Below are 54,319 nucleotides of genomic sequence, written 5' to 3' on the forward strand. Positions count from 1 at the left end.
ATAGCCCTGCACCATGACGCGGCGGTTGAACTTGAAACCTGCGAGGATCGCGAGCGTCGTGTCGCCGTCAAAGACATAGGCGGGGTCGAGGTCGGGTACGCGCTCGTCGGCCTCGCTGAACGCTGGTACCTTCATGTCGATGTCGATCCCGAACAGCTCGCGCGCATCGACCTCGACATCGGGCGCCGCGAGAAGCGTCGAACCATGATGGTCGGGAAGGCTGTTCGGAATATCGGTCATGTCAAAGGTCCAGCAAAGCGGTCGGGAGAGAGTCGCCGTCGTCCGGCGCTTCGGCTAGCGCGGTATAGGCGTCGGTTTCAGCTTGCAACGCCTTTTCAGAGGAGGCCGAGCGCCTTCATTACCGCCGACTGGTCGTAATAGGGGCGTTCGCAGATGATCTTGTCGCTGCCCGGGGCAAATTCGAAACTCGCGGCCATGCGGATGCGAAACGCCTTGCCGGTTGGGGCGATCGTGCGCGGGCCGAGCTTCAGCGGGCCAAGGTGGGTACCGGTCAGCCAGAATTCGACGAGCACCGTGTCGGTTGCGGCGTCAGCGGCAATCGCGATGACCTCGTTCGCCTGATCGGGGAAGGGCTCGCGCGACGCGGCGAAATAGGATCGCACCGCGGCTTCGCCGTCAAACACAGTGCCGGGGCCGAGAAGTTCGTAGCGCGGATGCTCGAAGGTCGCGATGACGCCATCCCAATCGTGGGTGATTTCGAGCGCCATATGGCGGCGAACCACCTCGATCCGGGCGTCATCCAATTCGCTCATCGTTACTCTCCCTTCAGGCAAAAGCCTTGGTCTTGCGGAGCAATTGGTACGCCGCGACGACTTCACCCAGCCGCGACTCGAAACTGCGGTCGCCGCCGTTGCGGTCGGGATGGTAGCGGCGGACGAGCTCGCTGTAACGCCGCCGCAGCGCGGCGCGGTCGGCGTCGACTGCTAGGCCGAGCAATTGCATGGCGCCACGTTCCTCGCGCGTGAGCCCCGGATTGGCGGCTTCGCGCCGCGCCTCGTCCATCCGCTGACGGAACCGCGCGCCCAGCGCATCGATCGGATCCTTGAAATCGGCCCAGCGCGGCGGCAGGTCGGCGCTGCCCGCGGCGCGAAAGGCGCGGCTTTCGGTCTCCCATCCCGCGGTCGGCGACTGCGCCGCCATGATCTGGTCCGGGTTCATTCCCTCGAAGAAGTTATATCCGGCGTTGAATTCGCGGACATGGTCGAGGCACAGCCAGCGATATTGCGGTGGTCCGTCGGGCGAGCGTGTCCACGACATCGGTGCCCGAAACTCGCCGGGTTCGCGGCATCCGGGTGCGGCGCAGGGCTCGTCGCGCGGGACGCGACCGTGGAAGCGGTTGGGGCGGGGCGGCGTGGACAAAACAAGCTTTCGAGGTGCGGGGCGAGGAGAAAGGCAGGCCTTATAATTTGGTGACGGAACGCTTATGGTCAACCCCATGAGCAGCAATGGCCCCGTGCAACAAGAGATGGAAAACCTGCTCCGCGCAGCTTTTCCCGATGCCAATTTCATCGTGAGCAACGACAGCGCCAAACATCATGGCCACGCCGGTGACGACGGATCGGGGGAATCGCATTTCAGCCTGACCATCGAATGGGCGGGCTTTGCCGGCATGAATCGCGTCGCGCGCCAGCGCGCGATCAACAAGGCACTCGGCGACCTGCCGGGGCAGCGCGTTCACGCGCTGGCGATCAAGGCGAGCGCGCCGGGAGAATCATGATGGACGTTATCACCCCCTCGACCCATGATCTTGGCGCTTTTGAAGTGCGGCGGACGCTGCCCAACAAGGCGCGGACGATGGTTGGGCCGTTCATCTTTGTCGATCAGTTCGGCCCCGCGCATTTCGACATCGGCGCAGGCATGGACGTGCGCCCGCATCCGCATATCAACCTGGCGACTGTCACCTATTTGTTCGACGGCGCGATCGAGCATCGCGACAGCCTGGGGACGCTCGCGACAATCCGCCCCGGCGCTTGCAACCTGATGACCGCGGGCAGCGGCATCGTCCATTCGGAGCGCACCCCGGCCGCCGAGCGCGCGAGCGGATCGGGCATTTCGGGGATGCAGACCTGGCTCGCGCTGCCCGACGGCAAGGAAGAGATTGACGCGGCGTTCGAGCATGTCGCGAAGGACGATCTGCCGTTGGTCGAGGATGGCGGCGTTTCGGCGCGGATCATCATGGGTAGCCTATGGGGTGCAACGTCGCCGATCACCCAGCATGCCGCGACGATCTACGCCGACATCTTGATGAACGCTGGGTCCAGCATTCCGATCGAAGCCGAGGCCGACGAGCGCGCAGTGCTGGTCGCACTGGGTGACGCGAGCCTTGATGGCGAAAAGCTCGATCGCTACAGTCTCTACATATTGAAACCCGGGCAGGCGATGACGCTGCGTGCTGACAGCGACGCGCGCGTGATGCTGCTCGGCGGAGAGGCGTTCACGACCCCCCGCCATGTGTGGTGGAATTTCGTGAGCTCGTCGCGCGACCGAATCAACCAGGCGAAGCATGACTGGAAAGACGGCAAATTCCTGCTCGTTCCGGGCGATAGCGAGGAGTTTATCCCGATCCCCGAGGTTCCGAAGACCGTAAGCTACCCCTGATCGGCAAAAACGCGATCAACCGCCAACTGGCTCGCGATCCAATCGTCGTCAACGGGCAATCGTTTGGCAATAGCCGTTCCTGGCGCGACGACGCGCCAGAAGGGCGTGACGGCGTCGCGGGCGCTTCCCTCCGCCAACCGGCGGAGCGCATGTTCGGCCACTTGTCTGACAAAAATGGCCGTCGAAACCGGGCAGGTCGCATCGCTCTTGTGGCGCCGCGCCAGTTCGCGCCGCATCTGCTCGATACTTTTCGTGGCACCGGCCGGAATGCGGGCGATATAGGCGGCAACTATCTCGGGCGTCGCCACGAACAGGACGCTGCCTGCGGCGATGCCAGCGAAACGGGTTTCCAAAACGACGCGCTTCGCAACTTTTAGCTTGGCGTTGGGGCGGGGCATGGTGTTTCGTCCTGACGTTGATCGTGTTGCGCTATCATCGCCGTGGATGTTCTCAAATAATCAGACTGATAAATTTTGTTTATCAAGGGGATAAGTTAGGGCTGGTCGATCACTTGGACCTTGGCATCGTACAACTGCACAAGGTGGCAGAACGAATCAAAGCGGTCGGCTTAGGGTTGAAAAAAATTCGTCGAAACGAGCTGGCGATGCATCGTTCGCCGCTGCACAGCTTCAACCGAGCAGATCCATGGCCAATGCGGCGATCTTTTCGGGCGCCTCGATGTCGGCGAAGTGGCCGATATCTTCCCATTCGGTGTAGACCGCCTCCGGTGCATATTTTTGAACCGACTTACGATCGGTCGCGGCATGCGATTTGTCGGAAAGCCCCCAGAATATTGCTGCGGGGATGCGAACGTCGATCATCGGATCGTCGATTTCGGCGAGTTTTTGAACCTGAGAGGCCAGCGCGTAACAGCAGCTTGCCGCCTGGATTTTACGCGCCTCGTCCTGCAGGGCCGCGACAGGGGCCAAGGGGCCGGCGGCGAATGGGATCCAGAAATCGATCGTCGTCTTGACCCGGTTAAGCCGGAATCCGACTTGGCCTGCAAAGGGTTGCGCGAGGATCGCGCCGCCGAGCGCCGCGTGAATCCACTTATCCTCTGCCGCGAAATCGCCAGTCTGCCCGATGATGACGCCGGCCAGTTCGTCGCCCATGATCGTCGCGATACGCGCCGCATAGAGCCCCTGAATGCATGGTCCGACCAGCACGACGCGCGGCAGGTCGAGCGATCGCAACGCCGCGGCGATGATCTCACAACTGGCCTCAAAGCCCAACGCTTCGGCAGAAACGGGAAATGAAAAGCCGAAGCCCGGCAATTCCATGATCACAATGTTGAATCGATCTTCCAGCGCAGCGATCAGCGCGTCATAGCTCTCAATCGTTGCCGGGGCGTCGGGCAAAATCGCCAGCGTCGGTTTGTCGGCATCACGCCCAGCGATGCGATAGCGGATGAAGGACAAATTATGTTCGAACAACGCCAACCCGGGCCGCGACGCGATGGCGCGAGTGCGGAACGCGGCTTCGTCAAGGCCGGAAAAGGCCAGCGTGTCGAGGACGGCGGGATCGATGGAAGGCTGGGGGCTGGGCATGGGGCGATTCTCCTTGTATACAGATCAGTATACCTATGACGAAACGCGATGCAATATTGGTGGCCGCCGAACGGCTGTTTTCGCGCAACGGCTTTGGCCTGACCGGCGTCGACGCGCTCGCCGCGGCGGCGGGCGTGACCAAGCGTACGCTGTACAAGCAGTTCGGGTCGAAGGAGGGGTTGTTCGCCGAATGGCTGCGTGCGCGCGACCTGCGGACGCGGCGATCGTTGCTGGCGGCGATCGACGCGCGCGCCGCGGCCCCGGGCGACCGGATGCTGGCGCTGTTCGACATATTAGCCCAGTTGGCAGGCAATCCCGGCTTTCACGGCTGTCCCTTTTCGCGCGCGCTGCTTGAGTTCGGCGATGCCGCCGCCCATGAGGCCAGCCGTCAGGTCGCGGCCGCGCACAAGGCGGAGCTTGCTCGCTGGTTTACCGCCGAACTGGCGGCGGCAGGGGTGGCCGACCCACCGGCGGCGGCCGAGGAGCTGGCGCTGCTGTATGAAGGCGTGCTGCAACGCATCGCGGCGACGCGCTCGGCCGATGCAGCGCACGCCGCGCGGCGCATCTGGCAGGCGCGGCTGGCAGCCTTGGGCGTTGCGATGACGGAGCAATCCGGGCCATAGCAACGGCGCAGACCAATAGGGAGGGGACAGTTGATGACGGATTTCCGGCAGCAACGCGTGGCATTGACAACAGGAATCGAACTCGACGTCGTCGATATCGGCCCGCGCGACGCGCCGACGCTCGTCTTTCTCCACGGCTTTCCCGAATCGCATCGTACCTGGCGCTATCAGTTGCCGCACTTTGCGGATCGCTTTCGCTGCATCGCGCCCGACCAGCGCGGCTATCGCGGATCGTCGAAGCCGCAGGATGGCGCATCCTATACGCCCGACAAGTTGATCGCCGACATCTTTGCGCTCGCCGATGCGCTCGGCGTCGGCGAATTTACAATTGTCGGCCACGACTGGGGCGGGGCGATCGCATGGGGGGTGGCGCTGGGCGGCCAGCCAAACGGACTGCATCCGGCATGGTCGGGACGAGTGACCCGCGCCGTCATCGCCAACGCGCCGCACCCGGCCATCTTTCAGCGCCTACTCTTCACGAATGAACAACAGCGCGCGGCGAGTCAGTATATCAGCATCTTTCGCGATCCCGCGAGCGACCCAATCATCGAGGACCATGGCATCGCCGGCATTCTTGCCCATGCCTTTGCGGGACGCGTCCCCAGCGGCGGCATCCAGCCGCCCGACGAGATCGCCCGACTGCTGAAGGATTGGGAGGATCGTGACACCTGCCGGGCGATGATCAACTGGTACCGCGGGTCACCATCGATTGTCCCGGCGATGGATGCGCCCTATGTCGCGCCGCCCGTCCCCCCGTTTCCCAAGCTGACGATCCCCACTCTTGTGATCTGGGCGCTCGAGGACGTCGCGCTGCCGCCGTGCAATCTTGATGGAATAGTCGATCTCGTCCCCGCGGTGCGGATCGTTCATGTTCCTGATTGCGGTCATTTCGTGCCGTGGGAGGCGCCGGACGCGGTCAATGCCGCGATGGACGATTTCCTCACGACCAACTGAATTAATGCAATTTCCCATTGACCAAAAAAGTGGCGGGCGGCGTATTCGCCGCCCGCCTGGGGGGGGGCTGGTAAGACGTGTCGGGGAGACACGCAAAAGGGTCTGTCCAACGGCAGTTTTTCCCCATTTTCCGCCGTTATCCAAGGATTCTGGAGGGGCGAGTTAACCATAGGTTTGGTGCAAATGGCAGGCTTTCACATTCTCCCCAACTTGCCATATTCGTGCCATGGAATTGGGAGGACTCAGGGTCGCCTCGATCGTTGATCGCATTGAAGGGCCGTCGAGCTGGACGGTCGAACGCGACGTCCATGTCCTCTACTTGTATGAAGCCGGCAGCTACCACTGGCTCGAAACCTGGCTCGACGACCAGCGAACCTCGCTGGGAGATCCTTTGCCTGGCGAGATGTGGCTGGCGCCGGCCGGTCGCCGCTATCATGGTGAAGCAAAGGGCGGCGGCGTCCGTTACATCGAAGTTGAAATTCCCGCCGCGCGGCTGGTCGTTGCGCCCGACGCCCGCGCGCTCGCGGGGCATTATGACATGGCGCTGGCTTCGCTGGTGCGCGCTCTGGGGGCCGGCGATGCTGCGGCAGCCGATCCGTTGGTGACCGTTCTCGCCAAAACGCTGGACGGCATGGTGGTGCGTCGGGACTCGTCCGCCGTCACTCAGCGCATGAATGACCTGATGGCCTATATCCAAACCCAGCTCGAACTGTCGCTGACGGTGGAAGAGATGGCGGCGAAGGTCGGCATGTCGGTCAACAGCTTGATCGTCCATTTCGCCCGGGCGACGGGCTATACCCCGGCGCAATATATGTTGCGCCAGCGGCTGCGGCGCGCGTGCTGGTTCCTGATGAACCGCCCGCTGTCGGTGGCCGAGATCGCCTTTGCGACCGGCTTTTCCAGCCACGCCCACTTGTGCGCGATTTTTCGTCGCAAGCTGGGCATGTCGCCGGGCGAGTGGCGGCGGCGGCATGTTTCGGCTATTTTGCCGCCAGCCTGGGAGGATTAATCGATGTCGCACACCGTCATCATGCTGCTCGCCGGACTGGCGCTGCTGATCGTGCTCCGCCTGACGATCCGCGATGCGGCGCGGGCGACGCGGATGTTCCTCATCTTGTGGCTTGTCATCTCGATCGCCAATCTGCTCGTCGGGGCGCTGTATGCCGGTTACGGCTGGGCCGAGGAGGCGGGGATCTGGCTGTTGGTTTTCGGCGCCCCGGCAGCGGTTGCTCTGTTGGCCCGGCGGATCGCGCCTTAGGGTCAGGTCCCTAGTTTTCGGGCCGCAGCAAACAGCCGCTCGCCCCCGCATAACGCGCGCTGCGCGACGCCAGCAGCGGCACGCTGCCGGTCACCGTTTTCGTCGCGGGATCTTCACTCAGCGATACCATCTCCATCCCGGGTTCGAAATCGCTCTGACAGCTCTCCAGGCTGCGCCCCTGAACATAGCGGCACGAACAGCCGACGCGCGCCGCATAGGCCGAGCCGAGTTCGGCCTGCGCCTCGAACGAAGGGAATTTCCAGACGGCAAACACCGCAAACAGCACTGCCAGCCCCAGTATCCATGGCAGGCCCCCGCCCCAGCGGCTGGGTTTTTTGCGCCGACGCGGCGGTGGCGCCGGGGCGATCGGCGGCGGCGCGACGGCGGGATTTTCGCCCGTTGAAGGACCGGTCGGGTTGGTGCTAGTCACTCATCCCATGATCACGAAAAAACGGCTGCTGGCAAGTGCCGCTCTCGCGATGCTCGGCGCCTTGTCGCTGGTACAGGCGGCCGGGCAGGGCAATATGGCGCCCGCGTCGCCCGCGCCCAAATTCGGGGCCTCGCTGGATGGCGTCGCGGTTTCCGATATCCCGCAATCGCTTCCTGCGCTGCCCGCCGCGATAAAAGCACGCGCCGATGCCCTGTTCGTCCATGCGGAGGATGTCGGCGAGACGCGGGCGCTGTTTATCCTGCGCGACGGTGAACCGATCTACGAACGTTATGGTGCCGGCTTCGGTCCCGACTCGAAGCTCATCAGCTGGTCGATGGCAAAAAGCATCACGGCGGTCCTGACCGGATTTCTGGTCGCCGACGGCCAATTGGCGCTCGACGGACCGGCGCCGGTGGCGGCGTGGCAGCGCAGCGGCGATCCGCGCGGCGCGATTACCCTCAAAAATCTTCTGCATATGTCGGCCGGGCTCGAGCATGTCGAAAATGGCGATCCGGTGTGGGAGGGTGATACGGTCGATATGCTCTTTGGTCCCGGCGCCCCCGACATGGCGGGGTTTGCCGAAGCCAAGCCCGCGGCGGCGCAACCCGGCGAAGTTTTCAACTATAGCTCGGCAACCAGCGTTATCCTGTCCGACATCATCGCCGACACGCTGACGCCTTCGCAAAACCCCGCGGCGCGCCGCGATGCGATGCGCGAATTCATCGCGGGTCGCTTGGCGGAGCCGTTGGGCATGACCAGCCTGACCCCCGAATTCGACGCGAGCGGCACGATGATCGGCGGATCGATCATGCACGCGACCGCACGCGACTATGCTCGCTTTGGCGAGTTCCTGCGCAACCATGGCGTCGTGAACGGCCAGCGGCTGCTGCCCGAAACTTGGATGGACTTCATGCTGAGCCCATCGGCCAACGATCGCGGCTATGGCGGGCATATCTGGCTCAACCGCAAGCGTCCGGCGGGCGCGCAGCCCGCACTATGGCCCGACCGCGGTCCCAACGACCTGTTCGCCTGCATCGGCCACCAGGGGCAATATATCATCGTCTCGCCGTCGCAGCGGGTTACGATCGTCCGGCTGGGCGTGACCAAAAGCGACCAGTTTCCGGCGCTGCGCCGCCATCTGGCCGATCTGACGGCGGCGCTTTGACCGGATCGGGCTGCGCCTTGCGCCGCGCATAGATCGCCCAAAGTTCAGGAAAGTTCAGCCCTATGCGCCGCCAATTTGAGCCTCGCGAGGCGCTGGACGAGCGCGCCGTGCGAAAGACGGCAGTGAGCGCTTTATCCACCACATGAAGGAGCCTGAGTGAATGCTGGCATAGCGGAACATTGTGGGAAAGGCTTATTTGAGGGGCGTCGGTTTTTTGGGGTGGATTCGAGATGTTCCCCTTCCTTCCAGGGAGGGGTTAGGGGTGTGTGCGAGCGCTAGCGAGCTGAGGCAGAGCGCCGCCTTCGGCGGCTACCCACTCCCGACCCCTCCCTAAAAGGGAGGGGAGAAGAAGCGTCCGCTACCTGCCGAAAAGCCGACCGAAGTGCCTGCCCTACAGCAGGAAATCGCCGACCAGCGTCGTGACGCAGGTTCCGGTCAGCTCGACCATCTCGCCATCGAGGCGGCAACCGACATGGCCGCCGCGCGCACTCGCCTGATACGCCGCGAAGCTATCGCGCCCCAACCGCGCCGCCCAATAGGGGGTCAGCACGCTGTGCGCCGACCCGGTGACCGGATCCTCGTCGATGCCCGCGCCGGGAGCAAAAGCGCGGCTGATCACATCGGCGCCCGACGGGTCGCCGGCGCCGGGCGCAGTCGCGATATAGAGCACATCGCCGCCATCCTTGAGGGCGCGAAAATCGGGCGCCAGCGCGCGCACGCTCGCCGCATCGCGATAGGCGATGATCGCATAGCCGCCGGGGTGCCATTGTGTCTCGACCGGATCGCCGCCGAGGGCGCGGACGACTTCGGGCATCGCTTTCGGCGCGGGCGGATAAGCGGGCAATGCCATGCGATAACCCGCGTTCTCGTCCTCTTCTCCATTGATGCGCGTTACCTGCAATATGCCCGCCTTGCGGGTGCGAAAGCGCATTTCCTGACGCCATGGCGCCGCCGACAGCAGTACATGCCCGCTGGCGAGCGTCGCATGGCCGCACAGCGCGACCTCGACCGTCGGAGTGAACCAGCGCAGCTCATAATCTGCCTCGCCGCTCTCGTCGGGGATCAGGAACGCGGTTTCGGCGAGGTTGTTTTCGGCCGCGATCGCCTGCAACACGCCATCGCTCAACCATTCTTCGAGCGGCATCACCGCCGCGGGGTTGCCGGTAAACGGCCGGCTGGCAAAGGCGTCGACCTGGCTGATCGGCAGGCGCCGCGCCGCGCTCATGGGTAAAGCATCCCGCTCGACCAGCCGTTGCCGGTGCGGGTGTAAACGGTGCGTTCGTGCAACCGGTGCGCGCGGTCTTGCCAGAACTCAATCGCCGATGGCGTCACGCGCCACCCCGACCAGCGCGGCGGTCGCGGCACATCCTGTCCCTCGAACCGCGCCTGCATGGCGGCAAAGCGCGCCTCGAACGTCGCGCGATCGGCGAGCGGGCGCGACTGGTCGCTCGCCCAGGCACCGAGCTGGCTGTCGCGGCCGCGCGTCGCGAAATAGGCGTCGGCGGTCGCGTCATCGACGGGCGCCACTGGCCCTTCGATGCGGATCTGCCGCCGCAGTGATTTCCAGTGGAACAGCAGTGCGACGTGTGGATTTTTCGCCAGTTCGTCGCCCTTCCGGCTGTCGAGATTGGTGTAAAACACAAACCCGTCCGGCCCATGCCCCTTCAGCAGTACCATCCGCAGCGACGGATGCCCGTCGGGCGTCGTCGTCGCCAGCGCCATCGCGTTGGCGTCGTTGGGTTCGCTCGCCCGCGCCTCGGCAAACCAATCGTCGAACAGGGCAAAGGGACTGTCGGTCATATGTGCGGTCATACTGCGGCGCGGGCGGACGTCAAAGGCGGAACTTGATCCTTTGGCACCCCATAACCACATCACATGCAATCAGTCCTTCCCGGCCAATCCCTTATCGGGCTACAGGAACAAAATGGCAGATCCCTATTCCACCCTGGGCGTCGCAAAGGGCGCGAGCGAAGCGGAAATCAAATCCGCCTATCGCAAGCTCGCCAAGCAATTGCACCCCGACAAGAACAAGGACAACCCGAAGGCGTCGGAGAAATTCTCCGAAGTCACGCGGGCTTACGATATTCTTTCGGATAAAACCAAGCGCGCGCAGTTCGATCGCGGCGAGATCGACGGCGACGGCAATCCGGCGATGCCCTTCGGCTATGGCGGCGGCGGCGGGTTTCGCGGCGATCAGCGCAGCGGACCCGGCGGCTTCAGCGGGTTCGGCAATGAGGGCGCCGATTTCGGCGATATTTTCGAAGGCCTGTTCGGGCGCGGCGGCGGCGCCGCGGCGGGTGGCGGGTTCGGCAGCTTCGGCGGGCGCAGCGCACCACCGCCAAAAGGCGCCAATGTTGCTTATCGGCTGTCGGTGTCGTTCATTGATGCCGCTACGCAGGCGCCGCAGCGGATCACGCTGGCCGATGGCAGCACGATCGACCTGAAGCTGCCCGCCGGGGTCGAAACCGGCACCCAGATGCGGCTGGCCGGCAAGGGCCAGCCGGGGCCGGGCGGCAATGGCGACGGGATCGTCACGATCATGGTCAAGGACCATCCTTTTTTCGAACGCGACGGCGCCAACATCCGGCTCGACTTGCCGGTGACGCTCGACGAGGCCGTCAAGGGCGCGAAGGTCAAGGTGCCGACGGTCGATGGGCCGGTCATGCTGTCGATCCCCGCCGGATCAACGTCGGGCAAGGTGATGCGGCTGAAAGGCAAGGGCTTTAGCCAGAAGAGCGGCGGCCGCGGTGACCAGCTGGTTCGGCTGATGGTTGATTTGCCTGCCGACCCTGATGAATTGCTGTCCTTGCTCGGCGATTGGACCGACTCGCGCGCGGTGCGGGCCGACTTGGGCGTCTGATGCGTGGCTGACGCCACCCCCAAAGGCCGGACGGCCGCCGAGGCTGCCGCCATCGACGAGCTGGCACGCCGGGTTGCCAACGAAGTCGATCAGGAATTTCTGGCGGGTGGCCATTCGCCGCACTCGCCCGAAGCGCGTGCCGAGCGTGCCAAGCGGTTCCAGCTACGCGCCCGCGCGCAGGGGTTGATCCATCGCGGCCGCGAAACGCTGGGGCCGGGAACCCGGGCGTTCAAAATCGTTCGCCGCGTCGTCGTCGGCACCTATACCGACGGCTTTATCCACGCAGGTAATCTGGCCTATCTGGCGCTGATCGCGCTCTTTCCTTTCTTCATTCTGCTCGCCGCGGCTTTCTCGCTGCTCGGTGGCAGCGTCGGCGGCGAAGCGGCGATCGAGGCGGTGTTTTCGGCCATGCCGCCAACGGTCGCCAACGCGCTGTCGGGCCCGATCCGCGAAGTCATGACAGCGCGCACCGGCATCTTCCTGTGGCTCGGCGCGCTCGTGGCGCTGTGGACGGTGGGCAGCCTGATCGAAACCGTGCGCGACATCCTGCGCCGCGCCTATGGCACCCATTTCAGCAAGGGTTTTTTCCATTACCGACTGCTGTCGATCGGTATCATCACCGGCGCCGTTGTACTGATGCTGCTGTCGTTCAGCATGCAGGTGCTGATCGTCGGCATCGAACAATTTGTCACCCGCGTGCTGCCCGAACAGTTTCAGTCGTGGGGGGTGGTCGCGATCTCGCGCGGGGTATCGGGGCTCGGCCTGTTCCTGGCGATCTATATGCTGTTCTATTCGCTCACCCCGTCCAAATATCGCACCCGCAATTTCCCCAAATGGCCGGGCGCGTTGTTCACCACTTTGTGGTGGATTGGCGTCACCCTCGCGCTGCCGCCGCTGCTCGCCAGCCTGCTCAGCTATGACGCAACCTACGGCAGCCTCGCGGGTGTGATGGTCGCGCTGTTCTTTTTCTATCTCGTCGGATTGGGTATGGTGATGGGCGCCGAACTCAATGCCGCGCTCGTCGAGGTTGAGGATTTGGGCCACGACGCTATTGGGCGCATCGACGATGTGATGATTGAGAAGGCCGGAGACGCAAAATGACGGGTTTAATGCAGGGCAAGCGCGGGCTGATCATGGGTCTCGCCAACGACAAGTCGCTCGCCTGGGGCATTGCCAAGGCGCTGAGCGCGCATGGCGCCGAACTGGCGATTTCCTATCAGGGCGACGTGATGCTGAAGCGGGTGAAGCCGCTGGCCGACGAGCTTGGCTGCGACCTGCTGATCGACTGCGACGTGGCGGATATGGACAATCTCGACGCCGCGTTCGCGACGCTCGCCGCGCGCTGGCCGACGATCGACTTTGTCGTCCATGCGATCGGTTATACGAACAAGGAGGCGCTGCGCGGCCATTATGCCGATGTGACGCTCGACGATTTCCTGATGACGATGAACATCAGCGTGTACAGCTTTACCGCGGTCGCCAAACGTGCGGTCGCGATGATGCCGCCGCTCGATCCCGAAACGGGCAAGGGTGGCGGGTCGCTGCTGACCCTCAGCTATTATGGCGCCGAAAAGGTGATCCCGCATTACAATGTCATGGGCGTGGCGAAATCGGCGCTGGAAACCAGCGTCAAATATCTCGCCAATGATTACGGCCCGCAGGGGGTGCGCGTGAACGCGATTTCGGCGGGGCCGATCAAGACCCTCGCCGCGTCGGGCATCGGCGATTTCCGCCTCATTCTGAAATGGAACGAGCATAATGCGCCGCTGCGTCGCAATGTGACCATCGACGATGTCGGCGGTTCGGCGCTGTACCTGCTCAGCGATCTGGCGTCGGGCGTGACGGGTGAGACGCATCATGTCGATGCGGGATACCACACCGTGGGCATGAAGCAGGAAGACGCGCCGGATATTGCGCTTGTCTAGAACCCTCTCCCCTTGGGGGAGAGGGAGGGGCCCGTCGCGAAGCGATGGGAGGGTGAGGGTCTGACCAAGAGCCGCTTCACGGCCGATGATGGTACAGTTGATCGCGCACGCCGTCTGCGGCGCGACGCGACACCTGCTGAAAAGAAGCTTTGGTCAGTTCTTCGCGGCGCCGGGCTTGGTGGCTTCAAGTTTCGCCGCCAGCAACGGCTCGGCCCTTTTATCGCCGACTTCGCCTGTCAATCGGCGCGACTGGTGATAGAGGTCGATGGTGATAGCCATGCGGCGCAAATCGACTATGACGCGCGGCGAACGGACTTTCTGGCGCGAGAGGGATATCGGGTGCTGCGTTTCACGAACCGTGAGGTGATGAGCAATCTGGACGGCGTGTGCCGAATGATTGAGGCTGCGCTTGCGGACAGTCCCTCACCCTCCCACGCGACTGCGCCGCGCGGGCCCCTCCCTCTCCCCCAAGGGGAGAGGGGACTATGAGTTTCAACAGCTTCGGACGCGTTCTTCGCTTCACGACCTGGGGGGAAAGCCACGGTCCTGCGCTGGGCGCCGTCGTCGATGGCTGCCCGCCGCGGCTGTCGTTGTCCGAGGCCGACATCCAGCCCTTCCTTGACAAGCGCCGCCCCGGCCAGTCGCGCCATACGACGCAGCGGCAGGAACCCGATCAGGTGCGTATCCTGTCGGGGGTGTTCGAGGGCAAGACGACCGGCACCCCGATCAGCCTGATGATCGACAATGTCGACCAGCGCTCGAAGGATTATGGCGACATCGCGCAGGCCTATCGCCCCGGCCATGCCGACTACAGCTATGACGCCAAATATGGCATTCGCGATTATCGCGGCGGCGGCCGGTCGAGCGCGCGCGAGACCGCGGCGCGCGTGGCCGCGGGCGGCGTTGCGCGGCTGGTGATCCCCGAGGTACAGATCCACGCGTGGGTCGCCGAAATCGGCGGCGATGCGATCGATCCTGCGAACTTTGACCTTGAAGAGATTGATCGCAATCCCTTTTTCTGTCCAGATCCCGCCGCCGCGCAGCGCTGGGAAGGCTTGATGGATGCGGCGCGAAAAGCGGGCAGCTCGCTCGGCGCGGTCATCGAATGTGCGGCGAGCGGCGTTCCCGCAGGCTGGGGCGCGCCGATCTATGCCAAGCTCGACAGCGACCTGGCCGCCGCGATGATGGGGATCAATGCGGTGAAGGGCGTCGAAATCGGCGCGGGCTTTCAAGCGGCACGGCTGCGCGGCGAGGAAAATGCCGATCCCATGCGCCCGGCGACCGATGGCAGCAACCGCCCCGATTTCCTGTCGAACAATGCGGGCGGTATCGCGGGCGGCATTTCGACCGGCCAGCCTGTAGTCGTCCGTGTCGCGTTCAAGCCGACGAGTTCGATCCTGACCCCGGTGCCGACGATCAACAAGACGGGCGAGGCCGCCGACATCGTGACCAAGGGCCGCCACGATCCGTGCGTCGGCATCCGCGGCGCCCCGGTGGTCGAGGCGATGATGGCGCTCGTGCTCGCCGATCACAAGCTGCTCCACCGCGCGCAGTGCGGCTGATCCGACGGTGATCGAGGTTATTCAGGCTTTTATCGAAGCGCATCAGGCGGTCATTTCCCTGATCATTCTGGCCGGCATTTTTGTCGGTTTCCTGCTGGAACGCCTGCCTGCGACGGTGATCGCCGTTGTCGGCGCGTGCGTCTATCTGGCGCTGGGCATCCTCGATTCCGATGCCATGTATTCGGTGTTTTCGAACTCGGCGCCGATCGTCATCGGGGCGATGTTCGTGCTGTCGGGGGCGCTGATCCGCACCGGGGTGATCCAACGCGTCGCCGACACCATCATGAAACGGGCCGAAAAGCATCCGCGCCTTGCGATCGTCGAGGTGCTGGTGGGGGCGCTGATCGCCTCGGCGTTCCTGAACAACACGCCGGTCGTCGTGGTGCTGGTGCCGATCATGCTGAAACTGGCCGAAGTGACGGGGGTCAGCGCCAAAAAGCTGCTGATGCCGCTGTCGATCGTCGCGGTGCTCGGCGGAACGCTGACCCTGATCGGCACTTCGACCAACCTCGTCGTCGACGGCATCGTCCGCGATGCGGGTATGGAGCGGTTCGGCATTTTCGAGATTACCCCGATCGGCCTGGTCACCGCCGCGTCGGGGATGATCGGATTGGCGCTGATGTGGTGGCTGCTTCCGGCAGATAGTCCGATCAAGGGACCGGCCGGGACGCATGACGCGCACCAATATCTTTCCGAACTTGTGCTGGACGAAGAGGACGACCTTGTTGGCATGACGGTCGAGGCGTTTCGCGACCTGCCCCGCACGGGGCGGATCGTCGGCATTCGGCGCGCGTCGGCGGTGGTCCGCGGCGCCGAACTGGAGAACTGGATTCTCGCCCCCGGCGACCGCCTGATCGTTCGCGTCGATGGCGCGACGTTGATGACCTGGCGCGAGCAAGGGCGATTTAGGCTCGGAATCGGCAGCGGCGAGCCGGCCGAGGGTGACATGGTGGTCGAAACGATGGTCGCATCGAACCATCCCGCGATCGGCCAGCGGCTGATCGACATTCCCTTTCTGCAAAAGATCCGCGCCCGCATCATCGGCCTCGACCGCCCGGCGCACCAACCCGGCCCTGACCTTGCCAGCGTCCGCATCCGCCCCGCCGACCGGCTGTTGGTTGCGGGCGGCCCCGACGAGGTGGAGGCACTGCGCGACAATCCGCACCTGATCGGCGCTGATCTGGCGAAAGTCCGGGCGTTTCGCCGCGGCAAGGCTTGGATCGCGATCGTCTGTATGCTCGGCGTCGTCACGCTGGCGGCGCTGAATGTGCTGACCATCGGCGTCGCGGCGATCATCGCGATCGGGGTGATCCTGATCACGCGCTGCATCGACAGCGAAGAGGCGTGGGGGACGATCGACGGTGACGTGCTGATCCTGATCTTCGCGATGCTCGCCGTCGGCTTGGCGCTGGAAAACAGCGGCGCGGTCGCGATGATGGTCGGGTGGGTCAAACCTTCGCTCGCCGATGCGCCGGCCTGGGTGCTGGTCTTCGGTATCTATTTCTTCGCGCTGATCCTGTCCGAACTGCTCAGCAACAATGCCGTGGCGGCGTTGATGACGCCGGTGACGCTGGCGATCGCGTCCGAACTGGGGGTCGATCCGCGCCCGCTGGTCATCGCGCTGATGATTGGCGCCTCGGCGTGTTTCGCGACCCCGATCGGCTATCAGACCAATACGATCGTTTATGCCGCGGGCGATTATCGCTTCATCGATTTCGTCAAAATCGGCGTGCCGCTCAATATCATCACCGGGGTTTCGACCTGTTTGGCCATCGTCTTTTTCATGACCTGAGGCGGGAGCGCCGGTTGCGCGCATTTGGGGCGGTCGCTAGGGTCAAGGTTTGAACGGTCGCGACAAGGGGAAGATAAAGATGGCCGACACAACGATGGTGGCGCCCGTCGCGTTGAGCGAGGATGCGCGAGCCAAGCGCCTGCAATGGCGGATGCTGATCGGCTTTGTCGGCGGTCTGCTGGCCGGGCTGGCGGCGCATTATGGCGCCGCGGGGCAGCCGTGGGTGGCAGAGGTTATCTTCTATCTCGGCAAGGTCGGCGATATTTTCCTGCGCCTGTTGTTCATGCTCGTCATCCCGCTTCTGGTCTCTGCGTTGATCGTGGGGGTTGCCGAAATGGGCGAAATGCGGGCGCTCAAGACCGTCGGGCTGCGAACGCTCATCTACACGGTCGTTGTTTCGTCGATTGCGGTCGCGATCAGCCTGCTGGTGGTCAACCTGTTGCAGCCGGGGGCGGGCGTCGATCCCGCGCTGGCGCAATCGCTGATCGCCGACGGCGCTGAACGCGCGGGCAGTATCATTCAATCCAGCCGTGAGGCAAAGGCGGGTGCGGACGCGATCGTCGCGATCGTCCCGAGCAATTTTTTCCTCGCGATGAGCGAGAATGATGTGCTGGCCGTCATGTTCTTCGCGCTGTTTTTCGGCATCGGCCTGATGATGGTACAGACACCGCAGTCACAGGCGTTGAAAGCCGCGATCGAGGGTGTGTTCGAAGTCGCGATGAAGCTGATCGGGCTGGTCATCCAGCTCGCTCCGATCGCCATTTTCTGTTTCATGTTCAATCTGGGGGCGCAGTTCGGGGTTGACCTGCTCGTCCGTTTGTCGGCGTTTGTCGGGGTCGTGCTGCTTGCGCTCGGGATCCAGATGTTCATCGTTTTCCCGATATTGCTGAAAACACTCGCCAAGAAATCGCCGGTCGAATTTTTCAAGCAGACGCAAGAGGCCTTTGTCATGGCCTTCTCCACCGCATCGTCTAACGCGACGCTGCCGACCGCGCTGCGTGTCGCGCGTGACCGGCTGCACCTGCCCGACCGCGTGGCGCGCTTTGTGCTGACCATCGGCGCGACAGCCAACCAGAATGGCACCGCGATGTTCGAGGGCGTGACGGTGATTTTCCTGGCGCAGTTTTTTGGCGTCGACCTGACGCTCCAGCAGCAGATCATGGTGATGGCGGTCTGCATTTTGGGCGGCATCGGTACCGCTGGCGTTCCGGCGGGGTCGCTGCCGGTCATTGCCCTGATCCTGGCGATGGTCGGGGTACCGCCGGCCGGTATCGGGCTGGTGCTCGGCGTCGATCGTTTTCTTGATATGTGCCGCACCACGCTCAACGTCATCGGCGATCTGGTGGCCGCCACGGTTGTGTCTGCGGGGGTGAAAGACGAACCGACGGCGGCGGATCAGGCCGCCGCCTGATCCGTCATCATTCCGGCTGACCAGCGCTGAAACGGCGCCCGCCGCTGACGCGCTCGGTTGGCGCCGGGGGCGGCGCGGACTGGACGGGCGGCGCCTGTCGCGCTGCGGGAGGCTGACGAACAGCGGGCGCAGGACGATCGGCGCGCGGCGCGCGTTCGGGCATTGCCGACGGCGCGGATCGCGGGATGCGACGGATTTCGGTGCCCGTACGCGGCGGGGCCGTGTCGCTGCGCGGCAACCACCCCGACGGACGATCGGTACGCGGTCGGTCGGTACGCGGGCGACCATCTGCACCGTCCCCCTGCGGGACCGGACGCGGACGCGCCGTGCCCCAATCGGGTCGCCCGGGCCGCCCAGGGCGTTCGGGGTTGGCATTGACCGGCGGCGTAGCGGTCGCATCGTCGCCGCGGCCGCGACCCGGACGCGTGCCGCGCGGGCCGGCATTGTCGCGATCGCCGCGGTTCCAGCCGCCGGGGCGGCCCGGCTGGCCGTGGCCGCGGCTGCCATGGTGCTTCCACCACGCGCGCCGCCCGCCCCAATAGTTCAGATATTGATCGCGTAGCGGGTAGCGGTTGCGATAGCGGTCAAACATCCACGTGCCATAGCCGGGATAATAATAATCGTCGTACCAGCCGCCGCCGAACCCGATGTTGATGAAGCCGCTGCCATAATCGGACGCGTCATAGCAATCATAACCATAGCCATCGTCATAGGCGTAGCCGTCATAGTCATAATAGGCGTTGCCATAACGAGCGGCGCAATCGCCGCCGGAGGCATAGCTCGCGCCATAGACGCCGCCGCCATAGCAACCGCCGAGCAGCGTCGTCGCGATTGCTCCCAGCGCGATGGAAAGCGGGCGTTTATAATTGGTGGGCATCAAGCCAATCCTTTGTCGGGTCCGTGCGGACCGGTCATCTTGGCTAGCAAGCTGTCCGAGTCGAGTTGAATTTGCGGTGAATAGCGTTCGAAGAGTGACGCAGCGTTACTTGCATCAGTGTCAGTAGTGCGTTACGCTGGGTACCACAGCAGCACCGATGAGGATGGACCCGATGAACGCGCCGACCAAGATCAATTGGCCCGAAGCCCGGTTTGGCCCCGAAACGCAGCATTGGCTGCCGCGCAATCCCGATCAGGCGCTCGACCATATTCCCGGCGAGGATGGGTATCCGGTGATCGGCAACACCCTCGAACAGCTCAGCGACTATCGCGGTTTCACCAGGCGGATGGTGGCGAAATATGGCCGCGTCTATCGCAACAACAGCTTTGGCGGGCGCAGCGTCGCGCTACATGGTCCCGAAGCGAACGAACTCGTCATGTTCGACCGCGACAAGATTTTTTCGTCCGAACAGGGCTGGGGGCCGGTGCTCAACCTGCTGTTCCCGCGCGGGTTGATGCTGATGGATTTTGAAAAGCATCGCGCCGACCGCAAGATATTGTCGGTGGCGTTCAAGCCCGAACCAATGCGTCATTATGCCGAATCGCTGAACGAGGGCATCAAGGATCGGGTTGCATCGTGGAGTGGCCAAACGTTCCAATTTTATGCGGCGATCAAGAAACTGACGCTCGACCTGGCCGCGACCAGCTTCCTCGGCATCCCCTTCGGCCCCGAGGCCGACAAGGTGAACAAGGCCTTTGTCGACATGGTGCAGGCGTCGATCGGCGTCGTCCGCGTGCCGATGCCCTTCACCGCGATGGGCCGCGGCGCCAAGGGCCGCGCCTATCTGGTCGACTATTTCGGGCGCATGGTGCCGGAGCGCCGCGAGGGGACGGGCGAGGATATTTTCAGCCAGATCTGCCGCGCGCGCGACGACAATGGTGAGTATATGAGCGCCGAGGCGATCGTCGATCATATGAACTTCCTGATGATGGCGGCGCATGACACGATCACCAGCTCGATTACCTCGATGGTGTGGATGCTCGCCAAGCACCCCGAATGGCAGGACAGGTTGCGCGAAGAAATGCTGGCGGTGTCGCCGGCGGGCGAGGGCGTCGGGCACAATAGTCTGGGCGAGCTGGAGATGACCGAATGGGCGTTCAAGGAAGCGCTGCGGCTGGTGCCCCCGGTGCCGAGCTTTCCGCGCCGGGCGCTCAAGGATTTCGAATATGGCGGCTATCGCATCCCGGCCGGGACGTCGGTCGGGGTCAGCCCGGCCTATACGCATATGATGGAAGAACATTGGCCCAAGCCCGAAAAATTCGACCCGATGCGTTTCTCGCCCGAAGTCGCGCGCGAGCGGCACAAATATGCGTGGGTGCCGTTCGGCGGCGGCGCGCATATGTGCCTGGGGCTGCATTTTGCCTATATGCAGGCGAAGATCTTTTTCCATCATGTTGTCACGACGCATCGCATCGTCGTGGCGCCCGGCTATGAGCCGAAATGGCAGGTGCTGCCGATCCCGCGTCCCAAGGATGGATTGATCGTCACGTTCGTGCCGCTCTGAGCTTGCACAGCGGCGCGCCGCACCCCATTGAAATGGGGTGAAAAGCGCTCGTCCCTATCTGATCTGGTTCGGCATCGCCGTGCTGCTCGCGCTCGGCGCGATCCGCGGCATGCAATGGGTGCGCGACCATCCCGAGCATATGCCGACCGCGCGCTTCGAGATCGCGCATCCGCAGGGGTGGGCGACGCAGCGTAAGCTGGTGGGGCTGGTCGGTGACGATGCCGCCTGTTTTGCGGCGCTCGATCGTGCCAGCGTTGGCTATGAAAGGCGCCCTGTGGTTGGGGAGGGCACCTGCCGTGCCAGCCAGCGCATGGTGCTCACCGGCAACCGTTTCGTGCCAACGATGCGCCCGGCCAATGCGGCGCCCGGTTGCGCGGTGACCGTGACCATGGCGCTGTGGAACCGCGACGTCGTCCAGCCGCTGGCGCAGAAGCATTTCGGGCAAAAGGTCGTCGCGCTCGAAAATCTCGGCAGCTACAACTGCAGGAGCATCCGCGGTGGGCAGACGCCGAGCCAGCATTCGACCGCCAATGCGATCGATATTTCGGCGTTCGTGCTGGCCGACGGGACGCGCATCGCGCTGATCAACGACTGGGACGATGCCGACGTCCGCCGCGAATTTCTGCACGCGGTACGCGACGGATCGTGCGACCTGTTCACAACGGTGCTGTCACCCGATTACAACGCTGCCCATGCCGACCATTTCCATTTCGACATGGCGGTGCGGACGGCGGGGTGGTCGGTCTGTCGATAAATAGGGACAGTCCCTATTTAATCAGACGGTGAAGCTCTCGCCGCAGCCGCAAGCGCCCTTGGCGTTCGGATTCTCGAACACGAAACCGGCGGCAAAATCATCCTCGACCCAGTCCATGACGCTGCCGATCAAGTACAGGACCGACGCACCGTCGATGTAGAACACGCCGCCGGGGGTTTCGATCTTTTCGTCGAACTTCTGTTCGTCGGTCACATAATCGACCGAATAGGCAAGGCCCGAACAGCCGCGGCGCGGGGTCGACAGCTTGACGCCGATCGCGCCCTCGGGTGCGGCCGCCATCAGCGCCGCGACGCGGGCTTCGGCGTTCGGGGTCAGCGTGACTGCGGCAGGGCGGGTTTTCAAAATCGTCATCTCACACTCCTTCCCCTCTCCCCTTGCGGGAGAGGGTTGTGAAGACTTGGCAGCTTGCTGCCTAGTCGAAGCTGGGTGAGGGGTTGCGGTCGCAGACCGCGCGAGCCTGCGGCTCGCAGACCCCTCATCCAACTACGCCTAGTCACTTCGTGACAAGGCTTCGTATCCTTCTCCCGCAAGGGGAGAAGGGTTTTGCTCACAACATTCCCAACTCAAGCCGCGCTTCGTCGCTCATGTTCGCGGGCGACCATGGCGGATCCCAGACGAGGTTCACTTCGGCATCGCCGACCCCCGGGACCGCGCCGACGCGCAGTTCGACTTCGGCAGGCATCGACTCCGCGACCGGGCAATGCGGGGTGGTCAGCGTCATGGTGACGACCGCATGACCCTCGTCGATCTCGACATTATAGATCAAGCCAAGGTCATAGATGTTCACCGGGATTTCCGGGTCGTAAATGTCCTTCAGCGCATTGACGACCGCCTCGTACAGATCGCCGCCGACGCTGTGCGGATCGACCGCCGCGGGCTTGGCGGCAAGGAAGCCCTCAAGATAGTCGCGCTTGCGTTCCAATTTCTCGGGCGCCGTCTCGACATCCGCGACGCGCGCCTTAGGCGGTGCTTCGACGCTGGTGACTTCTTCCACCTTGATCATCCGGTCCTCACTCATCCGAAAATCCTCTCGACGCGCGACAGGCCGTCGATCAGCGCCGCCACATCGTCTTCACTGCTGTACACGCCAAAACTAGCGCGCGCGGTCGCGGGAACCCCCAGATGCTCCATCAGCGGCTGCGCGCAATGGTGTCCGGCGCGGATTGCGACCCCGCTTTCATCCAAGATTGTGCCGATGTCGTGCGGATGCACCCCCGCCATCGAAAAGCTGACGATTCCGGCGCTGTTTTCTGGGCCGAACAAGGTGATGCTGTTCTTGCGGGCGAGTGCCTCGCGCAGCGTGTCGACAAGCGCGCATTCATGCGCATGGATCGCATCGATGCCGATGCTCTCGACATACTCGACCGCGGCGGCGAGCCCGATCGCCTCGATAATCGCGGGCGTACCGGCTTCGAAGCGCGTGGGCGCGGGGGCATAGGTGGTCTTTTCAAAGGCCACGCGGTCGATCATCGACCCGCCGCCCTGCCAAGGCGGCAGGCTATCGAGTTTGTCGCTCCACAGCGCGCCGATGCCGGTCGGACCATAAAGCTTGTGGCCCGAAAAGACATAATAGTCGCAGCCGAGCGCCGCGACATCGACGGGCAGCCGCGGCACCGCCTGACAGCCGTCGATCAGCAGCTCGGCGCCAACATGGTGCGCCAAGGCGGCGGCGCGCGCGACGTCGAGCGGACTGCCGAGCACGTTCGACACATGCGCGAAGGCGACCATATTGTGTTCGGGGGTCAGAAGATTCTCGGCGGCATCGAGGTCGATGCAGCCATCGGTGGTCAGCGGGCAAACATCGACTTGCCACCCGGCAAGCTGCCACGGCACGATATTGCTGTGATGCTCGAGCGTGGAGAGTAGCACGCGGCCCTTCTTCGGGTGCGAATAGGCGACAAGGTTGATCGCTTCGGTCGCGCCGCGCACGAACACAACCTCCTCTTCGCGCGCCCCGATAAACGCCGCGATCCGCCGCCGCGCTGCCTCATACGCAAGCGTCATATCGGCCGACCGTGCATAGACGCCGCGATGCACGGTCGCATAGTCGCGGCCCATCGCGTTGACCGTCGCGTCGATGACGGCCTGCGGTTTTTGCGCGGTGGCGGCGGTGTCGAGATAATGCCAGTTGCCGGCGAGGCCGGGAAACTGGCTCCGAATTCCGTTTGTGTCGAGCGCAGTCGAGACACCTCGAAGGCGCGCGCTGCCGATGGGTGTCTCGACTTCGCTCGACACGAACGGGGAGGGGAGGTTGGTCACACCAACTCCCCCAGCTTCTCCAGCGCCAATTCCTGCAACCGCGCCTCATCCTCGGCGCCGTCGAACACCCCGGCAACAAAGGCCTGCAACATCAACTTCTTCGCCTCGCCCGGCGGAATCCCTCGCGATTGCAGATAATAGAGCGCCATCGCGTCCAACTCGCCGATCGCGCAGCCATGCGCGCATTTCACGTCGTCGGCGTAAATCTCCAGCTCGGGTTTGGCGTTGGCGGTCGCGCTGCGATTGAGCAGCATCGCCTTCACATCCTGCGCGCTGTCGGTCTGCTGCGCGTCGCGTGCGACGGCGACCTTGCCCAGATAGGTGCCGGTCGCCGTCCCACCGAGCACCGATCGCACCACCTGCCGCGATGTCGCGCCGGGCTCGGCGTGAGTGACCGTGGTGACGATCTCGAGATTCTGCTCGCCGCCGCCAATCTGCGCCGCGCCAAGGGTGAAGTCGGCGCCTTCGTGCAACGTCACGGCGAGTTCGATCCGTCCATAAGCGCCGCCGATGTTGAGCACATGCAGCGATGCGACCGCGCCCTTGCCGAGTACCAGCTCGATCTGCCGGATGTCGCCCGCATCCTGAACGATCGCGCGCGCGAAATTGCCGCCTGCGGGCACGATGATGCTCTCGGGCGCGGGTAACGGCCATGCCGCGGTGACCGCTTCAATGTCGCTGTAGCGCCAGGCTTCGTCGCGGCGCGAGGGGAGGGTGGCAGTGGTCAAGCCGCAATCTCCGCATAACCATGCGCTTCCAGCTCGCGCGCCAGCTCCGGCCCGCCGGACTTCACGATCCGTCCCGCGGCCAGCACATGCACAAAATCGGGCTGCACATAGTCGAGCAGGCGCTGGTAATGGGTGATCAGCAGCACTGCCTTGTCGGGGCGCCGCATGATCGAATTGATCCCGTCGCCGACGGTGCGCAGCGCGTCGATGTCGAGGCCGCTGTCGGTCTCGTCGAGGATCGCCAGCTTGGGATCGATGATCCCCATCTGCACCATCTCGTTGCGTTTCTTCTCGCCGCCCGAAAAGCCGACGTTCACCGGGCGCTTGAGCATGTCCATGTCCATCTTGAGCAGCGCCGCTTTATCCCGCGCGACCTTGAGGAATTCGCCGCCCGACAGCGGCTCCTCGCCGCGCGCGCGGCGCTGCGCGTTGAGCGCTTCGCGCAGGAACTGGACGTTCGACACGCCGGGGATTTCGACCGGATATTGGAAGCCCAGAAACAGCCCGGCCGCAGCGCGCTCATGGGGTTCCATGTCGAGTAGATCGGCACCATCAAAGGTCGCCGATCCGTCGGTCACCTCATAACCCGGCCGGCCGCCCAGCACATAGGACAAGGTCGACTTGCCCGCGCCGTTCGGCCCCATGATGGCATGGATTTCGCCCGCATTGATGGTCAGCGACAGGCCTTTCAGGATCGGCTTGTCGGCGACGGTGGCGTGGAGATTTTCAATTTGCAGCATCTTGCGCTTTCATCTGTTCCAGGATGCGCCGTTCGGCGGCGCTAATGATGGCATTGGCGGTTTTTTCGGCGGTCTCGCGGCTCGCAAAGGGAATTTGCTCGCCGATCCCGTCGGCCAGGACGTTGACCGCGACGCTGCGGGCACCGGCGACTGACGCAACATCGGCAAAGCTGACGGGCAATTGGCCGAATTCGACCTGATAACTGGTGGCAGCAGCGCGCAGATCGCTTTCATAGGAGGTGACGGCACTGCGCACTTCCGGCGGAAGTTGCGCCGCAATCGTTGCGACGTCCAGCAAGCGGCCGTCGTCGGTCGACCCGGCATCGCCGCACGCCGACAAGAGCGCCGCGCCCAAAATGACATGGACCAGATGAAGACGGCGAATCATGCTGCGCCCCAAGGCGCGCCAAGCGCCGCATCGCCGCCCAACGTCGGCGCGGCGCGTGAAATGGGCGGAAAGCTTGAGCCTATTCGGCGGCGAAGATTTCCGCCAATTCCGAATTGGCGACTTCCTCGACGCTGATCACGCTGGTGTTCTGCAGATGCTGCAACCGCCGGATCAACATGGTCACGGCATGATGCGGGACCATGATCACCTCGTCGCGATCGCGTTCCGACTTTTTCTGTTGCCGGATGATCACGCCCTGATGCGTCGGATAGGCCGTCACCGCCTGCACCGGATGCACGACCAGATCGGCGTCCGACCAGTTGAATTCCAAACCGCGTGCCATGGCTGTGTCTCCGGACCGAATCGGACAGGTGACGAGCATATGACAAAGTCGTGATGGCCCATGTCCCCGGATGCGGACTGGCGGGAATTATAGTTAATTTAGCCAGGTTCGCGGCGGCCTCGCCTGCCAATCCGGCACGAACTGTCTCAATTTGAGGCACTCCATACCACGACTTGGCCCGCGGCTGACCCGCCACGATCGGCTTATCGGCGATGGTGGCGTGAAGATTTTCAGTTTTTTGCATTGTTGCTTTCCGCAATGTGCGCAGTTGCTGCCTCGAGCGTTTTCATCAATTTCGCCCTCTGCTCTGCGCTTGCCGCTGATCCGTACGCGAAGAGGATTCCGCCCATTCCTCGGTATTCTTCTCGCAACCGTTCGCGGTTTTTCTCATCGCCATAGCGATCCTGCTTCGCCAACAGAGCGTCCATCCGGCCATCAGCGTCAAGACGTTGCATCTGACATCCGGTTCGTGCCTGCTCCAGAGCGGTCGTTGCCGCGCCACCAAGCGACGTTCCGAAGTCAGCATGCCTACTAAGTCGTTGCCAATGGCACGCCCAATAATCGCGATATATAGTCGCTAATTCTTCCTGATCCTGCGCGAATAGGTTTTGCTCAGGTGGTCCGGAATAGACGCCCGTCTTGCAGTCATACTGCGGCGTATTGACGCATTCGATCACGGCTGGCTCAGGCGCCGCGCTCAACAAGAGCACTAAAAACGCAAGGCTCATCCGACGCTTCCCTCAAGCGAAATGCCCAACAGCTTCTGCGCCTCAACCGCAAACTCCATCGGCAGCTGCTGCAGCACTTCCTTGGCAAAGCCGTTGACTATCAGGGCCACGGATTCTTCCGCATTCAACCCGCGCTGCATCGCGTAGAACAGTTGGTCATCGCTGATCTTGCTCGTCGTCGCTTCATGCTCGACCGTCGCCGTCGGATTGCGGACCTCGATATACGGCACGGTGTGCGCGCCGCTTAGTGACCCTAAAAGCAGGCTGTCGCACTGGGTGAAGTTGCGTACCCCCTCGGCGTTCGGCGCGACCCGCACGATGCCGCGATAGGTGTTGTTCGACTTGCCCGCGCTGATCCCTTTGCTGACGATGGTCGAGCGGGTGCGCTTGCCATTGTGGATCATCTTGGTGCCGGTGTCGGCCTGCTGGAAATTGTTCGTCACCGCGACCGAATAAAATTCGCCGACGCTGTCGTCGCCGTTCAGCACGCAGCTCGGATATTTCCACGTCACCGCCGAGCCGGTTTCGACCTGTGTCCACGACACCTTGCTGCGATGGCCCTGGCACAGTGCGCGCTTGGTGACGAAATTATAGATGCCGCCCAGCCCCTCGGCATTGCCGGGGTACCAGTTCTGCACGGTGCTATACTTGATCTCGGCATCGTCCAGTGCGACCAGTTCGACCACCGCGGCGTGGAGCTGGTTCTCGTCGCGCATCGGCGCGGTGCAGCCTTCGAGGTAGCTGACATAGGCGCCCTTGTCGGCGATGATCAGCGTCCGCTCGAACTGCCCCGTATTCTCGGCATTGATGCGGAAATAGGTCGATAGCTCCATCGGGCAGCGCACGCCTTCGGGCACATAAACGAAGGTGCCGTCCGAGAAGACTGCGCAATTGAGCGTCGCGAAATAATTGTCGTGCATCGGCACAACCTTGCCGAGCCACTTTTTGACCAGCTCGGGATATTCGCGGATCGCTTCCGAAATCGACAGGAAGATCACGCCCGCGCGCTTCAATTCCTCGCGGAAGGTCGTCGCGACGCTGACGCTGTCGAACACGGCATCGACCGCGACCTTGCGCGCGCCCTCGACCCCCGCGAGCACCTTCTGCTCCTCGATCGGGATGCCGAGTTTTTTGTAGACCTCAAGAATCTCGGGATCGACCTCGTCGAGGCTGCCGAGCTTGGGCTTCGGCTTGGGCGCCGCGTAATAATAAGCGTCCTGATAGTCGATCGGCGGTACGTTGAGCTTTGCCCAGTCGGGCGTTTCCATCGTCTGCCAATGGCGAAACGCCTTCAGCCGCCAGTCGAGCATCCATTCAGGCTCGTTCTTTTTTGCCGAAATGAAGCGGACGGTGTCTTCGGTCAGCCCTTTGGGGGCAAAGTCGGTTTCGATGTCGGCCGACCAGCCATGTTCGTAATCGGCGACTTTGGCGGCGGCGTCGTGCGCGGCCTGGTCCTTGACGGGGAGGTCTGTGTTATCGGTCATTGCAAAATTCCGTTCGCCTCGAGCGAAGTCGAGAGGCCGATCGTTCGTGCGCTGTCGAGGGGTGTCTCGACTTCGCTCGACACGAACGGGTTTGGTGTGGTCGGGGCGACGGAAAGCGTCGCGAGGCTGATGTCCGCCAGCGCCCCGCGCACCGCGCCATTCACGACGCCCCAGTGCGGCTGCACCTTGCAGCTACCTTCCAGCGAGCAATCATGGCGCCCCTCGGCAACGCAGGAGGTGAGGGCGATCGGGCCTTCGACGGCTTCGATGATATCGGCAACGCTGATCGCCGCTGCGGGCCGCGCGAGCCGCACCCCGCCGCCGCTTCCGCGCGACGCGACGAGCAACCCGGCGCGGGCGAGGTTGCTCACCAGCTTCTGCGCGGTCGGCCCGGGGATCCCCGTTTGCTCCGCCAGCATCCCGGCGTGAATCGGCACCGACCCGCACTGTCGGGCGGCGGCGCTCATCAGCACTACGGCATAATCGGCAAGGTTGGACAGGCGCATAAATTGCGAACGATTCTTAACTGGAGTAAATTACTCCACTTATATAGGCGAAGCCTTTGCGCGGTGCAACCAAGCGACATTTTCGGGGCGCCAAAAAAAAGGCACCCACTTGGCCGGGGCCAAATGAGTGCCGAGATGAAGGTCTCAGTCCTCGTCAGAGGATGAGCTCTTCTGGGTCGCAAGGGGGGATTATGCCGACGCAATGATTCGCGATTGTACGGAAACGCCAAAAATGGCTTAGGTCATATTTTGATGGTTAACGGTGCGTAAGGGCGTGCGCCCGACCGCGCCACGCCGAAACAGTCTAAGTTTCCGACACCATCGGGCCGACCTTGCCAGCAAGCTGCTTACGCCCCTTGGTCGTCGCCTCTGTATAGGAGGTCGGCTTGCTCAACTGTCCCGGCGTCGCGCCGGCAAAGCGCTTGATCTCGCGGATCAGGTGCGACTGGTCGTAAAAGGCATCGCCAAGCTGCGCCGAATCGAGTCCTTCGCCGCGCGCTAGTGCCGACGCGGCGCGCACCGCGCGATATTTGCGCGCCAGCATTCGCGGCGACAGGCCGTAATAATGTTTCGTCATCCGCTCGACCGACCGGATCGACATGCCGGTGGCATCGACCAGTTCGGGAACCTGAGGCGAGGGTGACGCGGTCAACCACTCATCGACGGTACGGATGAACCACAGCGGCGGCGCTTCGCCGCGGGTTAGCACCTCCCGCGCAAAATTATTGCCGATCACCAATTTGCCCTCGACATCCGCGGCCTGTTCCAATGTGGTTGCCACTTCTTCGATCCACGGCCCGAACCGATCCATTGCGTCGATTGCGCGATCAGTCAGTTTTTCGGCGTCATCGCCCATCAGCGCCGCCCACCCAGCGGGTAGCAGGCCGAAACCAAACAATTGCGCCGGACAATTGCTGATCGCGCGCACTCTCCCGCTTGTCGGGCCGATGATGATGGCGCGTGACACAGGCGCGCGGTGGCCGTCGGCAAAGACATATTCGCCGTCGGCATTGGTGACGAAACGGAACTGCGGTCGGTCGGCGCGCTCATATTCGTCGAACTTCGGCATGTTCAGCCGCGCGAAATAGAAACTCGACACCATCTCCGCCAGATCGGGATCGGGCGGGAAATAGTGCAATTCGAACGGCGCGCTGCCGTCCACGCTGTCACGCGACAATGATGCTTCCGACATGAGACCCAGCCCCGACGGCCTTTCCCCAGGCCGCCTTGTTATCTGGAACAAATCATTTGCATTTCTTCCCTGCGCGTCAAGCGGGAAGTTTATTTTTTAATTGCCCTCAGGACGCAGCGATCCATGCATCGACCCGCCGTTCGAGAATGTCGAGCGGCACCGGTCCAGATTCGAGCACGACGTCGTGAAAAGCACGATAATCGAATTTGGCGCCCATCGCGGCCTGGGCCCGCGCGCGCAATTCCATGATTTTGAGCTTGCCGATGGTGTAGGCGGTGGCCTGCCCCGGATAGACGATATAACGCTCGATCGCCTTTTCGATGTCGCCATCGGGGTTCGGCGTATTGTCTTTCAGATACTGGATCGCGCGTTCTCGGCTCCAGCGCTTGTCATGGATGCCGGTATCGACGACCAGGCGGCAGGCGCGCCACAGTTCCATGCCCAGCCGCCCGAAGTCGCTGTAGGGATCGGTATAGAAGCCCATGTCCTTGCCCAGTTCCTCGGTATAGAGGCCCCATCCTTCGGTATAGGCGGTGAAGCCGCCAAAGCGGCGGAACGGCGGCAGGCCGGTCAGTTCGGTCTGCACCGCGCGTTGCAAGTGATGGCCCGGGACGCCCTCATGATAGGCGAGCGCTTCCAGTTCCGTCTTGGGCATGTCGCGCAGGTCATAGAGGTTCACATAATAGGTGCCTGGACGCGATCCGTCAGGCGAAGGCGACTGGTAAAATGCCTTGCCCGCCGACTTCTCGCGGAACGCCTCGACCGCCTTCACCTGCAATGCAGCCTTGGGCAGAGTGTTGAAGAAGGCGGGAAGCCGTGCTTCCATCGCTTTGGTCCGCGCATCGACTTCGGCCAGATAGGCCTCGCGCGTCGTATGATAATATTGCGGGCTGGTGCGCAGATGCTCGAAAAACTGCTGTAGCGTTCCCTTGAAGCTGACCTTGGCCATAATCGTCCGCATCTCTCCATGAATGCGTGCGACTTCGGCCAGCCCCAGGTCGTGGATCTGCGTCGCGGTCATGTCGGTCGTCGTGTAATTGGCGAGCAGCGCTTCATAATAGGCCTTGCCGTCGGGCAGGCGCCACACCCCATCCTGCGTTGGCGCGCTTGCCTGCTGGCGCTTCATCTCGGCGAGCAATCGGCCATAGGCGGGACCGGCGCTTTCGGCCCAAGCCGTTTTCGCCGCCGCGGTCAGCCGCGTCTTTTCCGCGGCGTCGATGCCGAGCTTGGCGACCTTCGCGGTGATGTCTTCTATCACTGCATTGTTCGGACCCTGCAAATTGCCGATGTCGGAAACCAGATAGGCATAGACCCATTTGGGCGGCTGGACGCCGTTGGCGGCGCGTGTCACCGACTGCGCGGTCAGCGCGTCGAGCACCGGGCCAAGCCCGCGGATCCGCGCGATATAGGCTTCGGCTTCGGCGGCGTTTGCGACGCGGTGGATGTTGATCAGAAAGGCCGGGAGTTGGCTCTGCGGCCCGTTCATCTGGTCAAAGACATAGCCGCGATCGCGGAACGGGAACAGGCGCTCGGCGCGCGCCGCCTGCGCGTTGAACAGCTCGAACGACAGCGCTTCGTCGGTCGACATCGTCGCGGGATCGAAGCTGCCGCGCATTGCCGCGGCGGTCGCCTGCTGCAATTTGTGGCTCGCGACCGCGGCCTCGTCGCTGACGTCGTTCCAGCGGCCATAGTCGCTATCGCGGATCCCGCGATAGGCCTTGCCCTGTGGGCTGAGCGACAGCTGCGCGGCGTCATAATTGTCGAAGAATTGCGCCAGGTTCGCTCCGGCAGGCACCGCGTCGGACGCGGGCGTCGATGCCGCGGTGGCTGGCGCCTCCTGCATCGCGGCGGGCGCGCAGCCCGCCACAGCAAGCAGTGCGAGGCCGGTGGACAGACGAGCAATGAGGCGAAGCTGCGACACGATTTTCTCCCGGTTTTTCCGATGACTTTTTGGCGATGGCCAATAGGTTGAGGCGGGGCTTGCCATAGCCGCGCGGGGCGCGCAATGGCGGGCCATGTCGCTCTTCGCTTCCGCCGCCGATGCCGCCTATGCGCTGGTCCGCCCGATTGTCCATGCCACCGATGGTGAGGCGGCACATAATCTGACGCTCAGCGCTTTGCAGCCGCTACCGCGGGCGCGATCGGCGCTGACCAGCCCGGTGCTCGCGACCGAACTCGCCGGGCTGCATTTCCCCAATCCGGTTGGCCTCGCGCCCGGGTTCGACAAGGACGCGCGCGTCGCCCATGCGATGCCGCATTTCGGCTTCGGCTTTGTCGAGGTCGGCACGCTGACCCCGCTGCCGCAGGACGGCAATCCGCGTCCGCGGCTGTTCCGGCTGGTCGAGGATGGCGCGGTGATCAATCGCATGGGGTTCAACAATGGCGGGCAGGCAAAAGCGGCGGAGCGGATCGCGTGTCTGCGGCGCCACGGCCTGCCGGTGCCGCTCGGGATCAACATCGGCGCCAACAAGGACAGCGCCGACCGCATCGCGGATTATGCCAAGGGGACGACGGCGATGGCGCCGCTCGCCGATTATCTGACCGTCAATATCAGCTCGCCCAATACGCCGGGGTTGCGTGCTTTGCAGGACAGGGGGGCGCTCGAGGCGCTGCTCGACGGCGTCGCCGCGGCGCAGCCGGCGGGTGCGGCCAAACCGGTGTTTCTGAAGGTTGCGCCCGACCTGGAACCCGCGGACATTGACGACATCGTTGCGGTGGCGATCGACAAGGGGCTGGCCGCGGTGATCGTGTCGAACACCACCATCACCCGTCCGGCGCTGGTGTCGCGCCATGCGGCGGAGACCGGCGGACTGTCGGGCGCCCCGCTGGCCGAACTGGCGCTCGAGCGCGTCCGCGATTTCCATCGTGCTAGCGGCGGGAGGGTACCGCTGGTTGCCGCGGGCGGGATCGCCTCGGCGGAACAAGCGTGGGAGCGCATCCGAGCGGGCGCGAGCCTGATCCAAATTTATTCGGCGATGGTCTATGCCGGACCGGGGCTTGCGGCGCGGATTGCGCATGGGCTGGAAAAGCTGGCGGTGCGCGACGGGTTCGCGCGGGTGAGCGACGGGGTGGGAGTAGGCGAATAAATCCTCCCTGCGGCGAAGCCGTGGGGAGGGGGACCGCCCGCGAAGCGGGTGGTGGAGGGGCAGCGACGGTGCGTTCAAAGCCCCTCCGTCAGCGCTTCGCGCTGCCACCTCCCCATCGCTACGCGACAGGGAGGATCGGTTAGGCTTGCACTCCCCCCAACCCCGCGCCAATGTCGCCGCCATGTTGAAAAGATTCCTGCCGCTTGCCGCGGTCTTCACCCTGTCCCTTCCGCCAACCGCCCTCGCACAGGGCGTCACCTCGTCCGCCGACTCGCGCGCGACTGAGGCGGGGCGTCAGATTCTGCACCAGGGCGGCACCGCCGCCGACGCCGCGGTCGCGATGGTCGCCGTACTCACATTGGTCGAACCGCAATCGAGCGGGATCGGTGGTGGCGGCCTCATGCTGCACCATGATGCCAAGGACGGCAGCATTTCGACGATCGACGGCCGCGAAACGGCGCCCGCGTCGGCCAAGCCCGATCGCTTTCTCGGCCCTGACGGCAAGCCGCGCGGCTATTCGGATGCGATTCCGGGCGGATTGTCGGTGGGCGTCCCTGGCAATATCCGGCTGCTCGAAATGGCGCACAAGAAATGGGGCAAGCTGGAATGGGCGGCGCTGTTCCAGCCCGCGATCAAGCTGGCCGAAGAGGGCTTCGAAGTCACCCCGGTGCTGCACAATTGGATGACGCGCTTCGAATCCTTGTGGAAGGATTTTCCCGAAGCGCGCGCGATTTATTATGTCGATGGCAAGCCTGCGCCGGTCGGCACCCGGATCCGCAACCCCGCCTATGCCGCGCTGCTGCGTGATGTCGCGGCGCGCGGTCCCGACGTCTTTTACACCGGCGCCAATGCCAAGGCGATCAGCGACGCGGTCGCCAACGCGCCGCGTAACAAGGCGACGCTGACGGTCAAGGACGTCGCGGCATACAAGGCGAAAGAGCGTCCGGCAGTCTGCACCACATACCGCGTGTACAAAGTCTGCGGGATGGGGCCGCCCTCGTCGGGGGCGACCACCGTGCTCGGCATCCTCGGGATGATCGAGGGTTGGGATATGAAAGCGATGGGGCAGGACAACCCGATGAGCTGGCATTTGCTCGCCGAGGCGATGCAGCTCTCCTACGCCGACCGCGCCGCCTATCTGGGCGATCCCGATTTCGTCGATGTCCCGGTGACCGGCCTGCTCGACAAAAAATATCTCGCCGAGCGCCGCCAGCTGATCTCGCCCTATGGCGCCGCCGGTAAATATGAACCCGGCACGCCGCCGGGGGCCACGCCGCGCGCCGCGGCGGTGCCGATCCCCGAGCAGGGGACGACCCATTTTGCGGTGGCGGACAAAGCCGGCAATGTCGTGTCGATGACCTCGACCATCGAAAGCATCTTTGGCAGCCACCTGATCGCCAACGGTTATTTCCTCAATAACGAACTCACCGATTTCGATCTCGCACCAACGCAGAACGGCGTGCCGACCGCCAACCGGGTGCAGGCGGGCAAGCGTCCGCTGTCGTCGATGTCGCCGACGATCGTTTATGGCCCCGACGGCAAGGTCGTGCTGGCGGTCGGTTCGGCGGGCGGCAAGCGCATCATCATGCACGTAACGAAAGTGCTGGTTGGCGTCCTCGACTGGGGTCTTGATGCCAAGACCGCGATGGAGCTGCCCAACCTTTATTTCGGCGACCGCGGCGTGCTGATCGAAAATATCGACGCAGGCGAAGCGATCGCCGCGAAGATGAAACCGTTCGGCTATAGTTTCACGCCCACCGACCTGGGCTCAAAGCTCAACGCGGTCGAGCGCGTTGGCGACGGCTGGCGTGGCGCCGCCGATCCGCGCGGACCGGGGACATCATCGGTGGATGGCGCGCCGCCGCAAGGCTAAGCTACAACGATAACAGATCAAAATCGCGGAGAGTGACAGGCATGAAGCTGGACAATCCCCATCTCGACCATTTTCCGAGTCTGGTCGCGATGTTTTTCGACCGCGCCGAAAAGGGCGGTGAAGATCCGTTCCTGTGGCGCAAGGCCGACCGCGTCTGGCATCCGCTGAGCTGGCGGCAGGTCGCCAATCAGGTCGCGGCGCTGGCGCATAATCTGCGCGAAATGGGGCTGAAGGACGGCGACCGCGTCGTGCTGGTCAGCGAAAACCGCCCCGAATGGTGCATCGCCGATCTGGCGATCATGGCCGCGGGCTGCATCACCGTGCCGACCTACACCACCAATACCGAACGCGATCACCAGCATATCCTGGACAACAGCGGGGCCAAGGCGGTGATCGTGTCGACCGCCAAGCTGGCGCGCACGCTGATGCCTGCGGTGACGCGCTCCGATGCGCACATAGTCATCACCATGGAAAGCCTGCGTGTCGGGCAGCAGGGCGACGTCGCCGTGCGCGACTGGGCGCCGCTTGTCACGGGCGGTGAGGCGTATCTGGAAGAAACCAAGGCCCGCGCCGCCACGATGACGCGCGACGACACCGCGTGCCTGATCTACACCAGCGGCACCGGCGGGGCGCCGCGCGGGGTGATGCAGCATCATGGCGCGATCCTGCACAATGCCGCGGGCGCGGCCGAAGTGCTGGTGAATGATTTCGGTATCGGCGACGAGGAGGTGTTCCTGTCGTTCCTGCCGCTCAGCCACGCCTATGAACATTCGGGCGGACAATTCCTGCCGATCATGGTCGGCGCGCAAATCTATTACAGCGAAGGCTTGGAAAAGCTGGTTTCGAACATCGAGGAGACACGCCCGACGATCATGGTTGTCGTGCCGCGCCTGTTCGAAGTCATTCGCGCGCGGATGATCAAGTCGGTCGAAAAACAGGGCAAGCTGGCGAACTGGATGCTCAACCAAGCGCTGCGCGTCGGCGAAAAGGATTATGAGCGCCGCATGGGCGTGCTCGACCGCCCGGTCGACCTGATCCTCGACAAATTGTTCCGGCCCAAGATCCAGAAACGCTTCGGCGGCCGGATGAAGGCGCTGGTATCGGGCGGCGCGCCGCTCAATCCCGAAATCGGCGTGTTTTTCCACTCGATCGGGCTGACCCTGCTGCAAGGCTATGGCCAGACCGAGGCGGGGCCGGTGATCAGCTGCAACCGTCCCGCTGCGGGGATCAAGATGGACACCGTCGGCCCGCCGCTGATGAACACCGAGGTCAAGATTGCGGACGATGGCGAGATATTGGTACGCGGTGAGCTGGTGATGAAGGGCTATTGGCGCAATGACGCCGAAACGGCGCGGGTGCTGGTGGACGGCTGGCTCCACACCGGCGACATCGGCCATATCGACGACAAGGGCCGCATCGTCATCACCGACCGAAAAAAGGATCTGATCGTCAACGACAAGGGCGACAATGTCTCGCCGCAGCGCGTCGAGGGGATGTTAACCCTCCAGCCCGAAATCCTGCAGGCGATGGTCTATGGCGACAAGCGTCCGCACCTTGTCGGCCTGCTGGTTCCCGATCCCGAATGGATGGCCGAATGGGCCGAAGCCGAAGGCTTGCCAAAAGACCTGTGCCGCCTGCGCGAACATGAAAAATTCCGCGCCGCGATCCGCGCTGCGGTCGACCGCGTCAACGGGCAACTGTCGGTGATCGAAAAGGTCCGCAAATTCGACTTTGCCGACGAGGCTTTCTCGATCGAAAACGAACAGATGACGCCGTCGATGAAGATCCGCCGCCATGTGCTGCGCGAGGTTTACGCGGACAAGATTGCGGCGCTGTATAAGGGCTGATTATCGAAGCTAACTCCAACCCGTTCGTGTCGAGCGAAGTCGAGACACCCATCGGCTTGGCATTTGGTCGAGGGGCATCTCGACGTCGCTCGATGCGAACGGATCCCAAGGGGCCGTTGCTAGTAGAGCAGACGGGGTTGCGACCCGAAGAGCTCGGCACAAACCGGTCCCCGTCTGCGACTGAACCATTGGTTCAGCCAGCGTCCCCCGCCGGTTTGCGATAGGGGACGAATTCGCCAAAAACACAGGTGGGGCCGCGGATGCCGCTCGATCGATCGACCAGATGGAAAAAATCCCCTTCGCAGGTGGACGTCCCGAACTGTCGCACGACCATGATGTCGCTGTCGCGGGCGAGGCCGGGGCAGCTGTTTTTCAGGTCATTGCGATACACCAAGTTACCGCCCGAGCGATAAAGCAGGATGTTATCGGATACGCGGATCGTTTCGTTGCTGCGGTAATTGGGCAGGCAGCGGATGGGTTCGCCAGGAACCTTGCCAGCCAGCTGTTTGTCTAGCCGTTCGGCCTGTTTCGGCGTCAAAGCGGCAGCGCCCGGTTCGGCGGTGCCGGCGGGCGCACAGCTGGCGACCAGCGGCGCCGCTGCGATCAGCAGCACGGCGCGCATCGGATTCAGCATGGCCATGACATTGCTCCTTGAGATTGCGCAATATATTGCGGGCAGATGAACCGGCGCTGAAGCGGCGGCATCAGGCGGCGTCCTTGAGCGCGCGGATACGGGCAAGTTCGGCGGCGCTCGGCGCCCGCAAAAAGGGATTTGTGGCGCGTTCGGCGCCGATCGTCGTCGGCACCGTTGCTTCACCCGCGGCGCGCGCCGTCTCGACCGCCGCTAGCCGCGCCGCGAGCGCTACATTGTCCGGATCGACCGTCACCGCAAAGCGGGCGTTCGACAGCGTATATTCGTGCGCGCAATAGACGCGCGTAGCATCGTCGAGCGTCGCGAGCTTTTGCATATTGGCGAACATTTGCTCGGCGGTGCCTTCGAACAGGCGGCCACAGCCCATGGCGAACATCGTGTCGCCGACAAAGATCGCGGCGTCGTCGGCGAAATGATAGGCGATATGCCCCGCGGTGTGTGCGGGGACGTCCCACACGCTCGCAACATGTCTGCCGAGACGAACGGTGTCGCCCCCCGTCACCTGCACATCGAGCGTCGGGATACGGGCAAATTCGGCGGCCGGTCCCGTGATCGTGCAGCCGGTGGCATCCTTGATCGCGGCGTTGCCGCCGGTGTGGTCGGGGTGCCAATGGGTGTTCCAGATGTCGGTTATCATCCAGCCGCGCTCCGCCGCGGCTTCGAGCACCGGGTCAGCGACCGCGGGATCGACGACCATCGTCGACTGGCTTTCGGGATCGTGGACCAGCCAGACATAATTGTCGCTGAGCACCGGGATGCGGACGATTTCGAGTGCAGTCATGCGTCGCTCCTTTCCATCACCGGCCTCATGCTCACCAGACGGAGACGCGGGCGCGTCGCCTTGGTTGCACCGCCCTACCAGGCGCCGGTATTGGGCATCGACGCCCACGGTTCCTGTGGCGGCAGGTGCCCCTCCTGGAGCAGTTCGACCGAAATGCCGTCGGGCGAGCGGACGAACGCCATATGGCCGTCGCGCGGCGGGCGGTTGATCGTTACCCCCGCGTCCATCAGTCGCTGGCACGTCGCGTAGATATCGTCGACGCGGTACGCCAGATGCCCGAAGTTGCGACCGCCCGCATATTGCTCGGGCGCGCTGCCGTCCTCGGGCGGCCAATTAAAGGTCAGCTCGACCTCGGCGACGCCCGCTTGTCCCGGCGCGGCCAGGAAGATCAGCGTGAATCGACCCTGTTCGCTATCGAAACGGCGGACCTCTTCCAGACCGATCAGGTTGAAAAAGGCGACGGTTGCGTCGGGGTCGGTGACGCGGATCATGGTGTGGAGATATTTGGTCATCGGGCCGTTCTACCCGCGAAGGCCGCATCCTTCAAATGCTTCGAACAAGTTTACGAATTCATCGGGCACCGGGGTCGGCGCGCCCTGCGCCTCGGCGACATGGACGCTGACCTCCAGCCCCGTCGCGCGCAGATCGTCTTTCCCGGCGCCATGCAGCTCGAACAGAAAGGTCATCGAGCTCCTGCCCACGCGCGAACAGCGCACGCAAATATCGACTTCTTCGTCGAGCAGGATCGGCACCTTGTAATCGACCTCGGCCCGCGCGACGTGGAACTCGGGGCTGTCGCGATCGGGCCAGCGGTCATAGACGCCCACGGCGCGCCAATACTCCGTGATCCCGATGTCGAAATACTCAAGGTAACGGCTGTTGAACACTACCGCCTGCGCATCAATTTCGGCATAGCGGACGCGTTTGATGACGTGGAATTTGAAGTCGCTGCGGGCCATGAACATCCTCGGGCATAGGTGAATAGAAAAGCCGTGTCCCCGCGAAGGCGGGGACCCATCTCCTGCCAGTTCGATTTTGCACCGATCGGAGATGGACTCCCGCCTTCGCGGGAGAACAGGGCTTTTTCAATCAAAGTTTAGTTTGCGGTCGCCAAGCGCGCGACGGTGTCGATCAGCAGCGCGATGTCGGTGTCGCGCGACAGGCGGTGATCGCCGCCCTTGACCAGCGTCACCTGTACATCGTCGCTGGCGAGGGTCGCCGACAGGCGCAGGCTGATGTCGGGCGGGACGTCGCCATCTTCCTGCCCATGCAGCAGACGCACGGGGCAGGTGAGGGGGATTTTGCTGGTCAGCAACCGGTTCGCCTCGCCCGACTGGAAAAAGCCGCGCGTCGTCACATAAGGCTGGTCGCTGTACGACGTTTCTTCGCGCAGTTCACCCTCGGCCAGGATGATCGCCTTTTCGGCGTCGCTGAAACCCCAGTCGGTGAAATCGGGCGCCGCAGCGATCCCGACCAGCCCCGCCACGCGCCCCGGCCCGTCGCGCTGGACCAGCGCGAGCGCGGTAAGGAGCATCAGCCACCCGCCCATCGACGAACCGACGAGGATAACCGTGCCTTCGATTTTTGCATCAATCAGGTCAAGGACGTCGCCGCGCCAGTCGAGCAAATTCTGCTCGGCAAACAGCCCGCCCGACATGCCGCATCCTGCATAATCGAGCAGCAGGCAGCCACGCCCCTCGGCTGCGGCCCAGTCGAACAGCGCGGTCGCCTTGCCGCCGGCCATGTCTGACATATATCCGGGCAGAAAGACGATCGTCGGCGCCGCGCCGATGGTATGGCGATAGGCGAGCCGCGGTCGGCCCGTGCGGTCGAGATAATCGGGGGCGGTCTGCACCGCGGTCAAATCACCCAGTCGATGGTGTTCATCTGCATCGCCGCTTGCCCCTTTGCCGCGCGCTGCTCGACCATGATCTTGTTGAGCCTGCGGATCGTGTCGCTGCCGGTGGTGATGCACCAGCCAGGGACGACGGCATGGACCAGCGCGCACACCCCGCCGTAGATCATCGTCACCCCGAATTTCGACGCGACGCCGAAATGTTCGATGTAATTTTCATCGACCGCTTTGGGGTGGTCGACAAACAGGCGCTTGAACATGAGGTGGCTCCCTTCCGGCTGCCGCTGCCCTAGCGAGCCATCGATCGGCTCGCAAGGGCAGGGCGTGGCCTCGCGCTCATTCGGCGAGGAAGTCGCCGACCGCTTTGGCAAAGGCTTCGGGCTGGTCGAGCATGATGAAATGGCGGCTGCCCGGCACCATTTGCGCGGTGAATTTTGCGACGCCGACGTACTGCGGCTCAAATGCCGCCTTGGCGCGCTCGGCGGGCATCACGCTATCGTCCTGGGCATAGAGCAGGGTCACCGGCGCGGTCACGGCGGCGAGTTCGCCGCGCATGTCGGTGGTCATCACATCGTGAAAGACCTGCCCCGTGACCCGTGCGTCGGCGGCGCGCATCCAGCCAAGGATTGCGATGCGGCCAGCGGGCTGGTTCGACATGCCGCCGACCATGCTCACCGGGCCCGGATCGCTGATTGGTCCGGTCGCCGCAGGCTGGCCATGTTGCGCGCGCATCATCGCCGCCATCTGCTCGGCTTGCGGCCGCACGCTGTCCACTGTCGCCGCCGGGTTGAACAGCGTGCCAATAAAGGGCAGCGCATCGACGATCATCAGCTTGTCGACCTGTTGCGGCGCCCGCGCCGCGATCATCAATCCGGTCAGCCCGCCCATCGAATGACCAATGATCGCGGGCGCCGACCGACCCTGATCGGTGATGCAATCGTCGATATAATCGGCCACCTCGCGCATCATGGGGTCGAGCACCGGCCCCTCGGCATTGACCCCGGCCGCATCGCCAAAGCCGCGGATCTGGACGCGGTGCAGCCGATGCGTGCCTTTCAGCCGCTCGGAGGCCGTGTCCCAGACCGCGCGCGGGCTCGACAGGCCGGGGATCAGCACGACATCGGGACCATCGCCCTCGACCAATATGGTGATGCGCTTGCCTTCGACCAGCCCGGTCGGACAGGGTTCGGCGGCATCGGCGCGGCCCGTGATCAGGCCGACCGCAAGCAGGAAGATCGCGGCAACAGAAGTTTGTCGGTTCATGGCGTTCAATCCTTCAGAAAAATATCTTCGATCGGCAGCCCGAACAGGTCGGCGATGCGAAAGGCGAGAGGGAGTGAGGGGTCATATTTGCCCGTCTCAATCGCGTTGACCGACTGGCGCGACACCTCCAGCCGTTCGGCGAGGTCGCCCTGACTCCAGTCGCGCTCGGCGCGCAGGACTTTCAGGCGGTTTTTCACAGGCAGGGTCCGCCATCGCCAATCGTGACCTTGTTGACCAGCGATCCGACTGCGAGCCCAAGGCACCAGACCGGGAACACATAGAATAGCTGTACCCGCGGCACGGTGGTGAACAGCTCCAAAATGCCCCAGCCACTGGCGAGCGCGAGTGTCAGGCCGGTCGCGACCAGCATCTTGCGGATTTCCAGCATCCGGACATATTCGTCCTTCAACTCGGCGACATAGCGCGCCATCGCCCAGATGAAGCCCGAGGTTGCGAGCGCGGGAACGAGCGCGATCGCCACGGTCAGCGGCGTCGCCGCCGCATCGTCAGGAATGAGCCAACTCGCGAGCATCACCGCCGCGATATAGGCCGCTGAAAGCACCACCATTCGGCGCATATAGCGGCGCTGCGCGGGGTTCTGTGCCACCGCTTAGCCCTCCTGCGGGCGGCAGCGCGCGGAACCCGCAAAGATCGCGACCATGACGAGTGGCAGCACCGTCACCAAGCTGGTTGCTACGTCGGCCGGGATGATGTCAGCAGCACCCAACAGGGCGATAGCGAGGATGGCGATCGCCCAGGGCAGGGCGCGCAGTATTTGCGGCATTGGTCAAGCTCCCTTGTTAATCAGTCAAGGATCATTGACACCGTGATTCGCGATTGTCAAGTGACATTGACTAAGTGACAAGCTTGCCAGTCAGCACACTCGCATGTTGGCGACGCAAAAGCGCGCTAGCGAAGGTGCTCGCGAAGATCGTGACGCCAGCGCCAGTTGAGCAGATGGGCCATGACAAGCGCCACCGCGCCGAGCGACGTCAGCAGCCGGTCGGCAGTTTCAGGATCGGCCAGAGCCATCCAACCTTCGTGCGCTGCGAGTCCCGCCACCAAAAGACCGACTCCGGTCGCCGCAAGTGCGGCTGGCGCTACCCGCCCGTGCCGCCGCCAACCATTCTTCATGGCAAGGGTCGCGGCGGGCAGCGCGAGCATCAATATAGCCGCATGCACCCATTCGGGCGTCACGATCCATGTGCCGAGCGCGGGGGCGAGCAGGATCAGGAGCGGCAGCGCAAGGCAATGCACCAGGCAGGTCAGCGACAGGGTGATCCCCAGCAAGTCGGCAAGGCGCGGGCGCGCGGCAGGGATACACATGGCGGGAAACTTTCGCGGAAGGGGCTTGCGAGGCGAGATAGTGATACATTGTATCATTGCAAGCCCGATTGTAAATCCGCCCCTTGCCGCTCCCCCCGCATGCTGGCAAAGGAACCCGGCAATTTTGCCCAGAAAGGCTATAGTTTCGATGTCCCAGATGATCCGCGTCACCCTTCCCGATGGCTCTGCCCGGGACGTCGTGCGCGGGACTACCCCGGCACAGATTGCCGCCGACATCGGACCGGGCCTTGCCAAGGCCGCGCTCGCCGCGCGGATCGACGGCGAGCTGCGCGACATCATGCGCCCGCTGGAGGAAGACACGAACCTGGCGCTGGTGACGAGCCGCGATGAGGCCGATGCGCTTGAACTGGTGCGGCACGATTATGCGCATATTTTGGCCGAGGCGGTGCAGAACCTGTTTCCGGGGACGCAAATCACCTTTGGCCCGTCGACCGGCGACGGATTCTATTACGACTTCGCGCCGACCGCCGAGCATGGCCCGTTCCGTGACGAAGAGCTGCCGCTGATCGAGGAGGAGATGCGCCGGCTGATCGCCGCCGACCTGCCGCTGACGCGTGAAGTGTGGGAGCGCGATAAGCTGATCGCCAAATGGCAGGCCGATGGCGAGACGTTCAAGGCCGAATGGGCCGCCGAACTGCCCGCGAACGAGGAACTGACCGTCTATCGCTCCGGTGACGGCTGGATGGATATGTGCCGCGGCCCGCACCTCGCCTCGACGGGCAAGCTCGACCCTGCGGCGTTCAAGCTGACGCGCGTTTCGGGCGCCTATTGGCGCGGCGACCAGAAGAACGCCCAGCTCAGCCGCATCTATGGCACCGGCTGGCTCAACAAAAAGCAGCTCGCCGAACATCTTGTCCGGCTGGAGGAAGCCGCGAAGCGCGACCACCGCAAGCTGGGGCAGGAGATGGACCTCTTCCACCTGCAGGCCGAAGCGCATGGTTCGGTGTTCTGGCACCCCAAGGGCTATATGATCTGGCGCGAGCTGGAGGCCTATATGCGCCGCGCGATCGACGGCGCAGGGTACCGCGAGGTCAAGACGCCGCAGGTGATGGACGCGCGCCAGTGGGAGCAGTCGGGCCATTGGGGCAAATATCGCGAGAATATGTTCGTGATCCCCGACGAGGTGCCGAACGTCGACGATGAAGGCCCGATCGTTTCGGACGACGCCGAGTGGATGGCGCTCAAGCCGATGAACTGTCCGGCGCATGTGCTGATCTTTCGCCAGGGGATGAAGTCGTACCGCGACCTGCCGCTGCGCCTCTATGAAAATGGCTGCTGCCACCGCAACGAACCGCATGGCGCGCTGCACGGGCTGATGCGCGTGCGCCAGTTCACGCAGGACGACGCGCATATTTTCTGCCGCGAAGACCAGATCGTCAGCGAGGTGCAGGCCTTTTGCGCGCTCGCCGACCGCATCTACAAGGAATTCGGCTTTACTTATTCGATCAAGCTCGCGCTGCGCCCCGAAAAGCGCTTCGGGACCGAAGAGATGTGGGACATGGCCGAGACCGAGCTGCGCGCCGCCGTGGTCGCGGCGGGGCTGAACACACCAGAATATGGCTGGGAAGAATTGCCGGGCGAGGGCGCCTTTTATGCACCCAAGCTCGAATGGCATCTGACCGACGCGATCGGCCGCACGTGGCAGGTCGGGACGATCCAGTCCGACCGCGTGCTCCCCGACCGCCTCGACGCATCCTACATCGCCGAAGATGGCGAGCGCCACCGCCCGGTGATGCTGCACCGCGCGATCTTTGGCAGCTACGAACGCTTCATCGGTATTTTGATCGAACATTTCGCGGGCAAGCTGCCGGTGTGGCTGGCGCCGGTGCAGGCGGTGGTCGCGACGATCGTGTCCGATGCCGACGATTATGCGCGCGATGCCACCGCACAGCTGGCGGCGGCGGGGATCCGCGTCGAAACCGACCTGCGCAACGAAAAGATTAACTACAAGGTCCGCGAACACAGCCTCGCCAAGGTTCCGTTTCTGCTCGTCGTCGGCAAGCGCGAGGCGGACGAAGGCACGGTCGCGATCCGCACCCTGGGGCAGGAAGGCCAGCGCATCATGCCGCTCGCCGAAGCGATTGCGCTGCTCAAGGGCGAAGCGACCCCGCCCGACCTGCGCCATTGATTGCATCGCCGGAGCGTCGCCCGCGCCGATGGTGGCGCTGGCTGCTGTTGCTGGCACTGCTCGGCGTGGCGTTGCTCGCCAAGGGCTATTGGAATGCGACGCGCGATCCGGTGATCCGCAACGCGACGGTCGCGGTCGCCGACTGGCCGGTGGGGCAGCCGCCGCTGAAACTGTTGTTGCTGTCGGACATCCATGTCGCCGGTCCCGACATGCCGCCCGAGCGGCTGGCCAAGATCGTCGCGCAGCTCAACCGGCTGCGCCCCGACCTCGTGCTGATCGCGGGCGATCTGGTCAGCGAAAAGCGCAGCGCCACCCATATCTATACCGCCGCCGAAGTCGTCGCGCCGCTTGGCAAGCTGCGCGCCCCGCTGGGCGTGGTCGTCGCGCCGGGCAATCACGACCATTGGTTCAAACCCGACGCGCTGCGCGGCGAACTGGAACAACTCGGGCTGCGCGTGCTGCAGAATGAGGCGGTGAATCTCGGCCCGTTGATCGTTGGCGGGGTCGATGACGATTATTCGGGCCACGACGACGTCCCCGCTACGCTCGCAGCGATGGATCGGCTTGGCCCCGGCGTCCCGCTGCTCCTGACGCACAGCCCCGACATCATCCCCGATGTCCAGCGCCCGGTCGCCGCGATCTTCGCCGGCCACACCCATTGCGGCCAGATCCGCTTCCCCTTCGTCGGCGCGCTCACCTATGTCTCGCGCTACGGTGACCGCTTCGCGTGCGGCGACATGACCGACAACGGCCAGCGCGTCTTCGTCGGGGCAGGGCTGGGGACCAGCCTGCTGCCGCTGCGCTATCTGACCCCGCCCGATGCGTGGTTGGTGACCCTCGGCCCCAAGAGCGCTGCGTCATGAGCGAAGCCCATCATCGCCATAGCGCATATATAGGCCGCCACGCGGCGAGCGAGCGTCTGCCGCGGCACCGCCATGCCGAACCCTATGTCGCGGTCGTGCTTCGCGGTGGCTATCAGGAGGCGGGCGACGAGGGCCGCTTCGCCGCGCAGCCCGGGACGGTGATCGTTCACGGATGCTGGACCGCCCATCTCGACCGCTTTGGGGCCTGCGGCGCCGAGGTGCTCAACTTGCCGACCGTCGCGGGCCTCGTCCCCGGCGTCGTCATGATCGATGATCCGGACGCGGTGGCCCGCATCGCCGAACGCGATCCGCTCGCCGCCGCCGCGCATCTCCGCGACGGCCTTAAGCGCCACGCTGTCGGCTTGGCCGACTGGCCCGACTTGCTTGCCGAGGCGCTTCGCACCGATCCCGATCTCGCCCTGGCGCCGTGGGCGCGGCGGATGAAGCTGGAACCTGCCTCGGTCAGCCGCGGCTTCGTGCGCGCTTATGGCGTCAGCCCCAAGCGCTTTCGGCTGGAGGTACGGACGCGACGCGCGCTGGAGGCGCTGGGCGACTGGCGCGGAAGCCTTGCCGATCTGGCCGCCGATCATGGCTTTGCCGATCAGGCGCATCTGACCCGGTCGGTTGGCGCGATGACCGGGGTGCCGCCCGTCGTCCTGCGGGCAAAGTCCGTTCAAGCGCGGGGCGACCGTACCGGTTAAACCGGCCGCATGGATCGCCGTCTCTTCCTCGCCGCATCGCTCGGCAGCTTCGCTATTCCCTCCCTCGCGCACGCGCAGCGCCCACCAATGCGCACGCGCTGGAAAGTTCGTACATCCGAAGGCTTCGATGCGCTGGCCTTCCTCGGCCCGCTCGCGGGCGGTGAGCTTTATCTCCCCTATTATCAGGCCGACGCCGACGCCTTCGCACCGCTTCTTGCCGCTACCGTTCGCGCCGATATTCCCGTTTTGTCGAAAGAAGCCGAGCGCAGCGGCTTCGGCCTGCTTGGACCCAATCTGTCGGTGCTGTTCTCCAACGGCAGCGACGCCGATCTGCCCGCCTTGATCGCGGGCGTTGCGGCCCCCGAGGCGCGGCTGTTACCGGCTTATCGCGCCAGCCCCTATTGGAACGACAACGACTGGCGCTGGCTTGTGGGCGTAGCGCCCCGGCTCAAGGCGCTTTTTGAAGCGATGCAGACGGCGGGCTTCGCGGCCTTTCGCGACGAGCGCGCGGGTGCCGTCACGCGGCGGATCGCCGAACTCGATCGCGATCTTGCCGACTATGACGTCATTCGCCTGCACGAAAAGCTGACCGGGCGGGCTTTCGATCCGCTGATCGAAGTGGTGTTGCTGCAATTTTGCAAACCGCACGGGATCAAGGTCCAGGGCCAAACCTTCCTGCAGGCGGCCGATTGGAACACGCCGGTCACCGTGCGCAATGCCGCGCACGAAATGCTGCACCCCCCGGTACCGATGGACGGCGCCGCGGCGCAGGCGGCGCTCGCGGTGCTGGCGAAGGATCCGCTGATCCCGCGCGTCGTCGCCGACCATGATCCCAAATGGGGTTACACGACGCTCGACGGTTTGCTGAACGAAGACCTCGCGCAGGCGCTCGATCAATTGATCAGCGAGGCGCTCGGCGTTGCGCGCAATCCGGCGGATCGCTGGCGCAAAGCGGACGACGGCATCCATGTGCTCGCCGGCGCCATCTATGGCATGCTGCGCCAAGATCGATGGGTCGAAACCGGCGGGTCGATCGAGGCGTGGTTGGCGGGAGCTGTGCGCGCGGGACGTTTCGATCCGCCGCGGCTTCACGCGGTCGCCGCGCAGGTGCTCGAACGTCCGGTGAATGCCCTGTGGCCGCTCGCCTGAGCCTGGCGGCAAGGGGCTAGGCGCCGCTGCGGTCTTGCCGTATCGATTGGGGCTGCCCCTTCGGGCGCCCGGAGGTTCCCCTGCTTTTCGTTCACGACTGTCGCACGCTGGCCACTGCGCCATGACCGGTCTCGCGCAGCTGGTCGGGCTTGCCCCGCTCACCCTTGCCGGTGCCGCGGCGATGACCTTTGGCGCCGCCTATGTGCGCGGGCTCACCGGGTTCGGGATGGCGATTATCCTCGTGCCTTTGCTCGGGCTGATTATCACCCCGGGCGAGGCGGTGGTGCTCGGCATCCTGCTGCAACTGCTGATCGGGCCGGTCGGGCTGAAGGTCATCCTCGCCGACGCCGACCGCGCGACCGCCGTACCGATCGCGCTGGTCGCGATGGCCGCGACCCCGCTCGGGATGATCGTGCTCGACGCGACGACGCCCGACGTGGCGCGGCTGCTGATTACGCTGGTCGCGGTCGGCGCCTTCGTCGCGGTGCTGCTGCCCAAACAGCCCGAGGGGCATCGCCCGGGTCGGCTGGCGATTGGTGGAACGGGTGTGGTGTCGGGCATATTGACCGGCTTTGCGGCGATGCCCGGGCCGCCGGTCGTGCCCTTTTACCTGCGCAGCGCGCTGCCGCCCAAGACGTCGCGCGCGTCGATGATGCTGATCTTTTTCGCGACCGCCATCGCCGGGACGCTGGCAGCGCTATGGGTTGGGATTGCCACCTCGCGGTTGCTGATCCTGTCGCTGCTGCTCTTCGCGCCGATGTGGATCGGCAATTATGTCGGCGGCCGTCACTTCGGCCGCGTCGCGCCGAATGTGTGGCAGGCAATGGTCGCGGTTGTGCTGGGCATTGCTGCGGTGGCGGCGGTGGTGCGGATCCTGAACTAGCCCGTTCGTGTCGAGCGAAGTCGAGACACCCATCGGCGGCGTCTGACCTCCCGGTGTCTCGACTGCGCTCGACACGAACGGATATTGATGGCGGCTATAGGCTCCGCAGCGCCTGCGCCGGTTTCGCCGACAACAAGGGCCAACTGCCCGCGATACCGATCAGGAACGACAATCCCGCCCCGCCGATCAGCGTCGCGCCGACGATCAGCGGGTCGGGGGCGAAGGTGAAGTCGAACAGGCTGACGACGACATAGCGCGCCGCGATCAGGCCCAGTCCAAGCGCCAGCACCGCCAGGACCGCGGCGAGCACGGCATATTCCATCGCCTGCGCGCCCAAGATCTGGCGCCGCGTCGCGCCGAGCAGTTTCAGGATGACGCTGTCGTAGACGCGGCGTTCGCGGCTGGCGGCAATCGCGCCGATCAGCACCGCAATGCCGGCGAGGATCGCGATGCTTGCGGCCGCGGCAATGGCCTGACTCATTTGGGTGAGCAGGATGGTAACTTGCGACACGACGTCGCGCACCGCGATCAGCGAGGCCGAGGGGAAGGCGCGCGGGATGCTGCGCGCCAGCTCGGTTTCGGCCTGCGCATCGACGGCGACCGTCGCGACCATATTGTGCGGCGCGGCATCGAAGGTGCCGGGCGAGAATACGAGCACATAGTTGAGCCCGAAATTGTCCCACTGCACCGTGCGGAAGGATGCGACCTTGGCCTGCACCTCGACCCCCAGCACATTGACGCTCAGCGTGTCGCCGATCTTGAGGCCCAGCGAAGTCGCAACTTCGTCCTCGACGCTGACCAGCGGCGGTCCCTTGTAATCCGCGGCCCACCATTGGCCGCCAACCAGTTCGCTGCCGCTGGGCGGCACCGCGCTGTACGTCAGCCCGCGGTCGCCGCGCAGCACCCACGCCCCCTCGGGCAATTCGGCGAGTTCGTCGACGCGCTGGCCGCGAAATTCGGTGACGCTGCCGCGCAGCGCCGGGATCATGTTGATCTGCGCGTCGGGGGCGGCCTTGGTCACCATCGACCGGAATTGCGCGGCGCCGTCGCGCGGGACGTCGAGCACGAAAAAGCTCGGCGCGCGCTGCGGCACGGTGCGTGCAATCTCGTTGGTGATGCTGGTCTGGATCGCGGCAAGCGTCACGAACAGGGTCAGGCCCAGCCCGAGCGCCACCACCAGCGCGCCGGTCGAGGCGCCTGGTCGGTGCAGATTGGCGAGCGCAAGGCGCAGCAAGGGGCGGCGCGGGCGGGGCAGGCGGCTCGCGATGCGGCGCACCAGCCAGCCGAGTCCGACGAGGATCAGCAGCAAACCGATTGCGGCGCCAATAAAGCCCAGCGCAAACAAAGGCTCACGCGCAGTGCCGACCGCGAGCGCGATGATCGCGATCAGCGCCACCGCGACGGCGACCAGCGCGGGCCGGTCGATCCGCGCTGCCTTGTCGACCGTCGCACGATAGAGCCCCGCGGCGGGAATATGCTTCGTGGCGGCAAGCGGCGGCATCGCAAAGGCGATGGCGATCAGCAGCCCATAAGCGGCGCTGACCGCAAGCGGCAGCGGATAGAGCGCGAAGCCCGGGCGGACGGGCAGCACGTCGCCCGCAATCGCGCCGATTGCGAACGGCGCCAGCGCGCCGACCACCAGCCCGGCAAAGATCGACACCGCGGCAACGGCCAATATCTGCAAGCCATAAATGCGCAGCACCGTTGCGCTGTCGGCGCCGAGCACCTTGAGCGTCGCGAGACCGGGGCGTTTGCCCGCCAGATAGCTCGCGACGCCGTTGCCCACGCCGATCCCGGCGATCACCAAAGCAGCAAGGCCGACGAGCGACAGGAATTGGCCCATGCGCTCGATAAAGCGCCGCGTTCCGGGGGCGCCGTTGCTGCGGTCGGTGATGTCCCAGCCCGCGCCGGGGAATTCGGCGGTCAGCGCCTCGCCGACTGCTTCGGGGTTGGCGCTATCGGGCAGGCGGACGCGATATTTGCTTTCGAACAGGCTGCCCGGCTGGATCAGCTGGGTCGCGGGCAGGTCGGCGATGCCGATGATCGCGACCGGGCCAAGGGTGAAGCCTTCGCCCAGCCGGTCGGGTTCTTCGGCGATGACGCCGTCAATAAGGAACGCTTTTTCGCCGAACTTCACTCGGCCGCCGACTTTCAGGTCAAGCCGCGATGCGAGATCCTTGCCGATCCAGATGCTGCCTGCGGGCGGCGGGCCACGGCGCACGCCGCTTTCCAGCCGTAGCGCGCCATAGAGCGGATAGGCGCCATCGACCGCCTTGAGCTCGGACAATAGCGCGTCGCCCTCGGGCGCGTTGGCCATTGCGCGCATCCGCACAGTGGACGAAGTCGTTCCTGCTTTGCGGAATGCCGCCATTTCTTCGGCGGTCGCCTCACGCTGCGGAATGCCGAATTCGATATCGCCGCCGAGGATCGTCTGCCCGCGGACCTCAAGCTCGGAGGTAATACCGCGCGTCAGACTGCCGATCGCCGCAAGCGTCGCGACGCCGAGGAACAGGCACACCGCGAGCAGGCGCAGGCCGCGGATGCGCGTCGCGAGGTCGCGGCGCGCGATCCGCCAGAGGGAGGCGAGGGGGAGCATCAGATCAAGGACTCCCTTACCCCGTTCGTTTCGAGCGAAGTCGAGACACCCGGCAGGCAAGCGCTGTGGTGAGGGGGGTCTCGACTTCGCTCGACACGAACGGACTTGGGAGGCGGCGTCACGCTACCCGTTCCTCAATGCGCCCATCGTGCATCACAACAACCCGGTCGCAGTGCTGCGCTAGCTCTGGATCATGCGTGATAATCAACAACGTCGCGCCCAACGCCGCGCGGCGTGCAAAAATCAGGTCGATGATCGCATGGCCGGTCGCGGTGTCGAGATTGCCCGTTGGCTCGTCGGCAAAGATGATCGCGGGCGAGCTTGCCATGGCGCGTGCGATCGCAACGCGCTGCTGCTCGCCGCCCGACAGTTGCGCCGGATAATGGGTCAGGCGGTGGCCGAGTCCGACGGCTTCGAGTTCGGCGGCGGCGCGCCCGAACGGATCGGCGATCCCCGCCAGCTCGAGCGGCACCGCGACATTTTCGAGTGCGGTCATCGTCGGTAGCAGATGGAACGCTTGGAGCACGATGCCGATACGACCACGCCGCGCGCGCGCCAATACGTCCTCGTCCATCGTGGTGAAATCGAGCCCCGCGACGCGGATGCTGCCGCCATTGGCGCGCTCCAGCCCGGCGAGCACCGCCATCAGCGAGCTTTTGCCCGAGCCCGACGGGCCGAGCAGCGCGACCGATGCGCCCGCGGGCACCTCCAGATCGACGCCGCGCAAAATTTCGACGGGGGCCTTGTCGCTGCCGAGGGTCAGCGTCACATTATGGGCGGCGATCGCCATATCAGGCGAAAGTCGAGCGTCGGTCAAGGAAAGGACCCTTTGGAAATGAGAACGACCGGATGGCGCTCTTACGCTGTATATGGTTGCGCGATTGCGCTTTGCCAACCGCTTGCCGGGTGTGGATCGGCGGAAAACCCGTCGGCTTCGACCAACGACAAGGTAGCTGCCAAGGCAGCCCCCGCGATTCCGGCCGACGCACCGCTCGTCATCGCTTTCGGTGACAGCCTGTACGCCGGGTATCAGCTTGGGCCGAAAGAGGGCTTGGCGCCGCAATTGCAGACGGCGCTAGCCGCCGACGGCGTGGTGGCGCGGGTGCAAAACGCCGGAGTGTCTGGCGATACCACCGCGGCAGGGCGCCAGCGGCTGACCTATGTGCTCGACAATGCAAAGGTGAAGCCGGCGCTGGTGCTGCTCGGGCTCGGCGGCAACGACATGCTGCGCGGTATTGGCCCCGACCAGACGCGTGCCAACCTCGACGCGATGCTCGCCGAGCTTCAGAAGCGCGAGATTCCGGTGCTGCTCACCGGCATGATGGCCGCACCGAACATGGGCAGCGATTATGCGAAGAAATTCAACCCGATCTATTCGGAGCTCGTCGCCAAATATGATGTGAGTTTCTATCCCTTCATCCTTGACAATGTCGTGACCGACAAGGCGCTGATGCTGGGCGACAATATGCACCCCAATGCAAAGGGGGTGACGGTGGTGGCAGAAGCGCTGGCGCCGCTGGTCGAGCAGGCATTGCCCGACGCGGGATAAATCGATCCTCCCTGTGGCGAAGCGATGGGGAGGGGGACCGTCGCCGCAGGCGATGGTGGAGGGGCGACACCGGTGCGCCAATGCCCCTCCGTCAGTCCTGCGGACTGCCACCTCCCCATGGCTTCGCCACAGGGAGAATCGAAATGCCTAACTCCCCCGCGGCCCGAACAGGATAATGGCCGCGCCGCCTAGGCACACCGCCGCCCCAATCAGATCCCAGCGGTCGGGTTTCGCGCCTTCGACCGCCCACAGCCACAAGAGCGCCGCGACGATATAGACTCCGCCATAAGCAGCGTAAGTGCGTCCCGCATGTTCGGCGTCCACGAGCGTCAGCAAATAAGCGAACAGCGCCAGCGACGCCATGCCGGGCGCCAGCCACCACACCGACTTGTCCAGCCGCAGCCACGCCCAAAAGGCAAAGCAACCCGCGATTTCGGCGACCGCGGCGGCGATATAGAAAAAAGCCGTCATCAGCTCACCGTGGCCGGGTTGCGCACAAATGAAAAGGGGCGACCAAACGGCCGCCCCTTCCCGTTTCAGCGCGGTTCCGAAAAATCAGAACGCGAAGCCGACGCCTGCAACAAAGGTGTCGAAGTCGCCGAAGTTCTCGATGAACTGGTGACGATATTCGGCCTTGGCGTACAGGTTCTGGCCCAGCTTGTGCTGATAACCGGCGCCGACGTACGGATCTTCGATGTCGCTGAAGGTGTAGCCAGCGGTAACATAGGCCTTGCCGTTCGCGCCAACCTTGGCGCCGACGCGACCACCGGCCGAGAACTGGACGTCCGCACCGTCGACAAGCACCTTGTCGCCCGCGACTTCGGCGCCGACAAATGCGGCCGAGCCAAGGTCGAAGTCATAGCCAGCGGCGAGGCCAATGGTGCCTTCGTCGATGCCGTTGCCGGTGATCAGGCCGCCGCGCACTTCGACGCGGCCTTCGCCGCCTTCGGCTGCCATGGCCGGGGTTGCAACGATGGCCGTCAGGAGAGCGGCTGCAACTGCGAATTTCTTCATTTTGTTTTCCTTCTGCTTTACATGGCCACGCCCTTTGGGCCGCGGTCCAGCGCCTAAATGGCGTTCGCAGCTGTCGCTTCAATGAACGGAAGTGTCATCATGTGACAATTTTCTTACCTGTGTTATTTTTACCACACAGTACAGAATAGCTATGCAGCTGAAATGGCAGAATCTGACGGAAAACCGCACTCCAATTTCGTCATCCCGGCGAATGCCGGGATCTCGCCGGTGCTTGGAGACGCGAGGGAGAGATCCCGGCCTTCGCCGGGATGACGTAAAATGGACTAGCCCAGCGCGGCCTGTTTCTCGTCTGCAATCCGGTCGAGTTCGGCGCGCGTAGGCTTCGTCGCGGCGCTCTTGAGCTGGCCGCAGGCCGCCATGATGTCGCGCCCGCGCGGGGTGCGGACCGGCGCCGAAATCCCCGCCTTGAAAATCAGGTTGCTGAACGCGCGGACTCGCTCGGGCGACGAACATTCATACATCGCGCCGGGCCAGGGATTGAACGGGATCAGGTTGACCTTGGCGTGCAGCCCATATTCGCGGATCAGCCGGACGAGCTCGCGCGCATCGTCGTCGCTGTCGTTCTTATCCTTCAGCATCACATATTCGAACGTGATCCGCCGCGAATTGCCGGCGCCCGGATAATCGGCGCATGCCTTCAGCAATTCATCGATGCCATATTTGCGGTTGAGCGGTACGATTTCGTCGCGCACTTCCTTCGACACCGCATGCAGCGACACCGCCAGATTGACGCCGATTTCTTCGCCCGCGCGCGCCATCATCGGCACCACGCCGCTGGTCGACAGCGTGATCCGGCGCCGCGACAGCGCGAGGCCGTCGCCGTCCATCACGATCTTCAGCGCGCCCTTGACCTCGTCGAAATTATACAACGGCTCGCCCATGCCCATCATCACGATGTTGGTCAGGATGCGGCCGTCGGCGGTGTAGTGACCGCCTTCTTCGTCGTCATCATCCTCGGGGTCGGGGCCGAAACCCGCCATC

At 64.1% G+C, this 54,319-nt stretch carries 61 protein-coding genes and 1 pseudogene (1 of these 62 only partly in view); 25 read left to right on the forward strand and 37 right to left on the reverse strand.

The annotated features are described in order from the left end of the window. The 3 genes and pseudogenes from B4F07_RS00605 to B4F07_RS00615 form a co-directional block, all read right to left on the reverse strand. Window positions 1-240, reverse strand: a pseudogene (locus tag B4F07_RS00605) (cobaltochelatase subunit CobS); the annotation flags it as partial. A 95-nt stretch (window positions 241-335) separates the two neighbouring features. Then, window positions 336-773 carry an ester cyclase gene (locus B4F07_RS00610; protein WP_293703774.1) on the reverse strand — a complete coding sequence of 146 codons (438 nt, stop codon included), beginning with the start codon at window positions 771-773 and terminating at the stop codon, window positions 336-338. Window positions 774-786: 13 nt separating this feature from the next. Then, window positions 787-1,380: a J domain-containing protein gene (locus B4F07_RS00615; RefSeq protein WP_293703772.1), complete on the reverse strand. Its 594-nt coding sequence runs from the start codon at window positions 1,378-1,380 to the stop codon at window positions 787-789. Between the two features lie 76 nt (window positions 1,381-1,456). Here B4F07_RS00615 and B4F07_RS00620 point away from each other — a divergent pair, with 76 nt between their 5' ends. Together B4F07_RS00620 and B4F07_RS00625 are read left to right on the forward strand one after the other, a co-directional pair. Further along, window positions 1,457-1,738, forward strand: a complete 282-nt coding sequence (locus B4F07_RS00620) for a BolA family protein (RefSeq protein WP_414711744.1) — start codon at window positions 1,457-1,459, stop codon at window positions 1,736-1,738. Further along, the gene (locus B4F07_RS00625) at window positions 1,735-2,619 is read left to right on the forward strand and encodes a pirin family protein (RefSeq protein WP_293703768.1); all 885 of its coding nucleotides are present in this window, start codon (window positions 1,735-1,737) and stop codon (window positions 2,617-2,619) included. Before B4F07_RS00620 ends, B4F07_RS00625 begins: the two co-directional genes overlap by 4 nt. Here B4F07_RS00625 and B4F07_RS00630 read toward each other — a convergent pair. Both B4F07_RS00630 and B4F07_RS00635 read right to left on the reverse strand, forming a co-directional pair. Further along, window positions 2,610-3,017 carry a hypothetical protein gene (locus tag B4F07_RS00630; RefSeq protein WP_293703766.1) on the reverse strand — a complete coding sequence of 136 codons (408 nt, stop codon included), beginning with the start codon at window positions 3,015-3,017 and terminating at the stop codon, window positions 2,610-2,612. The genes B4F07_RS00625 and B4F07_RS00630 overlap by 10 nt on opposite strands. 231 nt (window positions 3,018-3,248) lie before the next feature. Beyond that, window positions 3,249-4,166: an alpha/beta fold hydrolase gene (locus B4F07_RS00635; protein ID WP_293703764.1), complete on the reverse strand. Its 918-nt coding sequence runs from the start codon at window positions 4,164-4,166 to the stop codon at window positions 3,249-3,251. A gap of 35 nt (window positions 4,167-4,201) precedes the next feature. Between B4F07_RS00635 and B4F07_RS00640 the strand changes: the two genes are divergently transcribed. The 4 genes from B4F07_RS00640 to B4F07_RS00655 all read left to right on the forward strand — a co-directional run bounded on the left by B4F07_RS00640 (window position 4,202) and on the right by B4F07_RS00655 (window position 7,001). After that, a complete protein-coding gene (locus B4F07_RS00640) occupies window positions 4,202-4,789 on the forward strand; it encodes a TetR/AcrR family transcriptional regulator (protein ID WP_293703762.1) in 588 nt (195 codons plus the stop codon). 33 nt (window positions 4,790-4,822) lie between these two features. After that, the gene (locus B4F07_RS00645; protein ID WP_293703761.1) at window positions 4,823-5,743 is read left to right on the forward strand and encodes an alpha/beta fold hydrolase; all 921 of its coding nucleotides are present in this window, start codon (window positions 4,823-4,825) and stop codon (window positions 5,741-5,743) included. A 226-nt stretch (window positions 5,744-5,969) separates the two neighbouring features. Continuing rightward, window positions 5,970-6,752 (forward strand): AraC family transcriptional regulator, encoded by a 783-nt coding sequence (locus B4F07_RS00650; RefSeq protein ID WP_293703759.1) that lies wholly within the window; start codon window positions 5,970-5,972, stop codon window positions 6,750-6,752. Window positions 6,753-6,755: 3 nt separating this feature from the next. After that, complete coding sequence (locus B4F07_RS00655; protein ID WP_293703757.1) at window positions 6,756-7,001, forward strand: hypothetical protein; 246 nt, start codon at window positions 6,756-6,758, stop codon at window positions 6,999-7,001. 10 nt (window positions 7,002-7,011) lie between these two features. On the opposite strand, the gene B4F07_RS00660 is transcribed toward B4F07_RS00655, so the two are convergent. Next, window positions 7,012-7,431 (reverse strand): hypothetical protein, encoded by a 420-nt coding sequence (locus tag B4F07_RS00660; RefSeq protein ID WP_293704340.1) that lies wholly within the window; start codon window positions 7,429-7,431, stop codon window positions 7,012-7,014. Between the two features lie 7 nt (window positions 7,432-7,438). Between B4F07_RS00660 and B4F07_RS00665 the strand changes: the two genes are divergently transcribed. Next, window positions 7,439-8,596: a serine hydrolase domain-containing protein gene (locus tag B4F07_RS00665; RefSeq protein ID WP_293703753.1), complete on the forward strand. Its 1,158-nt coding sequence runs from the start codon at window positions 7,439-7,441 to the stop codon at window positions 8,594-8,596. A gap of 391 nt (window positions 8,597-8,987) precedes the next feature. Here B4F07_RS00665 and B4F07_RS00670 read toward each other — a convergent pair whose 3' ends face one another. Together B4F07_RS00670 and pdxH are read right to left on the reverse strand one after the other, a co-directional pair. After that, window positions 8,988-9,821, reverse strand: coding sequence for a PhzF family phenazine biosynthesis protein (locus B4F07_RS00670; protein WP_293703751.1), 834 nt, complete (start codon window positions 9,819-9,821; stop codon window positions 8,988-8,990). Beyond that, window positions 9,818-10,396 (reverse strand): pyridoxamine 5'-phosphate oxidase, encoded by a 579-nt coding sequence (gene pdxH / locus B4F07_RS00675; protein ID WP_293703749.1) that lies wholly within the window; start codon window positions 10,394-10,396, stop codon window positions 9,818-9,820. Before pdxH ends, B4F07_RS00670 begins: the two co-directional genes overlap by 4 nt. A 124-nt stretch (window positions 10,397-10,520) precedes the next feature. Here pdxH and B4F07_RS00680 point away from each other — a divergent pair, with 124 nt between their 5' ends. The 7 genes from B4F07_RS00680 to B4F07_RS00710 all read left to right on the forward strand — a co-directional run bounded on the left by B4F07_RS00680 (window position 10,521) and on the right by B4F07_RS00710 (window position 18,146). Beyond that, the gene (locus tag B4F07_RS00680; protein ID WP_293703747.1) at window positions 10,521-11,456 is read left to right on the forward strand and encodes a DnaJ C-terminal domain-containing protein; all 936 of its coding nucleotides are present in this window, start codon (window positions 10,521-10,523) and stop codon (window positions 11,454-11,456) included. A 3-nt stretch (window positions 11,457-11,459) separates the two neighbouring features. Continuing rightward, complete coding sequence (locus B4F07_RS00685; protein ID WP_293703745.1) at window positions 11,460-12,557, forward strand: YihY/virulence factor BrkB family protein; 1,098 nt, start codon at window positions 11,460-11,462, stop codon at window positions 12,555-12,557. Beyond that, complete coding sequence (gene fabI / locus B4F07_RS00690) at window positions 12,554-13,381, forward strand: enoyl-ACP reductase FabI (protein ID WP_293703743.1); 828 nt, start codon at window positions 12,554-12,556, stop codon at window positions 13,379-13,381. The genes B4F07_RS00685 and fabI overlap by 4 nt, the downstream gene beginning before the upstream one ends. Window positions 13,382-13,393: 12 nt before the next feature. Beyond that, window positions 13,394-13,870 carry an endonuclease domain-containing protein gene (locus tag B4F07_RS00695; RefSeq protein ID WP_293703741.1) on the forward strand — a complete coding sequence of 159 codons (477 nt, stop codon included), beginning with the start codon at window positions 13,394-13,396 and terminating at the stop codon, window positions 13,868-13,870. Then, window positions 13,867-14,943 carry a chorismate synthase gene (aroC, locus tag B4F07_RS00700; RefSeq protein ID WP_293703739.1) on the forward strand — a complete coding sequence of 359 codons (1,077 nt, stop codon included), beginning with the start codon at window positions 13,867-13,869 and terminating at the stop codon, window positions 14,941-14,943. The genes B4F07_RS00695 and aroC overlap by 4 nt, the downstream gene beginning before the upstream one ends. A gap of 10 nt (window positions 14,944-14,953) precedes the next feature. Further along, on the forward strand, window positions 14,954-16,735 hold the full coding sequence (locus B4F07_RS00705; protein ID WP_414711735.1) for an SLC13 family permease: 1,782 nt from the start codon (window positions 14,954-14,956) through the stop codon (window positions 16,733-16,735). 79 nt (window positions 16,736-16,814) lie between these two features. Further along, window positions 16,815-18,146: a dicarboxylate/amino acid:cation symporter gene (locus B4F07_RS00710; protein WP_293703735.1), complete on the forward strand. Its 1,332-nt coding sequence runs from the start codon at window positions 16,815-16,817 to the stop codon at window positions 18,144-18,146. Between the two features lie 7 nt (window positions 18,147-18,153). On the opposite strand, the gene B4F07_RS00715 is transcribed toward B4F07_RS00710, so the two are convergent. Further along, on the reverse strand, window positions 18,154-19,023 hold the full coding sequence (locus tag B4F07_RS00715; RefSeq protein ID WP_293703734.1) for a hypothetical protein: 870 nt from the start codon (window positions 19,021-19,023) through the stop codon (window positions 18,154-18,156). Window positions 19,024-19,195: 172 nt separating this feature from the next. On the opposite strand from B4F07_RS00715, the gene B4F07_RS00720 reads away from it, so the two are divergent. Beyond that, window positions 19,196-20,587: a cytochrome P450 gene (locus tag B4F07_RS00720; RefSeq protein WP_293703732.1), complete on the forward strand. Its 1,392-nt coding sequence runs from the start codon at window positions 19,196-19,198 to the stop codon at window positions 20,585-20,587. Between the two features lie 37 nt (window positions 20,588-20,624). Beyond that, window positions 20,625-21,341: an extensin family protein gene (locus tag B4F07_RS00725; protein ID WP_293703730.1), complete on the forward strand. Its 717-nt coding sequence runs from the start codon at window positions 20,625-20,627 to the stop codon at window positions 21,339-21,341. A gap of 21 nt (window positions 21,342-21,362) precedes the next feature. Here B4F07_RS00725 and B4F07_RS00730 read toward each other — a convergent pair whose 3' ends face one another. The 12 genes from B4F07_RS00730 to B4F07_RS00785 all read right to left on the reverse strand — a co-directional run bounded on the left by B4F07_RS00730 (window position 21,363) and on the right by B4F07_RS00785 (window position 31,573). Continuing rightward, window positions 21,363-21,713, reverse strand: coding sequence for a HesB/IscA family protein (locus B4F07_RS00730; RefSeq protein ID WP_293703728.1), 351 nt, complete (start codon window positions 21,711-21,713; stop codon window positions 21,363-21,365). 196 nt (window positions 21,714-21,909) lie between these two features. Then, window positions 21,910-22,380 (reverse strand): SUF system Fe-S cluster assembly protein, encoded by a 471-nt coding sequence (locus B4F07_RS00735; protein WP_293703725.1) that lies wholly within the window; start codon window positions 22,378-22,380, stop codon window positions 21,910-21,912. Beyond that, window positions 22,377-23,522 (reverse strand): aminotransferase class V-fold PLP-dependent enzyme, encoded by a 1,146-nt coding sequence (locus B4F07_RS00740; RefSeq protein ID WP_293704053.1) that lies wholly within the window; start codon window positions 23,520-23,522, stop codon window positions 22,377-22,379. The genes B4F07_RS00735 and B4F07_RS00740 overlap by 4 nt, the downstream gene beginning before the upstream one ends. A gap of 95 nt (window positions 23,523-23,617) precedes the next feature. Continuing rightward, window positions 23,618-24,349, reverse strand: a complete 732-nt coding sequence (locus tag B4F07_RS00745; RefSeq protein WP_293704342.1) for a SufD family Fe-S cluster assembly protein — start codon at window positions 24,347-24,349, stop codon at window positions 23,618-23,620. Next, complete coding sequence (gene sufC / locus B4F07_RS00750; protein WP_293703720.1) at window positions 24,346-25,089, reverse strand: Fe-S cluster assembly ATPase SufC; 744 nt, start codon at window positions 25,087-25,089, stop codon at window positions 24,346-24,348. The genes B4F07_RS00745 and sufC overlap by 4 nt, the downstream gene beginning before the upstream one ends. Next, entirely contained in the window at window positions 25,076-25,477 is a 402-nt protein-coding gene (locus B4F07_RS00755) for a hypothetical protein (RefSeq protein ID WP_293703717.1), read from the reverse strand. Before B4F07_RS00755 ends, sufC begins: the two co-directional genes overlap by 14 nt. A gap of 79 nt (window positions 25,478-25,556) precedes the next feature. Continuing rightward, window positions 25,557-25,820, reverse strand: coding sequence for a hypothetical protein (locus B4F07_RS00760; protein WP_293703714.1), 264 nt, complete (start codon window positions 25,818-25,820; stop codon window positions 25,557-25,559). A gap of 230 nt (window positions 25,821-26,050) precedes the next feature. After that, window positions 26,051-26,548 carry a hypothetical protein gene (locus tag B4F07_RS00765; RefSeq protein WP_293703711.1) on the reverse strand — a complete coding sequence of 166 codons (498 nt, stop codon included), beginning with the start codon at window positions 26,546-26,548 and terminating at the stop codon, window positions 26,051-26,053. After that, complete coding sequence (gene sufB / locus B4F07_RS00770) at window positions 26,545-28,032, reverse strand: Fe-S cluster assembly protein SufB (protein ID WP_293703708.1); 1,488 nt, start codon at window positions 28,030-28,032, stop codon at window positions 26,545-26,547. The genes B4F07_RS00765 and sufB overlap by 4 nt, the downstream gene beginning before the upstream one ends. Next, a complete protein-coding gene (locus B4F07_RS00775; protein ID WP_293703705.1) occupies window positions 28,029-28,538 on the reverse strand; it encodes an SUF system Fe-S cluster assembly regulator in 510 nt (169 codons plus the stop codon). The genes sufB and B4F07_RS00775 overlap by 4 nt, the downstream gene beginning before the upstream one ends. A 304-nt stretch (window positions 28,539-28,842) precedes the next feature. Next, window positions 28,843-29,730 carry an AraC family transcriptional regulator gene (locus B4F07_RS00780; protein ID WP_293703702.1) on the reverse strand — a complete coding sequence of 296 codons (888 nt, stop codon included), beginning with the start codon at window positions 29,728-29,730 and terminating at the stop codon, window positions 28,843-28,845. A gap of 106 nt (window positions 29,731-29,836) precedes the next feature. Next, window positions 29,837-31,573: a DUF885 domain-containing protein gene (locus tag B4F07_RS00785; RefSeq protein WP_293704052.1), complete on the reverse strand. Its 1,737-nt coding sequence runs from the start codon at window positions 31,571-31,573 to the stop codon at window positions 29,837-29,839. Window positions 31,574-31,745: 172 nt separating this feature from the next. On the opposite strand from B4F07_RS00785, the gene B4F07_RS00790 reads away from it, so the two are divergent. The 3 genes from B4F07_RS00790 (at window position 31,746) to B4F07_RS00800 (ending at window position 36,536) form a co-directional block, all read left to right on the forward strand. After that, on the forward strand, window positions 31,746-32,816 hold the full coding sequence (locus tag B4F07_RS00790; protein ID WP_293703699.1) for a quinone-dependent dihydroorotate dehydrogenase: 1,071 nt from the start codon (window positions 31,746-31,748) through the stop codon (window positions 32,814-32,816). Window positions 32,817-32,997: 181 nt separating this feature from the next. After that, entirely contained in the window at window positions 32,998-34,689 is a 1,692-nt protein-coding gene (gene ggt, locus B4F07_RS00795) for a gamma-glutamyltransferase (protein WP_293703697.1), read from the forward strand. Between the two features lie 41 nt (window positions 34,690-34,730). Further along, window positions 34,731-36,536, forward strand: a complete 1,806-nt coding sequence (locus B4F07_RS00800; protein ID WP_293703694.1) for an AMP-dependent synthetase/ligase — start codon at window positions 34,731-34,733, stop codon at window positions 36,534-36,536. A gap of 193 nt (window positions 36,537-36,729) precedes the next feature. Here the strand turns inward: B4F07_RS00800 and B4F07_RS00805 are convergent, their stop codons facing one another. The 11 genes from B4F07_RS00805 to B4F07_RS00855 all read right to left on the reverse strand — a co-directional run bounded on the left by B4F07_RS00805 (window position 36,730) and on the right by B4F07_RS00855 (window position 42,413). Beyond that, window positions 36,730-37,176, reverse strand: a complete 447-nt coding sequence (locus B4F07_RS00805; RefSeq protein WP_293703692.1) for a hypothetical protein — start codon at window positions 37,174-37,176, stop codon at window positions 36,730-36,732. A gap of 64 nt (window positions 37,177-37,240) precedes the next feature. Continuing rightward, window positions 37,241-37,969, reverse strand: coding sequence for a hydroxyacylglutathione hydrolase (gene gloB / locus B4F07_RS00810; RefSeq protein WP_293703689.1), 729 nt, complete (start codon window positions 37,967-37,969; stop codon window positions 37,241-37,243). Between the two features lie 74 nt (window positions 37,970-38,043). Next, on the reverse strand, window positions 38,044-38,481 hold the full coding sequence (locus B4F07_RS00815; protein WP_293703686.1) for a VOC family protein: 438 nt from the start codon (window positions 38,479-38,481) through the stop codon (window positions 38,044-38,046). A gap of 9 nt (window positions 38,482-38,490) precedes the next feature. Then, entirely contained in the window at window positions 38,491-38,928 is a 438-nt protein-coding gene (locus B4F07_RS00820) for an acyl-CoA thioesterase (RefSeq protein WP_293703684.1), read from the reverse strand. A 137-nt stretch (window positions 38,929-39,065) separates the two neighbouring features. Continuing rightward, window positions 39,066-39,833 carry an alpha/beta hydrolase gene (locus B4F07_RS00825; RefSeq protein ID WP_293703681.1) on the reverse strand — a complete coding sequence of 256 codons (768 nt, stop codon included), beginning with the start codon at window positions 39,831-39,833 and terminating at the stop codon, window positions 39,066-39,068. After that, complete coding sequence (locus B4F07_RS00830) at window positions 39,830-40,084, reverse strand: DUF6356 family protein (protein ID WP_293703679.1); 255 nt, start codon at window positions 40,082-40,084, stop codon at window positions 39,830-39,832. The genes B4F07_RS00825 and B4F07_RS00830 overlap by 4 nt, the downstream gene beginning before the upstream one ends. Before the next feature lie 76 nt (window positions 40,085-40,160). Continuing rightward, window positions 40,161-41,087: an alpha/beta fold hydrolase gene (locus B4F07_RS00835; RefSeq protein ID WP_293703676.1), complete on the reverse strand. Its 927-nt coding sequence runs from the start codon at window positions 41,085-41,087 to the stop codon at window positions 40,161-40,163. Between the two features lie 5 nt (window positions 41,088-41,092). Then, on the reverse strand, window positions 41,093-41,284 hold the full coding sequence (locus B4F07_RS00840) for a helix-turn-helix transcriptional regulator (RefSeq protein WP_079637060.1): 192 nt from the start codon (window positions 41,282-41,284) through the stop codon (window positions 41,093-41,095). Further along, on the reverse strand, window positions 41,281-41,694 hold the full coding sequence (locus B4F07_RS00845; protein ID WP_293703667.1) for a hypothetical protein: 414 nt from the start codon (window positions 41,692-41,694) through the stop codon (window positions 41,281-41,283). The genes B4F07_RS00840 and B4F07_RS00845 overlap by 4 nt, the downstream gene beginning before the upstream one ends. A 3-nt stretch (window positions 41,695-41,697) precedes the next feature. Continuing rightward, window positions 41,698-41,871 carry a hypothetical protein gene (locus B4F07_RS00850; protein ID WP_293703664.1) on the reverse strand — a complete coding sequence of 58 codons (174 nt, stop codon included), beginning with the start codon at window positions 41,869-41,871 and terminating at the stop codon, window positions 41,698-41,700. A gap of 125 nt (window positions 41,872-41,996) precedes the next feature. Next, window positions 41,997-42,413, reverse strand: a complete 417-nt coding sequence (locus tag B4F07_RS00855) for a MerC domain-containing protein (RefSeq protein ID WP_293703662.1) — start codon at window positions 42,411-42,413, stop codon at window positions 41,997-41,999. 148 nt (window positions 42,414-42,561) lie between these two features. On the opposite strand from B4F07_RS00855, the gene thrS reads away from it, so the two are divergent. The 5 genes from thrS (at window position 42,562) to B4F07_RS00880 (ending at window position 48,158) form a co-directional block, all read left to right on the forward strand. After that, on the forward strand, window positions 42,562-44,562 hold the full coding sequence (thrS, locus tag B4F07_RS00860; protein ID WP_293703660.1) for a threonine--tRNA ligase: 2,001 nt from the start codon (window positions 42,562-42,564) through the stop codon (window positions 44,560-44,562). Continuing rightward, complete coding sequence (locus B4F07_RS00865; protein ID WP_293704344.1) at window positions 44,559-45,425, forward strand: metallophosphoesterase; 867 nt, start codon at window positions 44,559-44,561, stop codon at window positions 45,423-45,425. Before thrS ends, B4F07_RS00865 begins: the two co-directional genes overlap by 4 nt. Beyond that, entirely contained in the window at window positions 45,422-46,126 is a 705-nt protein-coding gene (locus B4F07_RS00870) for a helix-turn-helix domain-containing protein (RefSeq protein ID WP_293703654.1), read from the forward strand. The genes B4F07_RS00865 and B4F07_RS00870 overlap by 4 nt, the downstream gene beginning before the upstream one ends. Window positions 46,127-46,135: 9 nt before the next feature. Next, window positions 46,136-47,275: a hypothetical protein gene (locus tag B4F07_RS00875; RefSeq protein ID WP_293703650.1), complete on the forward strand. Its 1,140-nt coding sequence runs from the start codon at window positions 46,136-46,138 to the stop codon at window positions 47,273-47,275. Between the two features lie 121 nt (window positions 47,276-47,396). After that, window positions 47,397-48,158: a sulfite exporter TauE/SafE family protein gene (locus B4F07_RS00880; RefSeq protein ID WP_293703647.1), complete on the forward strand. Its 762-nt coding sequence runs from the start codon at window positions 47,397-47,399 to the stop codon at window positions 48,156-48,158. 94 nt (window positions 48,159-48,252) lie between these two features. Here the strand turns inward: B4F07_RS00880 and B4F07_RS00885 are convergent, their stop codons facing one another. Both B4F07_RS00885 and B4F07_RS00890 read right to left on the reverse strand, forming a co-directional pair. Continuing rightward, a complete protein-coding gene (locus tag B4F07_RS00885) occupies window positions 48,253-50,754 on the reverse strand; it encodes an ABC transporter permease (RefSeq protein WP_293703644.1) in 2,502 nt (833 codons plus the stop codon). A gap of 118 nt (window positions 50,755-50,872) precedes the next feature. Then, window positions 50,873-51,544: an ABC transporter ATP-binding protein gene (locus B4F07_RS00890; RefSeq protein ID WP_293703641.1), complete on the reverse strand. Its 672-nt coding sequence runs from the start codon at window positions 51,542-51,544 to the stop codon at window positions 50,873-50,875. Between the two features lie 45 nt (window positions 51,545-51,589). Here B4F07_RS00890 and B4F07_RS00895 point away from each other — a divergent pair, with 45 nt between their 5' ends. After that, complete coding sequence (locus B4F07_RS00895; RefSeq protein WP_293703638.1) at window positions 51,590-52,303, forward strand: arylesterase; 714 nt, start codon at window positions 51,590-51,592, stop codon at window positions 52,301-52,303. 147 nt (window positions 52,304-52,450) lie between these two features. Here the strand turns inward: B4F07_RS00895 and B4F07_RS00900 are convergent, their stop codons facing one another. The 3 genes from B4F07_RS00900 to rlmN all read right to left on the reverse strand — a co-directional run. Further along, entirely contained in the window at window positions 52,451-52,774 is a 324-nt protein-coding gene (locus B4F07_RS00900) for a YnfA family protein (RefSeq protein WP_293703635.1), read from the reverse strand. A gap of 84 nt (window positions 52,775-52,858) precedes the next feature. Further along, window positions 52,859-53,317, reverse strand: a complete 459-nt coding sequence (locus tag B4F07_RS00905) for an outer membrane beta-barrel protein (protein WP_293703632.1) — start codon at window positions 53,315-53,317, stop codon at window positions 52,859-52,861. A 284-nt stretch (window positions 53,318-53,601) separates the two neighbouring features. Beyond that, window positions 53,602-54,319: the 3' portion of a 23S rRNA (adenine(2503)-C(2))-methyltransferase RlmN gene (rlmN, locus tag B4F07_RS00910; protein WP_293703629.1), read on the reverse strand. The gene runs 527 nt beyond the window's last position; 718 of the gene's 1,245 nt are visible here — the last part of the coding sequence; its start codon lies off the right edge, out of view; it ends in the stop codon at window positions 53,602-53,604.

It is taken from the genome of Sphingopyxis sp. UBA6723 (assembly GCF_002454115.1).
GTDB lineage: Bacteria > Pseudomonadota > Alphaproteobacteria > Sphingomonadales > Sphingomonadaceae > Sphingopyxis.

What these genes read in the sequence shown, in the direction of transcription:
- B4F07_RS00610 (WP_293703774.1), bottom strand. Translation starts at nt 773, where the DNA reads ATGAGCGAATTGGATGACGCCCGGATCGAGGTGGTTCGCCGCCATATG.
- B4F07_RS00620 (WP_414711744.1), top strand. Translation starts at nt 1,457, where the DNA reads ATGAGCAGCAATGGCCCCGTGCAACAAGAGATGGAAAACCTGCTCCGC.
- B4F07_RS00625 (WP_293703768.1), top strand. Translation starts at nt 1,735, where the DNA reads ATGATGGACGTTATCACCCCCTCGACCCATGATCTTGGCGCTTTTGAA.
- B4F07_RS00630 (WP_293703766.1), bottom strand. Translation starts at nt 3,017, where the DNA reads ATGCCCCGCCCCAACGCCAAGCTAAAAGTTGCGAAGCGCGTCGTTTTG.
- B4F07_RS00635 (WP_293703764.1), bottom strand. Translation starts at nt 4,166, where the DNA reads ATGCCCAGCCCCCAGCCTTCCATCGATCCCGCCGTCCTCGACACGCTG.
- B4F07_RS00640 (WP_293703762.1), top strand. Translation starts at nt 4,202, where the DNA reads ATGACGAAACGCGATGCAATATTGGTGGCCGCCGAACGGCTGTTTTCG.
- B4F07_RS00645 (WP_293703761.1), top strand. Translation starts at nt 4,823, where the DNA reads ATGACGGATTTCCGGCAGCAACGCGTGGCATTGACAACAGGAATCGAA.
- B4F07_RS00650 (WP_293703759.1), top strand. Translation starts at nt 5,970, where the DNA reads ATGGAATTGGGAGGACTCAGGGTCGCCTCGATCGTTGATCGCATTGAA.
- B4F07_RS00655 (WP_293703757.1), top strand. Translation starts at nt 6,756, where the DNA reads ATGTCGCACACCGTCATCATGCTGCTCGCCGGACTGGCGCTGCTGATC.
- B4F07_RS00665 (WP_293703753.1), top strand. Translation starts at nt 7,439, where the DNA reads ATGATCACGAAAAAACGGCTGCTGGCAAGTGCCGCTCTCGCGATGCTC.
- B4F07_RS00670 (WP_293703751.1), bottom strand. Translation starts at nt 9,821, where the DNA reads ATGAGCGCGGCGCGGCGCCTGCCGATCAGCCAGGTCGACGCCTTTGCC.
- pdxH (WP_293703749.1), bottom strand. Translation starts at nt 10,396, where the DNA reads ATGACCGACAGTCCCTTTGCCCTGTTCGACGATTGGTTTGCCGAGGCG.
- B4F07_RS00680 (WP_293703747.1), top strand. Translation starts at nt 10,521, where the DNA reads ATGGCAGATCCCTATTCCACCCTGGGCGTCGCAAAGGGCGCGAGCGAA.
- fabI (WP_293703743.1), top strand. Translation starts at nt 12,554, where the DNA reads ATGACGGGTTTAATGCAGGGCAAGCGCGGGCTGATCATGGGTCTCGCC.
- aroC (WP_293703739.1), top strand. Translation starts at nt 13,867, where the DNA reads ATGAGTTTCAACAGCTTCGGACGCGTTCTTCGCTTCACGACCTGGGGG.
- B4F07_RS00710 (WP_293703735.1), top strand. Translation starts at nt 16,815, where the DNA reads ATGGCCGACACAACGATGGTGGCGCCCGTCGCGTTGAGCGAGGATGCG.
- B4F07_RS00715 (WP_293703734.1), bottom strand. Translation starts at nt 19,023, where the DNA reads ATGCCCACCAATTATAAACGCCCGCTTTCCATCGCGCTGGGAGCAATC.
- B4F07_RS00720 (WP_293703732.1), top strand. Translation starts at nt 19,196, where the DNA reads ATGAACGCGCCGACCAAGATCAATTGGCCCGAAGCCCGGTTTGGCCCC.
- B4F07_RS00730 (WP_293703728.1), bottom strand. Translation starts at nt 21,713, where the DNA reads ATGACGATTTTGAAAACCCGCCCTGCCGCAGTCACGCTGACCCCGAAC.
- B4F07_RS00735 (WP_293703725.1), bottom strand. Translation starts at nt 22,380, where the DNA reads ATGAGTGAGGACCGGATGATCAAGGTGGAAGAAGTCACCAGCGTCGAA.
- sufC (WP_293703720.1), bottom strand. Translation starts at nt 25,089, where the DNA reads ATGCTGCAAATTGAAAATCTCCACGCCACCGTCGCCGACAAGCCGATC.
- B4F07_RS00755 (WP_293703717.1), bottom strand. Translation starts at nt 25,477, where the DNA reads ATGATTCGCCGTCTTCATCTGGTCCATGTCATTTTGGGCGCGGCGCTC.
- B4F07_RS00760 (WP_293703714.1), bottom strand. Translation starts at nt 25,820, where the DNA reads ATGGCACGCGGTTTGGAATTCAACTGGTCGGACGCCGATCTGGTCGTG.
- B4F07_RS00765 (WP_293703711.1), bottom strand. Translation starts at nt 26,548, where the DNA reads ATGAGCCTTGCGTTTTTAGTGCTCTTGTTGAGCGCGGCGCCTGAGCCA.
- sufB (WP_293703708.1), bottom strand. Translation starts at nt 28,032, where the DNA reads ATGACCGATAACACAGACCTCCCCGTCAAGGACCAGGCCGCGCACGAC.
- B4F07_RS00775 (WP_293703705.1), bottom strand. Translation starts at nt 28,538, where the DNA reads ATGCGCCTGTCCAACCTTGCCGATTATGCCGTAGTGCTGATGAGCGCC.
- B4F07_RS00780 (WP_293703702.1), bottom strand. Translation starts at nt 29,730, where the DNA reads ATGTCGGAAGCATCATTGTCGCGTGACAGCGTGGACGGCAGCGCGCCG.
- B4F07_RS00785 (WP_293704052.1), bottom strand. Translation starts at nt 31,573, where the DNA reads ATGCAGGAGGCGCCAGCCACCGCGGCATCGACGCCCGCGTCCGACGCG.
- B4F07_RS00790 (WP_293703699.1), top strand. Translation starts at nt 31,746, where the DNA reads ATGTCGCTCTTCGCTTCCGCCGCCGATGCCGCCTATGCGCTGGTCCGC.
- ggt (WP_293703697.1), top strand. Translation starts at nt 32,998, where the DNA reads ATGTTGAAAAGATTCCTGCCGCTTGCCGCGGTCTTCACCCTGTCCCTT.
- B4F07_RS00800 (WP_293703694.1), top strand. Translation starts at nt 34,731, where the DNA reads ATGAAGCTGGACAATCCCCATCTCGACCATTTTCCGAGTCTGGTCGCG.
- B4F07_RS00805 (WP_293703692.1), bottom strand. Translation starts at nt 37,176, where the DNA reads ATGGCCATGCTGAATCCGATGCGCGCCGTGCTGCTGATCGCAGCGGCG.
- gloB (WP_293703689.1), bottom strand. Translation starts at nt 37,969, where the DNA reads ATGACTGCACTCGAAATCGTCCGCATCCCGGTGCTCAGCGACAATTAT.
- B4F07_RS00815 (WP_293703686.1), bottom strand. Translation starts at nt 38,481, where the DNA reads ATGACCAAATATCTCCACACCATGATCCGCGTCACCGACCCCGACGCA.
- B4F07_RS00820 (WP_293703684.1), bottom strand. Translation starts at nt 38,928, where the DNA reads ATGGCCCGCAGCGACTTCAAATTCCACGTCATCAAACGCGTCCGCTAT.
- B4F07_RS00830 (WP_293703679.1), bottom strand. Translation starts at nt 40,084, where the DNA reads ATGTTCAAGCGCCTGTTTGTCGACCACCCCAAAGCGGTCGATGAAAAT.
- B4F07_RS00835 (WP_293703676.1), bottom strand. Translation starts at nt 41,087, where the DNA reads ATGAACCGACAAACTTCTGTTGCCGCGATCTTCCTGCTTGCGGTCGGC.
- B4F07_RS00850 (WP_293703664.1), bottom strand. Translation starts at nt 41,871, where the DNA reads ATGCCGCAAATACTGCGCGCCCTGCCCTGGGCGATCGCCATCCTCGCT.
- B4F07_RS00855 (WP_293703662.1), bottom strand. Translation starts at nt 42,413, where the DNA reads ATGTGTATCCCTGCCGCGCGCCCGCGCCTTGCCGACTTGCTGGGGATC.
- thrS (WP_293703660.1), top strand. Translation starts at nt 42,562, where the DNA reads ATGTCCCAGATGATCCGCGTCACCCTTCCCGATGGCTCTGCCCGGGAC.
- B4F07_RS00870 (WP_293703654.1), top strand. Translation starts at nt 45,422, where the DNA reads ATGAGCGAAGCCCATCATCGCCATAGCGCATATATAGGCCGCCACGCG.
- B4F07_RS00875 (WP_293703650.1), top strand. Translation starts at nt 46,136, where the DNA reads ATGGATCGCCGTCTCTTCCTCGCCGCATCGCTCGGCAGCTTCGCTATT.
- B4F07_RS00880 (WP_293703647.1), top strand. Translation starts at nt 47,397, where the DNA reads ATGACCGGTCTCGCGCAGCTGGTCGGGCTTGCCCCGCTCACCCTTGCC.
- B4F07_RS00885 (WP_293703644.1), bottom strand. Translation starts at nt 50,754, where the DNA reads ATGCTCCCCCTCGCCTCCCTCTGGCGGATCGCGCGCCGCGACCTCGCG.
- B4F07_RS00890 (WP_293703641.1), bottom strand. Translation starts at nt 51,544, where the DNA reads ATGGCGATCGCCGCCCATAATGTGACGCTGACCCTCGGCAGCGACAAG.
- B4F07_RS00895 (WP_293703638.1), top strand. Translation starts at nt 51,590, where the DNA reads ATGAGAACGACCGGATGGCGCTCTTACGCTGTATATGGTTGCGCGATT.
- B4F07_RS00900 (WP_293703635.1), bottom strand. Translation starts at nt 52,774, where the DNA reads ATGACGGCTTTTTTCTATATCGCCGCCGCGGTCGCCGAAATCGCGGGT.
- B4F07_RS00905 (WP_293703632.1), bottom strand. Translation starts at nt 53,317, where the DNA reads ATGAAGAAATTCGCAGTTGCAGCCGCTCTCCTGACGGCCATCGTTGCA.